The following is a 54,782-nucleotide window of genomic DNA, read 5'->3' as shown; positions in this document are numbered from 1 at the left end:
TGAGGTGGGTGAGGTGGTAGAGGCCGATGACCATGTCCTGGGTGGGCATGGTGACGGGCTTGCCGTCGGCCGGCTTGAGGATGTTGTTCGACGACAGCATCAGGATCCGCGCCTCGGCCTGGGCCTCGGCGGACAGCGGCACGTGCACCGCCATCTGGTCACCGTCGAAGTCGGCGTTGAACGCGGTGCAGACCAGCGGGTGGATCTGGATGGCCTTGCCCTCGACGAGCTGCGGCTCGAAGGCCTGGATGCCCAGGCGGTGCAGGGTCGGCGCCCGGTTCAGCAGGACCGGGTGCTCGCCGATGACCTCTTCGAGAACGTCCCACACGACCGGGCGCTGCCGCTCGACCATCCGCTTGGCGGACTTGATGTTCTGCGCGTGGTTGAGGTCGACCAGCCGCTTCATCACGAACGGCTTGAACAGCTCCAGCGCCATCTGCTTGGGCAGGCCGCACTGGTGCAGCTTCAACTTCGGGCCGACGACGATGACCGAACGGCCGGAGTAGTCGACGCGCTTGCCCAGCAGGTTCTGCCGGAACCGGCCCTGCTTGCCCTTGAGCATGTCGGAGAGCGACTTCAGCGGGCGGTTGCCCGGCCCGGTGACCGGCCGGCCGCGGCGGCCGTTGTCGAACAGCGCGTCGACGGCCTCCTGGAGCATCCGCTTCTCGTTGTTGACGATGATCTCGGGCGCGCCGAGGTCGATCAGCCGCTTGAGGCGGTTGTTCCGGTTGATCACGCGGCGGTACAGGTCGTTCAGGTCGGAGGTCGCGAAGCGGCCACCGTCGAGCTGCACCATCGGGCGCAGGTCCGGCGGGATGACCGGCACGCAGTCGAGCACCATGCCGAGCGGCGAGTTGCGGGTGTTCAGGAACGCCGCGACGACCTTGAGTCGCTTGAGCGCCCGGATCTTGCGCTGGCCCTTGCCGGAGCGGATGGTCTCGCGCAGGTTCTCGGCCTCGGCGCCGAGGTCCATGTTCTGGACCAGCGCCTTGATGGCCTCGGCGCCCATGCCGCCGGTGAAGTACTCGCCGAACCGGTCCCGCAGCTCGCGGTAGAGCAGTTCGTCGGTGACGAGCTGCTTCGGCTCCAGCTTGCGGAAGGTGTCCAGCACCTCGTCCAGGCGGTCGATCTCGCGCTGGGCCCGGTCGCGGATCTGGCGCATCTCGCGCTCTCCGCCCTCCTTGACCTTGCGCCGGACGTCCGCCTTGGCACCCTCGGCCTCCAGCTCGGCCAGGTCGGCCTCGAGCTTGGTGGCCCGCTTCTCGATCTCCGAGTCGCGGCTGTTCTCGGCCTGCCGCTTCTCGGCCAGGATCTCGTTCTCGATCGTCGAGAGGTCACGGTGACGCGACTCGGCGTCCACGCTCGTGACGACGTACGAGGCGAAGTAGATGATCTTTTCGAGGTCCTTGGGGGCGAGGTCCAGCAGGTAGCCCAGCCGGCTCGGCACGCCCTTGAAGTACCAGATGTGGGTCACCGGCGCGGCGAGCTCGATGTGCCCCATCCGCTCGCGGCGGACCTTCGACCGGGTCACCTCGACGCCGCAGCGCTCGCAGATGATGCCCTTGAACCGGACCCGCTTGTACTTACCGCAGTAGCACTCCCAGTCCCGCTGCGGACCGAAGATCTTCTCGCAGAAGAGCCCGTCCTTTTCCGGCTTCAGGGTGCGGTAGTTGATCGTCTCAGGCTTCTTGACCTCACCGTGCGACCACTGACGGATGTCGTCAGCGGTGGCGAGGCCGATGCGCAGCTCGTCGAAGAAGTTGACGTCGAGCACTATGTCCCCTATGTCGTCGTCTGTACTGCTAGCTAGTGGGTGGGGTCGGGAGCCGGCGAGCCGGCCCCCGACCGCTCACCTCAGACCTCTTCGACCGAGCTCGGCTCGCGCCGGGACAGGTCGATGCCCAGCTCCTCCGCGGCGCGGAACACCTCGTCGTCGGTCTCGCGCATCTCCAGGGCCACGCCGTCGCTGGACAGCACCTCGACGTTGAGGCACAGCGACTGCAGCTCCTTGAGCAGCACCTTGAACGACTCCGGGATGCCCGGCTCCGGGATGTTCTCGCCCTTGACGATGGCCTCGTAGACCTTGACCCGGCCGAGGACGTCGTCGGACTTGATCGTCAACAGCTCCTGCAGGGCGTACGCGGCGCCGTACGCCTGCATCGCCCAGCACTCCATCTCGCCGAAGCGCTGGCCACCGAACTGCGCCTTACCACCCAGCGGCTGCTGCGTGATCATCGAGTACGGACCGGTCGACCGAGCGTGGATCTTGTCGTCGACCAGGTGGTTGAGCTTCAGGATGTAGATGTAGCCGACCGCGATCGGGTCCGGCAGCGGCTCGCCGGAGCGGCCGTCGAACAGCTGCGCCTTGCCGCTGGAACCGATCAGCTGCTTGCCGTCCCGGTTGGGCAGGGTCGACGACAGCAGGCCGGAGATCTCCTCCTCGCGGGCACCGTCGAAGACCGGCGTGGCCACGTTGGTGTCCGGCTCCGACTCGTGCGCCTCGATGGAGCGCAGCTGGCGCTTCCACTCGGCGTCGTCGCCGTCGACGCTCCACCCCGTCTTCGCCACCCAGCCGAGGTGCGTCTCCAGCACCTGGCCGATGTTCATCCGGGACGGCACACCCAGCGGGTTGAGCACGATGTCGACCGGCGTGCCGTCCTCCAGGAACGGCATGTCCTCGATCGGCAGGATCTTGGAGATGACGCCCTTGTTGCCGTGCCGGCCGGCGAGCTTGTCACCGTCCTGGATCTTCCGCTTCTGGGCGACGTAGACCCGGACCAGCTCGTTGACGCCCGGCGGCAGCTCGTCGCCGTCCTCGCGCGAGAAGGTACGCACGCCGATGACCGTGCCGGTCTCGCCGTGCGGCACCTTCAGCGAGGTGTCGCGGACCTCGCGCGCCTTCTCACCGAAGATCGCGCGGAGCAGCCGCTCCTCCGGGGTCAGCTCGGTCTCGCCCTTGGGCGTGACCTTGCCGACCAGGATGTCGCCGGGGACGACCTCGGCGCCGATCCGGATGATGCCGCGCTCGTCGAGGTCGGCGAGCATCTCCTCGCTGACGTTCGGGATGTCGCGGGTGATCTCCTCCGGGCCCAGCTTGGTGTCCCGGGCGTCGACCTCGTGCTCCTCGATGTGGATCGAGGTGAGCACGTCCTGCTGCACGAGGCGCTGCGACAGGATGATCGCGTCCTCGTAGTTGTGGCCCTCCCAGCACATGAACGCCACGAGCAGGTTGCGCCCGAGCGCCATCTCGCCCTCGTCGGTGCACGGACCGTCGGCGATGACCTGGCCGGCCTCGACGCGGTCGCCCTCGAAGACGACCGGCTTCTGGTTGACGCAGGAGCCGGCGTTGGAGCGGCGGAACTTGTGCAGCAGGTACGTGCGGCGGTGGCCGTCGTCCTGGTGGATGGTGATGTAGTCGGCGCAGAGGTCCTCGATGACGCCGCCAACCTCGGCGACGACCACGTCACCGGCGTCGACCGCGGCACGGTATTCCATGCCGGTGCCGACGAGCGGGGACTCGGCCTTGACCAGCGGCACCGCCTGGCGCTGCATGTTCGCGCCCATCAGCGCCCGGTTGGCGTCGTCGTGCTCGAGGAACGGGATCATCGCGGTCGCGACCGAGGTCATCTGCCGCGGCGACACGTCCATGTAGTCGACGGCGCTCGGCACCACGTCCTCGGTCTCGCCGCCCTTACGGCGGCACAGGACCCGGTCCTCGGCGAACGTGCCGTCGGCCTTCAGCGGCGCGTTCGCCTGCGCCTTGACGAACCGGTCCTCCTCGTCCGCGGTCAGGTAGTCGATCTGGTCGGTGACCCGACCGTCGACGACCTTCCGGTACGGCGTCTCGATGAAGCCGAACGGGTTGACCCGGGCGAAGGTGGACAGCGCGCCGATCAGGCCGATGTTCGGGCCTTCCGGCGTCTCGATCGGGCACATCCGGCCGTAGTGGGACGGGTGCACGTCGCGGACCTCGAAGCCGGCCCGCTCCCGGGACAGACCACCCGGGCCGAGCGCGCTCAGTCGGCGCCGGTGGGTCAGGCCCGCCAGCGGGTTGGTCTGGTCCATGAACTGGGACAGCTGCGACGTGCCGAAGAACTCCTTGATCGCCGCCACCACGGGACGGATGTTGATCAGGGTCTGCGGCGTGATCGCCTCGACGTCCTGGGTGGTCATCCGCTCGCGGACGACGCGCTCCATCCGGGACAGACCCACCCGGACCTGGTTCTGGATCAGCTCACCCACGGTACGCAGACGCCGGTTGCCGAAGTGGTCGATGTCGTCGGCCTCGTAGCCGTCCTCACCGGCGTGCAGCCGGCAGAGGTACTCCACGGTGGCGACGATGTCGTCCTCGGTCAGGGTGCCGGTCGTGATCGGCACCTCCAGCTCGAGCTTCTTGTTGAACTTGTAACGACCGACCTTGGCGACGTCGTACCGCTTCGGGTTGAAGAAGAGGTTGTCGAGCAGGGTCTGGGCGTTCTCGCGGGTCGGCGGCTCGCCAGGGCGGAGCTTCCGGTAGATGTCGAGCAACGCCTCGTCCGCGCCGGCGATGTGGTCCTTCTCGAGCGTGGTCATCATCAGCTCGGACCAGCCGAACCGCTCGCGGATGCGCTCGGCGGACCAACCGACGGCCTTGAGCAGGACGGTGACGGCCTGCCGGCGCTTGCGGTCGATGCGGACGCCGACCGTGTCGCGCTTGTCGATGTCGAACTCCAGCCAGGCGCCCCGGCTGGGAATGACCTTGACGCTGGTGAGGTCACGGTCGGAGGTCTTGTCCGGCTGCTTGTCGAAGTAGACGCCCGGGGACCGGACGAGCTGGCTGACCACGACGCGCTCGGTGCCGTTGATGATGAAGGTGCCCTTCGGCGTCATCATCGGGAAGTCACCCATGAACACCGTCTGGCTCTTGATCTCGCCGGTGGTGTTGTTGGTGAACTCCGCGGTCACGAAGAGCGGGGCGCAGTAGGTCAGGTCCTTCTCCTTGCACTCCTCGATCGAGGCCTTGACCTCGTCGAAGCGCGGAGCCGAGAAGGAGAGCGACATGGTGCCGGAGAAGTCCTCAATGGGACTGATCTCGTCGAGGATCTCCGCGAGACCCGAGCGTGCGTGCGGGTCGTCCGCCGACCGGCCCTGCCAAGCCTCGTTGCCGACGAGCCAGTCGAAGGACTCGTTCTGGATGGCGAGGAGGTTGGGGACCTCGAGGTGTTCGGTGATCCTGCCGAATGAAACTCGGCGGGGAGCGAATGCGCTCGACGTACGACTGGTCTTCGCAGGGCGGGAAGCTGCCAAGATGCGTCCTTCCGAGGACCGGTGCTGCAGAACGGCTGGTACGCGTGCACTCCAATGACCCCACCAGAAATATCCGTAAACGGACATTTCCGAGCAGGGGTCAAGTCGGAAGGCAGCGCAAACTAGCAGTGTAGCCGAGAGGCTAACCGCTGTCCAGCCCAACCCGCAGGTCGTCGCGGAACGTGCCTCGGGACCCCTGAACCGGGGTCGAACCGGGCCGCTCGGAACGCGACGTTCCTGCCGGGCCGCTCAGGTGCCGCGGCCAATGGTGTCGCCGCTGCCATTACCCAAGTGGTGGCCGTTGCAAGCGCGGAAGGTCTTGCTGTGTCAGCGTGCCTGTCAGGCCGGGGCCGCGTCAAGGCCCGGCATCCGGGTCGCCGCTTCTTTCCCACCGACGGGCTACTCCCGGGCCCCGGTCGCCGACCGTGGCGGCGCGTCGACGCCCTGCTCACCGCCCCTGTCGCCGGATCCACCACGAAGGCGGGCGGCGATCCAGTGTCGGATCACCGCCCGCCGCGACGCGATGTGCCCCGGCTCACCGAGCCGGACACGCGCCTGGTGGTACGTCAGGTCACTTGAGGGTGACCTTGGCGCCCTCGCCCTCGAGCTTGGTCTTCGCCTTCTCGGCGGTCTCCTTGTTGGCCTTCTCCAGGACGGCCTTCGGAGCGGCCTCGACCAGGTCCTTGGCCTCCTTGAGGCCCAGGCCGGTCAGCTCACGCACGACCTTGATGACCTGGATCTTCTTGCCGCCGTCAGCCTCAAGGATGACGTCGAACTCGTCCTTCTCCTCCTCGACCGGAGCGGCGGCGGCCGGGCCGGCCGGGCCGGCGACGGCGACCGGAGCGGCCGCGGTGACCTCGAAGGTCTCCTCGAACTGCTTCACGAACTCGGAGAGCTCGATCAGCGTCATCTCCTTGAACGCGTCGAGCAGCTCGTCGGTGCTGAGCTTCGCCATGTCTGGCGTCCTTTCCTGAATCTGTTAGGTAAGAACTGGGTGCGCCGCGGGGCCTCAGGCCGCCTCGGCGCCCTCCTTCTCGCGCTTGTCCTGCAGGGCGGCCGCCAGACGGGCGGTCTTCGACAGCGGGGCCTGGAACAGGGCCGCGGCCTTGCTCAGGTTGCCCTTCATCGCGCCGGCCAGCTTGGCCAGCAGCACCTCACGGGACTCCAGGTCGGCGAGCTTCGTGACCTCGGCCGCGGTAATGGCCTTGCCCTCGAAGACACCGCCCTTGATGACGAGCTTCGGGTTGGCCTTCGCGAAGTCGCGAAGCCCCTTCGCCGCCTCGACGACGTCGCCCGAAACGAAAGTCAGCGCGGTAGGACCGGTGAACATCTCGTCGAGGCCGGAGATACCAGCGTCGGTCGCGGCACGCTTCGCGAGCGTGTTCTTCGCAACCGTGTAGCTGGTCTCCTTGCCGAGCGAGCGCCGCAGCTGGGTGAGCTGGGAAACCGTCAGACCGCGGTACTCGGTCAGCACCGTGGCACCCGCGTTGCGGAAGCTCTCGGTCAGCTCAGCGACGGCCGTGGCCTTGTCGGCCCGGATCGGCTTGTCCGCCATGTCCCTCCTCTCTCGTTACTCGAGGCCGGTCACCGTCGTCGGCCGGAGCTTTCGACGGGGGCGCAGGTGCCACGACAACGAGAAAGGCCCCGGCGCAGGGCGCACGGGGCGAGGGCCGGCACACGGACACGGTCGGCGGACCATGCTCAGCACCGATTTTCGCTTACCGCCCTGCGCGGGTCGCCCGTAGTCGCGGGACCTTCGACCGTGCCGAGGCACGGTGACCAGCGGTCTCTGGGTGGAACTTCGCGGCCAAGGTTACGCGAGGAGCCCCGCGACCACCAAATCGCCCCCCGGTGGGCCGGGTCACTCCCCGCACGCCGAGGCGCCGACGGTCAGGGCCGGTGGCGCCGTGGCTGGCGCCGCCGGTGGCGCCGCCGCCACAGGTACGCCGCCGCGGCCGCCGCGCTCCAGGCCGCGGCCCAGGCGGTGAGCAGGCCCACCGTCGACGCGGCCAGGCCGTCGGCGGCGGCCCGCGCGGTGGCCATCACCGGCGGCGCCAGCCACGGCGCCACCGAGCCGCTCAGGCCGAGGACGACCGCGCCGACCCCGCCGAGCGCGAGCACCGCGACGCCGTAGCCGGCGCTACCCGTGGAGGCGCGGCTGGCCAGCGCCCCGAGCGCCACCGCCGCGGGTACGGCCAGCAGGTGCGCCCACAGCCCGACGGCGATCCCCACCGGCACCGACCGGTCGCCCGGCCCCACCGGACCTGCGACCCCGCCCACCAGCCACGGGAAGACCAGCGCGACGGCCACCGTGCCGAGCCCGGCCACGCCGGCCGCCAGCAGCCCGGCCAGTCGCTCCCGGCGCACCCCGACGAGCGCCTGCGCCAGCCGGCGCTGCACGTCCGGCTCGACGTCCAGCAGCACCTTGGTCTGCCAGGCGAGCACCGGGAAGAGCACCACCGCCGAGACGCCGTACGCCTCCCCCGGCTGCGCCCGGCCGCCGCCGTAGAGGACGCCGAGAGCCACCAGGCCGGCCAACAGCGGGGCCAGCGCCCGTCCCGTACGCAGGAAGCCCGCCAGGCGCAGCCGGAGCAGCGCGGTCACCGCGGCCCCCCGGTGGTCCCACCCGTGGCCTCTGGCGCCCGGGCGACGGGCGGCGCGGCGGGGTGCACGGACCCCGTCGGCGGGCCCTCGGCGTCGTCCGGGGCGACCATGCCGGGTCGGGTGGGCCTGCGTACGCGAAGGATCCGGTGCCCCTCGGCGCGCAGCCGGGCGACGGTGCCATCGACCCGCGCCGCCGGGACCGCGACCTCGACCACCGCCAGCGCCGCCTCCGCCGACGGGGCGGCCTCGGTGACCGTGCCGTCCGCCACCGTCCACCGGCGGGCACCCGGCAGCCGGGCGATCTCGCCCCGGTGGTCGCTGACCAGCACCGAACCGCCCGCCGCCGCCACCTCGTCGATCACCTCGGGCACGAGGTCCCGGGTCGCGGCGTCGAGGCCCTCCCAGGGCTCGTCGAGGACCAGCAGGCCGGGCGGACGCAGCATCGCCTGGGCCAGGCCGACCTTCTGGGCGGTGCCCTTGGACAGCTCCGGCAGGCGGACCCGGCGGAAATCGGACAGGCCCAGCCGGGAGGTCCAGTGGTCGACCGCGTGGCCGGCGGCCGCCGGGTCGAGGCCGGCGACACGTCCCATGGCGGTCAGGTAGTGCTCGACGGTGAAGGGTTGGTCGGCCGGGAAGCGCTCCGGGACCCAGCCGACGTGCCGGGGTCGACCGGTGACCCGCCCCCGGCTCGGCCGCAGCACCCCGGCCGCCACCTGGAGCAGGGTCGACTTGCCCACGCCGTTGCGGCCGAGGACGACCACGACCTCACCGGGGCCGATCCGCACCGCGGCTTCCCGCAGCACCCACGGGCCCCGCCGCCGGTAGCGCAGCCAGACGTTCTCCAGGCGCACCGGCCGAGCATGCCACAACCGACACGGAACGGGGCGCCGCCACGATGTGGCGACGCCCCGTCACGGGTACGGGTGCTCAGGCCTCGGCCGGAGCCTCCTGCAGGTTCTTCACCACGTTGGGGTCGACCGGGACGCCCGGGCCCATGGTGGTGGTGAGGGTGACCTTCTTGAGGTACTTGCCCTTCGCGGCGGACGGCTTGGCCCGCAGGACCTCGTCGAGGACCGCCGCGTAGTTGTCGATCAGCTGGGTCTCGGAGAACGAGGCCTTGCCGATGATCAGGTGCAGGTTGGAGTGCTTGTCCACCCGGAAGGTGATCTTACCGCCCTTGATGTCCGAGACGGCCTTGGTGACGTCCATGGTCACCGTGCCGGTCTTCGGGTTCGGCATGAGACCGCGCGGGCCCAGGATCCGCGCGATCCGGCCGATCTTGGCCATCTGGTCCGGCGTGGCGATCGCCGCGTCGAAGTCGAGCCAACCGCCCTGGATCCGGGCGACCAGCTCGTCGGTGCCCACCTCGTCCGCACCGGCGGCGGCGGCCTCCTCGGCCTTCGCGCCGGCGGCGAAGACGATCACGCGGGCGGTCTTACCGGTGCCGTGCGGCAGGTTGACCACGCCACGGACCATCTGGTCCGCCTTGCGGGGGTCGACGCCGAGGCGCATGGCGACCTCGACCGTGGCGTCGAACTTGGCGGAGGTGGTGTCCTTGGCCAGCTTCACGGCCTCGGCGGGGGTGTAGAGCTTCGACCGGTCGATGACCTCGGCGGCCTTGCGGTAGCTCTTGCTGCGCTGCATTTTCTACGTACTCCTGTGGTCTATGGCGGGCGCGACTTCCCGCGCGCCCTCCCACGAACTGATCGGGTGAGTGCTGACCAGCGTCAGTCGTTGACGACGATGCCCATCGACCGGGCGGTGCCGGCGATGATCTTCGCAGCCTGGTCGATGTCGTTGGCGTTGAGGTCGACCATCTTCTTCTCGGCGATCTCACGCACCTGGGCCTGCGACACCGAGCCGACCTTGTCCTTCTGCGGGACGCCCGAGCCCTTCTCCACCCCGGCGGCCTTGAGCAGCAGCCGGGCGGCGGGCGGGGTCTTCAGGACGAAGGTGAAGCTGCGGTCCTCGTAGACGCTGATCTCGGCGGGGACGATGTCGCCCCGCTGGGACTCGGTCTGCGCGTTGTAGGACTTGCAGAACTCCATGATGTTCACGCCGTGCTGGCCGAGCGCGGGGCCGACCGGCGGCGCCGGCGTGGCCTGGCCCGCCTTCAGCTGAAGCGTGAAAGTCTTGACGAGCTTCTTCTTCGGAGGCATGTCTCTTCCTGGGGCTTGGAACTGGGAAAGGTGCCGGCCGCAGGCGCGCACGGTCAGCGCGATGACAGCGGCGACGTTCTAGAGTAGCGCAGCGTCCCGCCGCCGCCTGCGCCGAGGTCGGGCGGGGGGCGGAACAGGTACGCCGGCGGCGGGCCGCTGCCCACCGCCGGCGCTCCCGACGTCAGATCTTGGCGACCTGGTTGAAGTTCAGCTCCACCGGCGTCTCGCGACCGAAGATCGACACCAGCACCTTGAGCTTCTGCTGGTCGGCGTTGATCTCGCTGATCGTCGCCGGCAGCGAGGCGAAGGCGCCGTCGGTGACGGTGACCGAGTCGCCGACCTCGAAGTCGAGGACCTTGATCTCGGGCTTGGCCTTCTTCTGCTCAGTCTCGATGGCCGGTGCCAGCCACTTCAGCACCTCGTCGAGGGAGAGCGGGGCCGGGCGGTCGGCCCGGTCCGTCGCGCCCACGAAACCGGTGACACCCGGCGTGTTGCGCACGCAGGAGTAGGACTCGGCGGTCAGCTCCATCCGGACCAGGATGTAGCCCGGGAAGACCTTGGCCTGGATCTGCGACCGCTTCCCGTTCTTGACCTCCACCTCTTCCCGGGTCGGCACCTCGACCTGGTAGATGTAGTCCTCCATGTCGAGGCTCGTGATCCGGGTCTCGAGGTTGGTCTTGACCTTGTTCTCGTAGCCGGCGTACGAGTGCACCACGTACCAGTCGCCCGGCGCGTAGCGCAGCTTCTGCCGCAGCTCGGCGACCGGGTCGTAGTCCTCGTCCGGCGCGGGCTCGGTGGTGGGGAACTCCGGCTCGCTGGCGGCCTCGACCGACTCGTCACCAGCCGCCGTCGCCACCGTGGACTGCTCGTCCGTGGTCTCGGCGGTCTCGTCGTACTCAGGCACGCTCGCTCACTTCCGTCACTATCGGCTCAGTCGGCCGGTCAGCTGGGGTTGCCGAAGACCCACAGCACGCCCTTCGCGAAGGCGAAGTCAAGGCCGGCCACGATCGTCAGCATCACCGTGACGAAGGCGACCACCACGGCCGTGTAGGTCAGCAGCTCCTTGCGGGTCGGCCAGATGACCTTACGCAGTTCCGCCACGACCTCGCGGATGAATCGGGCGATGCGGCCGAACAGACCGACCCGGTCGGTTTCCGCCTTGGTCTTCGGCTTGCTGTCCGCCGAATCCGCCTTCGCCCGCGACCGCGTCGCGGTGCCGCCACGGGATACCGGCTCCTCGGCGTCGGTGGCGTCGTCATCGGCCACGTCGTCGACGACCTCGTCGTGCAGACGGTCGTCGCCGGCGTCCTCGCCGCGCCGCTTCTTGTCGGCCACTTCGCCCTCCGTCGCGGGATGTCGGGGTCGCACGCTGTCGGGCGTGCGCGGCGTTTGGTCACGCCGGCCGGGCCAACCGTCCCGCGACGGGCCGCGGCCGGCGGATCAGCCGGGAGGGCCCGAATGCCTCGGGGCCACCCCGCCGATGCCACCACCACGGGCCGGACGCCGCCGTAAGGCGGCGCGACCCACGGGAACGGTCAGGCCTGAGGCGCAGGGGTGACAGGACTTGAACCTGCAGCCTGCGGTTTTGGAGACCGCTGCTCTGCCAATTGAGCTACACCCCTGTGCGGCAATGCTCGCCCCGCCCGGTCATACACGACCGTGCAGGGGTTACTTGCCCCACGGCGGACCAGTGTACGGGTAGCGGCACCACTTTCCCAACCGGTCTGCCCCTCGCGCGTCGGAAGCCTGGTCAGCGGGCCGTCCGGACGGTCGCGCGAGCCTGCGAGAGCACCTTCTCCCCCCGGCAGACGGCGGTCACGTCGAGCCTGGTCAGGCCGTCCTCGGTGACCTCCCGGACCACGGCCGTGACCTCGATCTCGGTGCCCTCGTCGTCGTCCGGGACGACCACCGGCCGGGTGAAGCGGACGTTGTAGTCGACGATCGCGTCGGGCGCCCCGGCCCACTCCGCCACCGCGCGGCCGACCAGCGCCATGGTGAACATGCCGTGGGCGATCACGCCGGGCAGACCCACCTTCGTGGCGGTCCGGTCGTTCCAGTGGATCGGGTTGAAGTCCCCCGAAGCGCCGGCGTAGCGGACCAGGTCCGCGCGCGTCACCCGGAACGTCCTGGCTGGCAGCTCCATCTCAGCCCTCCCCGCGTACGACGAGCTTCGACCAGACGGTCACGACCGGCTCGCCGGCCGGGGTGGCGACCTCGGTGCGGGTGGTCAGGAAGCCATGCCCGCCACGGCTGCTGACGTCGTCGATGACGCTGACGCAGACCAGCTCGTCCCCCGCCACCACCGGCCGGGTGTAGGCGAAGCGCTGATCGCCGTGGACGACGCGGCTGTAGTCGACGCCGAGGGCCGGGTCGTCGATGATCTGCTGGTTGGCCGCCATCGTGAGCACGATGGGGAAGGTCGGCGGGGCGACCACGTCGGGGTGGCCGAGCGCGCGGGCGGCCTCCGGTTCGTGGTGGGCCGGATCGGCGGCGCCGATCGCCGTGGCGAACTCGCGGATCTTTTCTCGGCCCACCTGGTAGGGGGCGGTCGGCGGATACGTCCGGCCGACGAAGGACGGGTCCAGGGACATGCCGCGAACCTACACGCAAACGCCGATCGCCGATCCGTACGGTCGGCGGCGGCCGGAGCCGCGCCGTCCCTACGGACCGGCGATCGGGAAGTGCCTGAGGACCGGGCCGGCGGTGCCGGCCGTGGGTCAGCGGGTCTCGCGGTGGACCGTGTGCTTGCCGTCCCGCGGGCAGAACTTCTTCAGCTCGATGCGGTCGGGGTCGTTACGACGGTTCTTGCGCGTGATGTAGTTGCGCTCCTTGCACTCCACACACGCCAAAGTGATCTTCGGCCGGACATCGGTCGCCTTCGCCACGGCGGAGTGCCTTCCTCGCTACGGGTAACAACTACGGCGCATCAGCCTACGCGCTGATGGCGCGGACATGCAAAGTGGGCGCCAATGGCGCCCATCCCACCGACCGCCGGGAGCTGGCCCGGTGGACGAGAGTAGCGGTGGCCGGACTTGAACCGGCGACACAGCGATTATGAGCCGCTTGCTCTACCATCTGAGCTACACCGCCGTGGCGGGTCCAGCCGGACCCTCTGAGCCCCCTTACGGAATCGAACCGTAGACCTTCTCCTTACCATGGAGACGCTCTGCCGACTGAGCTAAGGGGGCCTGCGCGATCTCCCCGGGGGGTGACGCGCAGGGGATACATTACACGGCCGTACGGCGCAGATGAAATCGGATCCCCTACCGGAGCGTTTCCGCAGTTCAGGGGACGGCCCGCAGCCGGGGCAGCTCCCCCGGCGAGATCGTGTCCGGGTCCACCTGGGCGCCGAACCAGGCCTCCAGCCGCTCGTACGGCAACGGGCGGCTGAACAGGAAGCCCTGGCCGATCTCGCAGCCGATGTCCTGGAGCAGCTCCAGGGTCAGCTCACTCTCCACGCCCTCGGCGACCACGGCCAGGCCGAACTGCTGGGAGAGCGTGACCACCGCGTTGACGATCGCCAGGTCGCCCGGGTCCGTCGCCATGCCCTGCACGAAGGAGCGGTCGACCTTCACCTCGTGCACCGGCAGGCGGCGCAGGTGGGCCAGGGACGAGTCGCCGGTGCCGAAGTCGTCCACCGACAGCCGTACGCCGAGGTCCCGCAGTCGCCGCAGGGTCGGGATGGGCCGGTCGGTGCCGTCCAGCACCCCGGCCTCCTTGATCTCCAGCGTGAGCAGCTGCGGCGGCACGCCGTACTCGTCGAGCAGTTCCTTCACGCGGGCCGGGAAGTGCTGGTCGGTGAGCGTACGCGCGGAGAGGTTGACCGCGACGGCGAGCGGCTGGCCGGCGTGCGTCCAGTCCCGGCTGCGCCGCAGCCCCTCGCGGAGCACGAACTCGGTGAACCGGCCGAGCTGGCCGGTGTGCTCGGCCACCGCGACGAAGTCCTCCGGGGCGACCGTGCCGTGCGCCGGGTGCTCCCAGCGGGCCAGGCACTCCACGCCGACCAGCCGGCGGTCGCGCAGCGTCACCTTGGGCTGGAAGTAGACCTCCAGCTCGTCGGCGTCCAGCGCGCGCCGCAGGTCGCCGGCGAGGCCGAGCCGCCGCAGCGACCGGGACTCCAGCGTCGGGCTGAACAGCTGCACGCTCCCCGGCACGGACTTGGCCGCCGTCGCCGCCAGGTCCACCCGTTGCAGCAGGGACGCGGCGTCGCTGCCGTGGTCGGGGTGCACGGCGACACCGACCGCCGTGTCCACGTCGAGGGTGAGCGCGTCGAAGACCATCTCGTCGCGGATCTGCTCGCGCAGCTGCGCCGCCAGTTCCATCGCCGCCTCGGCGCTCTCCAGCCGCAGCGTCACCAGGAACTCGTCCCCGCCGGCCCGCCCGACCAGGGCCGACGAGGGTACGCAGGAACGCAGCCGGTTGGCGACCTCCACCAGAACCTTGTCGCCGGCGGCGTGCCCGAGCGACTCGTTGACCTGGCGCAGCCGGTCGACGTCGAACAGCAGCAGGGCCACCACCTCGCCGGGTGCCCGGATCTTGACGGCCTCCTCCAGCGCGCCCGTGATCCGCCGCCGGTTGGGCAGCCTGGTCAGCGTGTCGTGGCTCGCGTCGTGCCGGAGCCGGTCGACCAGCCGCGAGTTCTCCAACGCCACCGCCGCGTGCGCCGCCACCGTCTCGAAGAGAGGCACGTCGGTGCGGACGAAGTAGTTGCTGTCCCCCAGCCGGTTGGCCACCTCCAGCGTCCCGATGACCGCCTGGCCGGACCGCAGCGGCAGAACGATCACGTCCTTGACCCGGTGCGTCGAGAGCGGGGCCCGCAGGTCTCCGTCGGTCGTCAGTCCTCGGCCGACAGCCACGGTGCGGCCCTCGTCGCGCGCCCGTTCCCGCAGGGCGGCCGGGGTCTTGGCGAAGTCGAGCAGGCCGGAGGCGTCGTTGCGGGCGGTCAGCAGCACCTCGGGGTGCCGGCCCTGCGCCGGCAGCCAGAGCGTGGCGTACTCCGCCTGCATGAGCGCGCGCACGCGGCCCAGGAGGGCGTCGGGCAGGGTGCCGTACTCGCCGCGCTCGCTCACCGCGCGGCTCAGCTCGTACATGTCGGTCAGGGTGCGGTGCTGCCGGAAGAACTGCGCGTACGCCCGGTAGACGAAGGCCAGCGCGACGAGGAGCGCCCCCAGCAGCAGCAACGACCACCAGGTGGCTTCGATGAGGATGAGGACGATGATGCCGATGGCAATATTGATCATCGCTGCCAGGAGCCCCGGCATCGACTGCCGGAACGCGCCCCGGCCCGCCTGCCAGCCCTGCAACAGCGTGTGCACGCCGGCGACCGAGGCCATGCTCAGCAGGTTCACCATGCTGGCCGCAAAGAACAGCTTGAGCCAGGTGGCCGGGCCGACATCCTCGACGGGCGGCAGGGCCTGGAGCACGAGGACGGCCAGGGACGAACCCGCGGCCGCGCGGCCCACGTTGAACCAGAACTTCGTCGGGCCGAACCGGTGCCTGAGGTGCGACACGGCCGACGCGACCGTGTAGATCATGACAACCGTCAGCGGTTCGACGAGATAGAACGCCAGGACCAGTGGGATCTCGGTCAGCGTCACGCCGAGGGACTGCCGCCGAACGGTGAAGTTCAGTACCGGGATCCCGGCGGCCACCATGGCCACGAGAAGTGGCAGCGCGAGCGACCACCCGCCGAACGGCTGCGGCGCGACCAAGCCGACCGCCGTCGTGCAGACGATGGCGATCAGGGCCAACGGCCCGGTGATCAGCCACGCGTATTCAGTCGAGCGGGGGCCGGTGGGGCCACGACCCGCCATCCCGTGCCCCCTTACCGGCCCGCCGGTGTCACGTCATCGAGCGGTGGTCACTCAACGAGGCGCGGGCATGTTCCAGATGATGTCGGCGGTCTGGAGATCTCCGAATCCCTGGAGGTCACCGACCAGGACGCCGCTCGCGAGAACGGCGAGCGCGAAAAGCGAGCCAAGCAGCTGGCCGAGCTTTCGACGAGACATGGTTGCTCCTGCAGGGGAAGTGTCACGGGGATGGTGGAGGTTCCACGATCGTGCCACAAGGCAGGTACCCAGAAAAGCGGTGCGCGTACCGCCGGGCCGAGCGTCGGCGACGTTCCGCCGTTCGGCCCAGGGGCCATCCCGGCCAAGCCCTGATCACGGGGGCTGAAGTTGGCACCTTGCACTTCGCACATTGCGGATTGCGACCTTCCGCGCAATTCGGGGAAGGTCCGGGAGTCCGGGCGTACCCACCTTCATCGTGGGTGACCCCCCGCCGAGGAGGAGGCCCGACCGGACATCGACCACCATACTCGTTCTGCGCCAGCACGCCAGGGCTGAGACGACGGACCGACAAAGCTTCCCCACGAACCCAGGTGGGAGCAGCGGAAGACGGCGGCAGGTGAACGTCCGTGGCCGCTATCTGCCGCAGGCTGGGCACCGATCGCGCACCGGTACCACCGGGGTGTCGGCCGTCGCGCCGGAACGTGCCCGGACTGCGAGCGCCGCGGCCAGAGGCGCCGCGCCTGCGAGAAGGACGGCGACCGCAGTCCCGGCGCCGACGCGGAAGTCGGCATGGTCGGCGCCGACCACGGGCGCGACGTTCTCGGTCAGGGGCCCCAGGGCGAGCAGCCCGACGGGGGTGAGCAGGACGAGAAGAGCCCGGTCGAAGGCCAGACCGATGGCCGCCACGCGTCGACAGGCTTCTGTCAGGTGACGTTCGGGCTGCGGCGCTCGATGAGGGTGACGTCGCGCCATGTTCCGTGGTGGCGGCCGACGCGTTCGCGGGTGCCGACGGTGCGGAAGCCGCAGGCGGTATGCAGGGCGAGGCTGGCGGTGTTCTCGGGAAAGACGCCGGATTGGATGGTCCAGATGCCGGCCTGCTCGGTGGAGGCGATCAGGGCGTCGAGCAGGAGACGGCCGACTCCATGGCCGCGGGCGTCGGGGTGGACGTAGACGGAGTGCTCGACCACCCCGGCGTAGACGCACCGGTCGGAGACCGCGGAGCAGGCAACCCAGCCGAGGACCCGGCCGGTGGGGTCGACGGCCACCCAGCGGTGACCGGGCAGCCGGCTGGCGGTGAACTGCTCCCAGGTGGGCGGCTCGGTCTCGAAGGTGGCGTTGCCGGTGGCGATGCCGAGCCGGTAGATGTCCAGTACGGCGTCGGCGTGCTGATCGCCAATGGCGGCGATGGTGATGCCGGTGGCGCTGGCGGGGACGGTCATCGGTTCTCCCGGGCGAGGTGCGGCACGACGACGGCGTCGGCGGAGTCGGCGGCGTGGGGGTACCAGGCGGCGAGCGCGGCGACGGCGACCAGGCCGCCGACGAGCTGGGCGGCGACGAAGCCGGGCACCGACGCCGGGGCGATGCCGGCGAAGGTGTCGGTGAACGCGCGACCGATGGTGACAGCGGGGTTGGCGAACGAGGTCGACGAGGTGAACCAGTAGGCCGCGCCGATGTAGGCGCCCACGGCGGCAGGGGCCACAGTCGTACGGCCGGTGTGGGCGAGGGCGAAGACCAGGACGACGAGACCCGCCGTGGCGACCACCTCGGCCAGCCACAGGTTCCCGCCGGTCCGCTCGGTACGCGACCAGGCCACGGCCGGCAGGTCGAACATCAGGCCAGCCAGCACCGCCCCGGTGATGGCTCCACCTGTCTGGGCGGCGGCGTAGGCGGCGAGGTCGCGGGCGGTCAGGCTGGTGCCGACGCGGCGGCCGAGCCACCAGTCGACGGCGGAGACGACCGGGTTGAAGTGCGCCCCGGACACCGGCCCGAACATGAGGATCAGCGCGCCCAGGGCGAGGGCGGTGGCGATCGCGTTCTCCAGAAGTTGGAGCCCGACGTCGTTGGGAGAGAGCCGGGTGGCGGCGGTCCCGGAGCCGACGACGGCGGCGACCAGCAGGGCCGTACCGGTGAATTCAGCCGATGCCCGGCGGGCCAGGGTGAGGGTCACGCGGTGGCCTGCGCGGACCCGGCGGGGAGGTCCAGCAGCGCGCCGAGCTGCCGAAATGCTTCCGGGCGGGCCCGGTACCACACCCAGGTGCCGCGACGGTCGGAGTCGACCAGGCCGGCCTCGCGCAACACCTTGAGGTGGTGGGAGATGGTCGGCCCGGACAGGTCGAACGCCGGGGTCAGGTCGCAGACGCAGATCTCCGGTACGGAGGCGATCATCGACATCAGCCGCAGTCGGATCGGGTCACCCAGCGCCTTGAACATCGGCGCGACCACTGCCGCCTGCTCGGCCTCCAGCGGGCGGACCGCGATCGGGGAGCAGCAGGCCACGGCCTGAAGGTCCGCCACCGGCAGCGCTTGTTTCGACATTCCTCTAGGTTGACAGATCTCGAAACAGGGTGCAACGTAGATCCTGCTTCGAAGAACATCTAGGCAAGCCGTCGTCCCAACACCCACGTTTGAGACGTGACGCTCTGCGAGCCGTGGGGGCGGTCTGCACTGCGGATTGCCACGCCGGCGACCGTTACGAGCGCGCCCGCACCACCGCTCTCACCAGCCACCACATCCGCTGAATCCGTCACAGGAGGGGAACCATGTCCCGCGTCCAGCTCGCCCTGCGTGTATCCGACCTCGAAGGCTCCATCGCCTTCTACTCGAAGCTGTTCGACACCGAGCCGGCCAAACGTCGCCCCGGCTACGCCAACTTCGCCATCGAGAACCCGCCGCTGAAGCTCGTACTTCTCAAGGGCGAAGCCGGCCAGCCCACCGTGATGGACCACCTGGGCGTCGAGGTGTTCAGCACCGACGAGGTCAACGCCGCCACCAGGCGCCTCACCGACTCCGGCCTGATCACCCTGGAGGAGAACAGCACCGAATGCTGCTATGCCCTCCAGGACAAGGTCTGGGTACGCGGCCCCGGCAACGAGCCCTGGGAGGTCTACACCGTCAAGGCCGACTCCGACCAACTGGACAAGGTCACCGAGAACGCGTGCTGCACCCCCGCCACCGACAGGGAAACGGCCACCACCGGAGCCCAGGGAAACTGCTGCTGACGCTGCGAATCCGCGCCCGCCCTCGGCCCAGAGGGTGGGCCGAGGGCGGGCGCGATTGCGCCGGGCGGCCTCGGTCCGCAGAACGCTTGGCGCATCCACTCGGCGGCGGATATCTCGGAGACAACTCCGGCTTGGCAGCGGACCGTGTACCGATGCACAGCGAGAATGCCCTCACCCGCCTTCAGAACGCCGCCATCCTTTGGAGCGTCGGATCGAGTACGGCGGCCGACGTAATCCAGACAGCCTGTGACTGCCTCGTTGCAGGCGTAGACAGTCCAACCCTTCAAATTCTGGCAGGCGTTTCGCCGGCCCGAGGCAGCGAGAATGAGGAGTTGCGCCGTTGGCTCGAAGGCGCACTCGTGGAACTTTCCCTGACCTACTACCGGGAGGGAAGCCGAGAGGGTGAAGAGGATGCCCTCCGGATCATGGCCCGCCGACTGCTCGCACAGACCGTCACGCCTCGCGATCTCTCGTCCTGGGCATACCGGTTCATCACCTATGACGGCACTCCCCTGGCAGCCGATCTGATCGCTCTCGAGAGCGCCTACGACTACGTCGACTCCGTCTACAACGGGCACCCGTACACGGGTACAACGACTGCGGAGCTCGACGCAGACGTCATCGCAGAAGCTCGGCGTTTGATCGGCGACGCCACAGCCGAGAGCAGCTGAACCACTGACGTTCATCCGAAGGCGTCGCCGCTCTTGTCGTTCATGATGTGGTTCCCCCCTTGGATCCCTGGCCCGGCAGGCGTCGTCCGAGGTAGCGCCATGCGGGCCGCCCGCGACCCCGGCTGAGGGTTGGCAGTCAGGGCCGGGGGCGTCAGGGAACAGGACGGGCAGGGTCGGAGCCGTCATCGATTCACCCCCGCCTTGAGCCGAATGCGGTGGTGCCGGTCGCTGGTCCGCCGGTACTGTCCGGGCTCACCATGAACCCGAACGGCGAGGTCGAGATGAACAGCGGTGGCGGAACGACGGTGCTGTGGCGCCCGACCGGACCGGAAGAACTCGGCCTCGTTCGCGACTCGGGATGGCGAAAGTGGCCGCCGCGACTGCCGGACCAGCCGATCTTCTACCCGGTCCTCAACGAGGACTACGCGGTCATGATCGCCCGAGACTGGAACGTGCCCGCTTCCGGCGTCGGGTACGTGACCCGCTTCCACGTCGACACGGACTTTCTCAGCCGCTACCCGGTGCGGCAGGCCGGTGGTGACACCATCCTGGAGCTGTGGGTGCCAGCCGAGGAGCTAGACAAGTTCAACGCGCACATCGTCGGGCTGATCGAGGTCGTGCACGAGTTCCGGTAGCCGAACGGCGGCATGCATGGCCGTCATCGGATGATCCCGACAGCCTAGGGCCGCTTGGGCTGTACGACGGGAGGCAGAACCCGCAGCCGGGGCTGGGGCGGACCGCCGGGGCGGGCACGGTCCGCTCAGCCGATCGCTGCGAGGGCGAGGGTGAGCCGGCCGGCGGCAAGCCGCCGGACCGCCGCCCCCAAGAGCGGCACGATCAAGGCCAGGCGGTACGGAAACCGAACGGATCGGCGTGGTCGGCGCTCAGGGCTTCCGACTGCCGCCCGAGTCCAACCCCGGGACTGACTTGCACCCGGCCCATCTCCTGCGGCTAACTACCCCCAGCGCGGTGCCTCATCCGGTCGTCACACGCACGACCCGCGTCAACCCCATAGGTACCAACAGCACCAGCAGTCACATCCTCAGCGGTGCCCTCTAAAGAATGATCGGCCCGTCCACAATCCTGCCCAGAACGAGTCGTAGACGGCTGGACCAGTCGGACTCCGCTAGATCAACGACAACGGCCCCCGATCAGCATTCCTGCTGGTCAGGGGCCGTTAGTGCTCCTGGTGGCGGGTAGAGGATTCGAACCTCTGTAGCTTTCGCGACGGATTTACAGTCCGCTCCCATTGGCCGCTCGGGCAACCCGCCAGGGCACCCCACCGCGTCGTAACGCGGCAGCGGAAGCAAGGATAGCGGCTCACCCCGGCCTCGGCGCAACCGGGTACCGTCAGGGGGTCGTACCGCTGGTCAGCGGGGGACGAAGGACCACAGACCGCCGGACAGCAGGAGCATCAGCATGGCAGCGAACCCGTCGTTCGACATCGTGAGCAAGGTCGACCGTCAGGAGGTCGACAACGCTCTCCGTCAGGCGGAGAAGGAGCTCGCGACGCGGTTCGACTTCCGGGGCACCGGCGCCGAGATCTCCTGGTCGGGCGAGGAGGCGATCAGCCTCCAGGCGGAGACCGAGGAGCGGGTGCGGGCGGCGCTGGAGGTCTTCAAGGAGAAGGTGATCAAGCGGAACATCTCGCTGAAGTCGCTGGACGCCGGTGACCCCCGGTCGTCGGGCAAGATCTTCAAGATCGACTGCAAGGTGATCCAGGGCATCGACTCGGACAAGGCCAAGGCGATCAGCAAGAAGATCCGCGACGAGGGCCCGAAGGGCGTCCAGGCCCAGATCCAGGGCGACCAGCTGCGGGTCACGGGCAAGAAGCGGGACGACCTCCAGGCCGTCATCGCGCTGCTCAAGGGCGAGGACTTCGGCGTCGCCCTCCAGTTCACCAACTACAGGTAAGGAGGCTGCGGCCGGCCTGGTCATCGGGCCGAGCACGCCTTGTCACCTGGGCAGATGTCGTCACCAGTGGTCGTCGTTGGTCGCTCCCGATCGACCTCCGACGGCCTGGTGACGGCCTGGACCTGGTCCTCGTCGAGCCCTTGACTCCCAGGCAACCAACACACCTGCCTGACCTGCTCCTCGCTGGCAGGCGAGCCGCGAGAAGGGTCCTCCGGTGTCCACGGTTGTCCACCGCTGTCGGTCCCGGTCGTCACTCAGTTAGTCACCCAGCTAGACAGGTAGCCGGCGTCAGAACGACGCAAGCGAGACTCGCCGCCCCTGGCCATACTCGTCTGCTTCAACATCTGTGACGACAGCGAAGGCCCCAGGTGGAACGCCGTGCAGCTTCGCGACTCGGGAGGCGACAGCCAACAGGGCTGCCTCGTCCGTACCGCTGATCAAGAAGATGTAGACGTCCTCCCACTCTTCGCCGTCGTCGTAAACCTCCACTTCCCCGCGCTCCTCCAGGTCAACGAGGAAGTCTTCAATGAGCCTTTTCCATCCTGGCGGCGCAGGTGGCTGGCGATCACTGTCGCCTTGCGGCGGAATTGGGGAGCACAACGTGCAGGGGCGAGTTCACTGGCTCCAGCCTTGGGCCTCCGGCGAGCCGTGCATGGCCGCGTGTGACGTCGTGGCAGAAAATAGACGGGTGACGAAGACCTTTGTTGCGCGGCAAGCGGCAGACAGCTCACCTGCACTGCACTACTACGTAGTTCACGACGGCGCCGGCGGGCCGGAGGGCCTGCTGGTTGAGGAGTTCCTGCTCGCGGCGGACTACTCCTCGGCGGGGCTGGTGAGCGGCGGCTGGAGTCGAGAGGAGGGCCAGTGGCGCGACGCTTCGTCCATCAGTCGGCGCTTACGCGTTGACGCCGCGCTGCGGGCCCGAGTGACGCCCGTGGGCCGGGCAGCGGCGGCGGCGTTCTACTGGGATCTCTGCGGTGCCGATCTGCCGGACGAGCCTGAGCTCCGGGCGTGCTTCGGTGGCCTCCCCGCGCAGGCACCGTGTGCCTTGCGGCTGAGCGGTCCCGAGGCCAGGTCGGGATTTCGCGAGACGCGCGTCTATAGGATTCTCTTCGCCGATGAGTTGACCCAGGACGCCCTTGCGGCACTGAGCGAGGCGTGGCAGATGCCGGTCACCGGCGACCTCGCGGATCCCGAGGTGCGCGTTTTGGGTGCGGTGCGTCGCCAGGTTGCCGGCGACGCCTTCCGCTGGGATCTGCGGCGGGTGGCCGCAGGTGCCGCGTGGGGGCTGGACGTGACGTGCGATCTGGTGGGGGAACGTGACGAGGCGGTCGGCGTGCTGCTGCGCGGTCTGACGACGCAGATGCGGCAGCAGGGACTGATCCCCGTTACCGTCGACCGATTTCGCTGAACGTTCTGGCTCCCGTTTGCTCGGCTCTGTTACGGCCAACGGTTCGCCTCGACGTGGTGCAGGACGAGGATGGCCTGCACGATCGGGGTGGCTCGCCGGGGGCAGCAGCGCAGCTTGTTCAGGATCTTCCACGTCTTGAGGGTGGCGATCGCGCGTTCGCCGCGGGCGCGGATCTTTGCGTGGGCGCGGTTGACGGCCCTCTGCCGGCGTGACAGCTTCGGTCGGAAGCGGCGCCGCTTGAACGGGGTGCGGAGGCTGCCGCGGGCTCCTTGGTAGCCCTTATCGGCGAAGGTCATCACGTCTGCCCTGGTCAACGCGTCGATGATGCCGTTGGTTCGGGCTGCGGTCAGGTCGTGGACCGCACCGGGCAGCGCTGGCGAAGCCCAGACAAGTCGGCCAGCGGCATCCGCGATCACCTGCACGTTCACGCCGTGGCGCTTGTGTTTCCCGGAGTAGTACGGCCGCTGGTCGGCGACCCGGTCGATCGTAATCAGGGTGCCGTCCAGGATTGCGTACGCCAGTCGGCGGATCCGTTGGATGGCGGTGGCCAGGCCGTCGGCTGCCGACCTGAGCAGGGCTATTGCTTCCTGCACGTAGCGCCAAGCGGTGGCGACGCCGATCCGGAAGCCGGCCGCGAGTCGGGTGTAGGTGTCGCCGTTGCGCAGGTGAGCGAGAGCCAGCAGCGCCTGCCGGCCGGGGTCGAGGCGTCGCCACCGGGATCGGCGCTGCTTGCGGTGGCCGCGGATGCGTTCGGCGAGGTGGTTCAGGGTGCGGCTGGACAACGGAATCGTGGCGGGGTAGGACAGCATGGCGAGGCTCCCGGTCGGGGCTTCGAGTCTTGGTCGACAGCTGTCCTACCTGGAGCCTCGCACCCATCGATCACCGGGCCTGCCACACCCATCCTGAGCTGCAAGATGAGCTTGGAAAAGGCTCAATGTCCTCGATCCAGGGGAACTGGTAGTCGCCATCGGAGAGACCGCTCGGTGCCACTAGCGGAACGTGAATCTCGACGAGAGTTTTAGCCACCGCGCGATGATGACCCGGCTCAGGGCACAAGTCCAGCGGGTCGACTGACCGAGGAGGACTCCGCCCACACCGGCACCGTCAGGTTGGAAGGTGCCTTGATTCGGAGGCGGCGGGCTCCATCCGCGCTGGTGATCAGCCCGGGTCTTCCGTTGGCCTCGCGACGGATGCCACACGCATACGCCTTTGTTGACCCCTGCTGACCGGACTGCCGGGAACGTAGCGGGCACGGATGACGGCCTGGTCCTGGTCGACGAGCTGCCGAACGTGCGCGTTTTGACCCCTCGCTTGTAAGTTCTGAGCGCTTCGTCCGGCCGCGTTCGCGTACGTCTCTGACGTCGGGCGCTGATCCGTAGCCCTCCGTCGCTGTCCCTCGTCGTCAGGCCCTGTTGCTGTCACCGTTGCTGTCGACAGCAACAGGGCCACTGATTCGCGTCTCGCTGACTCCTTGACCCGCTGCTTAAGTCAATCGAGATGGCTGGGCCATTCGGTATGGGGGAGCAGTTCCCGTAGCCTGGCCGAGCTGGCCTGGCTGAGCACCACCTCGGTGTCGAGATTGGCGGGGTCCATCTGGCGGATGAACTCCCGGCAACGCCCGCATGGCGGGAGTACGCACAAGACGCCCTTATCGTTGCGCCAGACAGCGACGATCTTAATGATCTTGTTTTCACCAGCTGTGACCATGGCAGCGATGGCTGCGTGCTCCGCGCAGAACCCTGTGCCTGAGCCTGTGTCGATGCAGACCCCGGAGTAGAGGTTGCCTGCCTCGGTGACCAGCGTGGATCCCACCTGGCCCATTCGGCGGGTCGCCCCACCGTAGCCGGGCACCGTACGCGGATTGAGCACGGCTTGGGCGGAGGCGATCAGTCGGTCGTTCGAGATGCCATTCACCCGGCGGAACCTATCAGCACGTCGCGTTTCCCATGAGCCCCGATGACAGGCATCGCGACTCTGCTTCCACAGAGCGGTACTACTGCCATCTCGTCGCCGTCGACCCGCCCACTTGGGCAGCGGGCCACCGCCCGGTCCTTCACGTCAAGCGGACCTTGACGCACGTACGGACGGTGCCGGAACAGACTGAGTCGGCTTTCGTGTCGCGGACCGCGCCCCCGGCGGACACCGCCACAGTGGCGCAGTTGACCTAACCTCGCCCGGCACGGACCCGGCTCCCGGGGTCGGAGCTGGCCACCGGCGGCCACCCCTCCCCCTCCCAGGCGAGCAGTTGACCTGACCCTGAGCGGCTGCGGAGCCGGCTCCTGGGCGACCGGCATGCCGCCTCGCGGACACCGCCCCCATGCTTGGGGCTTGCCGCGCGGACCCGGCGCGCGCCCTCTGTGCGCCGCGCTGCTCGGGCGCGGCGCGGCCGGCTGCCGGCCCGCGAACCTCAACCACTCTCGGCGCTACCGTCTGCGGCGGCCCCCGGGCTTCCCGCTCTCCGCGCCAGCCGCCGGGCGTGTTGCGTGGCCGGCGTGGAGCGACAGCGGAGCGTCGGACGCGCGCCCAGGCGGCGGCGCGTGCGGCCCGTTCAGGGCCGCCTTGAAGACGTACAGAAAGTTTGAACCACTTCGCCGGCAGCCGGCCGGCCCTGCCTCGCCACCGTCCGGACACGGGATGGCGTGGGCTGAGTGCGCTCCGTACCCTGACGGCATGGCCGCCTTCGTCGATACCGCCCGGGAAGTTGCGCGACACCTGCTGGAGAAGCCGCTACCTCGTCGGTGGAGTCACGTCCAGGCGGTCGCCGCCAAAGCGGACAGGATCAGCGGGGCGGTTCCCGCCGAGGACCGCGATGTACTCGTAGCCTCCGCGTGGCTGCATGACGTGGGCTACAGCCCCGACTTGGTCGACACCGGCTTTCACTCCCTCGACGGTGGCCGTTGGCTTCGGCGCGAGCAGTTCAATGAGCGGATCGCCGCTCTGGTGGCTCACCACTCCTGCGCGTGGCTGGAAGCGGAAGAACGTGGGCTCGGCGGCGTCCTGGCCGCCGAGTTCCCTCGGGAAGAGACGCCGGTAACCGACGCGCTCTGCTTCTCCGACATGACGACCGGGCCGGACGGGCAAGACTTCGAGGTGCTGGAACGGCTCGCGGAGATCCGGTCGCGGTACGGGCCGGAGCACCTGGTGACCCGGTTCATCCGCCGGGCGGAACCAGAGATGGTCGCCGCCGTGCAGCGAACTCAGCGCCGACTCTCGGGCAGCGTCGCTCAGCCGATGTAGGGCTCGGGGCGTTCCTCGTAGCCGTGGGTGATGCGGAGCAGGGTCGACGGGTGGATGTCGAGCGCGCCCAGCTCGTCGCGGGCGACCCATCGGACATTGCTTGACTCGTCACTCGGCGTCGGGGTGCCGCCGACGGGTACCGCTCGCAGGCAGAGCGAGAACTGCTGTCGTACCTCACCGTCGGAGTAGGCGACTACGTGGCCAGGGTCGGAGTAGACGCCGACCATCCCGGTCACCTCGACCCGCACACCGGTTTCCTCCTGGGTCTCCCTGACCGCGGTTCCTGCGACCGACTCGCCGATCTCCTGGCCGCCGCCGGGCAGTGACCACAGGCCGTTGTCGGTGCGCTGGATGAGCAGCACTCGTCCATCCTCGTCACGCACGAAGACGGAGACAGCCACGACGATGCTGTTGGCCTTTGGCGCGTTCGGGTCGTGGTAGTGCTCGGTTCTTGCCATGCTCCCTAGGCTGCCACCTCGCCTCCTGGCTGAGGCTTCGAGGCCATCAGAACTCGGTCGAAGCTGTCAGAGTAGGTGCCGAACAGGTCGCCGCCGTTGAGCCTGCGCAGGTGCATCACCGGCGCGTGTGGCGCCGGGAACCCGAGCACGTGCATGTTGACCAACATCTCGTCGTCGAACCGGTACATCGAGTTGTACAGCGTCGTGTCGTGGTAGAGCACCTTCACCCCGGGCGCACCCTCAAGCCGGCTGTAGTAGTGCTGCACCTGACGAATCTTTGCGGCCATCACGCCGGGCGCACCTTCCTCGACGCTCTTACGCTCGATCGCGTCGCTGGTCGGGTCGCCTAGCAGGATCGTCACCTTGACGCCGTCAACGGCCTTTTGACGCAGAACGTCGATAAGTCTCGGGTTTTGCTCCACGAGGAAGAGGCCGGCATAGGCCAGTACGTCGATTCGCTTCTCTGCCCGTTCGATGAGTCGGCCCCACAGATCGTATGGGACTGAGGAACGCCGGGAGTAGAGCTGGATCAATTCACTCTGCCCGAGTTTCGACGCCTTCTCCGGGGTCACCGCGTCCGGCCACAGGTAGGGCACGTCTTCGCGCACCACTGCGGCTATGGCGTGCCGGTAACGGGGGTACGGAATCCGATCCTGCGTGATCCACCGTTCCACCGTCTTCGGATCGACGCCGATCTTTTCGGCCACCACACCGGGGGTCAGGCCGTTGCGCAGGATGGCATCGCGTAGCCGGTCGTTTGGCATCCGACCCTCCTCATGGGACGACTAGGGACGAGTAGACCGTAACTTAGACGTCCCTAGTCGTCCAGTCCATCGGTCGGGCTGTCCCACGGATTCCGGGAGCCTTATCCGCAGAGGCCACGAGCAAGAGTCCACCGGGGACAAGCTCAACGACTGGCCCGAGACACAGGAGGTATCTCGTGAAGCTGTACGTGGACACCCAGAGCAAGCAGGTCCAGGTGACGAAGGACCCGGAGCCGAAGAACGACCAGAACGGCAATCAGCGGTCGGAGAAGAACACTGGCCGGCTCATGTGGTCGACCCAGGTCTTCGTTCTCGACGAGACTGGCGGCGAGATCATCACCATCACCACGGCGGGTGAGAAGCCGGGCGTGACGGTGGGACAGCTCGTCGCTGTCGAGCAGTTGGAGGCCATCCCGTGGGCGACCAACGGGCGTAACGGCGTCGCGTTCCGTGCGATCTCGCTGAAGCCGAAGGCTGGCACCTCGGCGGCAAAGTGAGTCCTTCGCTCACCGGTGCTGCGTGAGCCTCTGGTGTCGTACGTGAAGCGGCCTGATGGTCCGCTGATCTGATCCATCTTCGGTCCGGGAGTGTTTCTGGCTCCTACTCTCCCGGCCCTGGCAACCGATGGTTGCCCTTTCGATATGGCGCGGGGTCGGTACTGGCTCCTACACCTGCCGGCCCCGCCTGCCTTCCAACCCGTCTGCCCTCGACATGGGGAGTGGTTGTCATGCTCGTTTCCGCTGTCGTGTTCGCCGTTGTCGCGGCGACGTTCTCCGCCGGTCACCAGGTGGCCGATCACGTGTTCGGTCAGTCCGACAAGCAAGCCGCCCACAAGGCCGCGCCGGGCTGGCACGGCTGGCGTCATCTCCTGGGCCACGTGCTGGCCTACCACCTCGTGGTGGCGGTCATGCTGGCCGTCGCCATCGCCGCGCTGGACCTGCCCGTCACCGCCCTCGGCGTGAGCGCCGGTATGGGTTTCTCGGCCGTGTCTCACGCGCTGCTCGACCGGCGTTGGCTGGTGCGTTGGCTGCTCATCCACACCGGCAGCCCCGATTTCGCCGACCGGCAGTCCCCCATCTGCGGCATGTACCTCGCCGATCAGTCCCTGCACTCGGCGTGCCTGTGGATCTCCGCCCTGCTTGTCGCCTGCCTCTAAACCCCGCGCACACAAAGGAGGCCACGTCATGGCCCGCAAGTTCATCTTCGCCACCGACCCGAACGGCCGATCGCATGAGGTGAAGGTCGACCCGAAGCACATCGACCGTCAGAAGCGCGACCTGGAACGCGCCGGCAACGAGGTCGTCGTCCTCGACGAGGACGAGCGCATCCGCATGGGCCTGATCGCCCAACAGCTGCGTAACCGCTGACACCCGGTCAGCTCAGGAATCGAGCGCGGGGCCGGTACTGGCTCCTACACCTGCCGACCCCGTGCTCTCCAACCCATCCACCCCAACTCGCGATTGGGAGGACGTGTCGTGTCCAAGTCTAGCCCTCGCCGCTCGTTCGGACGGAAGTCCAACGGCACCATCACCGTCATCGAGGCCAAGGTCCACCGCTCCTCGGCCCGCAACGCCCGCCTGGCGTTCATCCTCACCGCCGTCATCACCGGCATCCTGACCGCCGCCGTGGCGACCTCCTACACGCACCCCATCGTGGCCCTGTTCGTCGCCGTCGCTATCGGTGTTCCCCTCGGCGGGCTCGCCTGGGTCCTTGTGCGTATCTGGCCGGTGCTGCGGCTGCTGTGGTGGTGGCTTCCCGAGACCGCGTTGACGGTCCTGGCACTCACCTTCTGGGTGCAGCTGGCCAACCACACCTCGGCGGTCGTGACCCTCGTCATCGTCGCCCTGGTCGTCGGCGTTCCCGCCGCCATCCCGACCGTCCGCCGCCAGGTGGTGGCGTGGGCGTGGTGCCTGATCGTGCGCCACCGGCTGCGCGTGTGCTTCGCGCAGTTCATCATCGCCAACCAGTCCGGCAGCCTGCCGCTGATCCTCTGGGCCCGCCCCACCCCCGTCGGTGAGCGGGTCTGGGTCTACCTACGCCCCGGCCTCTCCCTGGCTGACCTGGAAGGGCGCCTCGACCGCATCGCGGTCACCTGCCACGCCTCCACCGCTCTCGTCGAGCGCGCCTCGGACGGCAACGCCGCGTACCTGCGGTTCGACATCAAACGCCGCGAGGTCCTCACCGCTGAGGTGGGTTCCCCGCTGGTCGACGTCATCGACCCGAGCATCCCGGCCACTGACCGGCCGATGCCGGTCGTGCCGACCGCCTTGGACCTGCCCGACGTTGACGCACCCACCGTCACCCTGCCCACGCAGGGCAAGCCGGCCGCGAAGACGCCGGCCACCACCGCCAACGGCAGCAAGCCCGCGGCTTCCTCGTCGACCGACGCCGACGACGTCTCCGACTGGATCTAACCCACACCCGACCCGGACGCGAGGAGCCCGACGGCTCGTTCGTGTGGTTCCTCGCGCCCACCAAGCCCAAGGAGGGCACCTCATGACCACCATCGCTACCGCCCCGACTGCCGGGGTTCCGGTGGGGCCTGGCCTGTCGATGTTCGACCCCATCTTCGTCGGCATCGACGAGTTCGGTCAGCCCGTCTACATCACCCTCGCCTACCGCAACCTCCTCGCCGGCGGCGAACCCGGCGGAGGCAAATCCGGCCTGCTCAACACCATCGCCGCCCACGCCGCCCTCTCCGTCGACAGCCGCCTTGTCCTGTTGGACGGCAAGCTCGTCGAGCTGGGCCAGTGGGAAGACTGCGCCGACGCGTTCATCGGCCCCGACATCACCGAAGCCCTCACCGTCCTGCGACGGCTGCAAACCGTGATGAACAACCGCTACGCCTGGCTGCGCGCGCACGGGCGCCGCAAGGTGACCGCCCTCGACAACCTGTCGGTCATCACCGTCCTCGTCGACGAAATCGCCTTCTACTCCGCCACCGTCGGCAGCAAGCAGGAACAGGAAGAGTTCGTCGCGCTCCTGCGCGACCTCGTCGCCCGGGGCCGCGCCGCCGGCATCCCCGTGGTCGCCGCCACCCAGCGGCCGTCGTTCGACATCATCCCCACCAGCCTGCGGGACCTGTTCGGCTACCGGGCCGCGTTCCGCTGCACGACTCCGAACAGCTCGAACATCGTGCTTGGTCACGGCTGGGCCGAGCAGGGCTACTCCGCCACCGACATCCAGCCCACCAACCAGGGCGCGGCCTACCTCATCGCCGAAGGCGGCGTACCCCGCCGCATCAAGGTCGCCTACCTCACCGACGCCCAGATCGCCGGCATCGCCGACTACGCCGCCTGGATCCGCCGACCCGGCCGACTCACCACCACACCGGATCTGGCGGTGGCGGCATGACCACCCGCGAACGCGCCAACGCCAAGGCAAACAACCAACGCGCCAACCAGTACACCGAAATGTGGATCGTCGGCAGTCCCGAGGACCTGGCCGTGATGATTCAGGCCGCCTCCCGAACCGGGCGGCTCGTCTTCGTCTCCGCACCCCACCAGATGGGCGGCGACGACACCCGCCACCGCCGCTACCTGCGGCTGCGCTCTTCCTAATCGGCCGACAGGACCGGATCTGCCTCGCAAGCTTCCCGGTCCTGCCGACCACCCGCCAACAGCCCTACCGAAAGGACGTGGCTGCCATGAAGGCTACCCACCAACCGCCCACCGTCCAGGTCAGCCCGGCTGACCTGCTGCGGATGGCTGCCCTCTACCTGCGCCGGCACGGCTGGACCCAGGGCATCTACTACGCCACCACCGACGCCCTCACCTCGCCGGCCTGCGCCGTCGGGGCCATCGGCATGGCTTGCGCCGGAAAGCCGCTCATGCACCCGGTCCTCCTCTCGTCCGCTGACGAGAACACCTACCGGCAGAGCATCGCCGCGCTCGTCGACTACCTCGACGCCTTCGCACCCATCTTCCACATCGACGAAGACGGCCACCTGCTCGATGAGCACACCTCCCCGTACTCGTGGAACGACGACCCCGGCCGCACCGCCGAGCAGGTCATCACCGCCCTTGAGAAGGCCGCTGACGAGTGGGACCGCCTCCACACCCGAGGAGGCGAGAACCGATGAGCACTGTCAAGAAGTCCTTGACGCCTCTTCCTCGACAGCAGCGACGTCGGGAGGTCGTCGAGAACGGCGAATTTGCCTCCTTCACCCGGCGCATCATCCGCGCTCACGGCCGCCGCGTCGCTACCGGTGACGTCGAAGCCCTCCGCGACCTGGTTGCCCTGTCCACCGACCTCGATCAGGCCATCACTGACGCCGTCATCGGGCTGCGGGCCTTCGGCTACTCCTGGGCCGAAATCGGCTCCCGGCTAGGCATCTCCCGCCAAGCCGCCCAGCAGCGCTGGGGAGACCGCCCATGACCACCCTCACCGAGCCGACCGGGCTTGCCTCCCGCTTCTACGACCCGACCGGCAGCCGCTACGGGTTCCCCACCTACCCCTTCCAGTCCGCCCCCGCCGGGCTGGCTACTCGCCGGCAACTACGCGCCGCCGGCCTACGTCCGGGCGGTCATGACCCCGTCGCGCAGATCCTCTGGCGTCGCGGTAAGCGCCTCGCCTACCTCTACCGCCTCGACCTCGCCCAACCCAAGCGCGTCGCCACCCCCGCCCAGCGGGAGGCCATCGCCAAAGCGCTACGTGCCCGGCGGACCTGCCGAACCTGCGGGCTCGTGCAGCCCTACTACATCCCCCGCCGCTACGGCTGCTGCCTCGACTGCCACGGAGGCCACCGATGAACACGCCCAACCCCTGCCCCTGCGGCGACTACTACTGCGCCGACAACACCCCGCTCGCCACCATCGACCGCCGCGACTGCTGCCAATACTGCGGCTTCTACAACTGCGACGTCTGCGGCTGGACCGCCCCCGCACCGACCGGGGGTGACCCGCGATGAAACCCACCGCCGGCACCCGCATCGAGGGCGTTGTCCTGGTCCTCATCCTCCTCACCGTCGCCGGCTTCGCCGGAGCCGCGTCCTTCACCCACGTCAAAGACTGGACCCTCGCCAACTCCCCCACCGGCACCGGGCAGTGGTTCGGCTGGGCCAACGCCGTCATCTCCGAACTCGTCCCCATCGCCTGCCTACTCACCATCCGGCGACGCCGCCGCCTCGGCGCACCCATCGGCTACCCGCTGTTCCTGCTCATCGCCGCTGCCGGCCTCTCCCTCGCCGCACAACTCGCGGTCGCCAAGCCAGGCATCTCCGGATGGCTCCTGTCCGCCGTTCCCGCTCTGGCGTTCATGGCCCTGGTCAAACTCGTCCTCGCCCCGACCCCCACCAGGTCGGAAGACACCACGCCGACCGTCGAGCAGGTCGAGCAGGTCGAGCCGATCCGCGTTCAGGTGGCCGAGCAGGTCACCACCGAACCGGCACCGCCGGCCATCACCCCCGCACCCGAACCGACCCCAACCCCGGCCGCCGAGCCGGCCCCGGCTGCTGAGCCGGCTGTTGAGCCGGAACTCGTTACCGCCCCGGCCCCTGAGCCGGTCGACGTCCCTGCCCACCTGCTGCCCATGGCGCGCTTCGCGGCCGTGCAACACGAACAGTCCACCGGGGCACCCATCACCCCCGCCGAGCTGGCCGACCGGCTCGACGTCGCCCCGGCCGTCGCCGGGCAACTCCTCGCCCTGGCCCGGAGTGCCCGATGACCATTCACCTCGTCGACATCGAACACATCGAGCACACCTGCCCCGCCAACCCTGACGGGCACCCGTACGACATCCGCCGGACCCTCGTCGACGTCATCCCCGGCGGACCCTGCCGCGCACCGGTCACCATCCGCTGCGGCAACACCACCACGCAGATTCCCTGTCACCGGCACGAGCCGGCCACGCGCCAGTGCGGCGCCTGCCGGGTCATCGTCACCGAACGCACCATCACCACCCGCACCCCCGAGGTGTCGGCCTGATGGCGTCGACGCTGGACCTCACACCCCGAGCCACGGCCCGGGGTGTGGGCTCGAACGCCGACACCACCCCGCCCGTCTACGCCTACACTGCCGCCGGCTCCGCCTTCACCCGCGCCACCCAACCGGACTACTACGGCTGGATAGAGCACGTCCGGGCCGCCGCCGGCTGCACCCGCCCCATCCGCCTCGCCGGCCAACTCCTCACCATCGAGCAAAGCACCGGCCGGGTCCTCGACCAGCGGCACACCGACGCCATGCCCGACGCCGCCATCTACACCGCCTGCGGCAACCGACGCGCCACCGTCTGCCCGTCCTGCGCCCACACCTACCAACGCGACGCCTACCAACTGCTGCGCGCCGGCCTGGTCGGCGGCAAAGGCGTTCCGGAAACCGTCGCCCAGCATCCGGCCGTGTTCGCCACTTTCACCGCCCCGTCCTTCGGCACAGTCCACGTCCGGGCAGTCCGCCGGCACACCTGCGGCAACCGGAAACGCTGCGACTGCCGACCCGACCCCTGCCACGCCCGCCGCGACGCCGGCCACTGCCCCCACGGCCGCCCCGCCGTGTGCTGGGCACGCCACGCACCCGACGACGCCGTGCTCGGCCAACCGCTCTGCCTGGGCTGCTACGACCACGACCACCAGGTCGTCTGGAACCTCTACTCCGGCGAACTGTGGCACCGCACCAAGCAAGCCGCGGAACGGTGGCTCGCCAAACTCGCCCGCCGCCGCGGCATCCCCCGCGTCGAGGTCGTCACCGCCTCCGGCAACACCCGCACTGTTCCACCCGTCCGGCTCTCGCATGGCAAAGCCGCCGAGTTTCAGGCACGCGCAGCGGTGCACTTCCACGCCCTGGTCCGCCTCGACGGCGTCCACCCCACCGACCCCACCGCCGTCATCCCACCCCCGGCCGGGTTCACCCTCGCCGACCTGGAAGACGCCCTCCGGCACGCCGCACAGGTCGCCTTCGCCACCCCCGGCCACCCCGACCGGCCCGACGGCTGGCCCATCGCCTGGGGCGAGCAGCTCGACATCCGCCCCATCACCCTGACCGGTGGCGGTGAGGTCACTGACAGCATGGTCGCCGGCTACCTTGCCAAATACGCCACCAAGAGCACCGAGGTAACCGGGCACCGCTCCGTCAGGCTCACCGCCGACACCATCGGCGACTACGCCGACCCCGACGGCGACCACACCGCCCGCCTCATCGACGCCTGCTGGCGCATCGGCCGCCCCACCGGCCGGCCCGTTCCGCTGTGCGAGCGGCCTCGCGACCCCCGGCCCCGGCCCGGCTTCGTCGCCCGCTGGGAGTGCCCTGACTGCGGCACCCACACCCGCTACGCCGCCTGCCCCACCTGCGTCGCCCACCGTCAAGCCAGCCTTGACACCAAACCGACGACTTCAGCACCGGCCAACCCGTACGCCCGGCTACGTCGCTGGGCGCACATGCTCGGCTTCGGCGGCCACTTCCTCACCAAAGCCCGCCGCTACTCCGTCACCTTCCAACTCCTGCGAGACACCCGCGCGGCCTTCCGGCGGCATGAGGACCTGGACCACGCGCACCCCGGCGGGCATCTCGTCGACGAGCACTACGACGACACCACCACCCTCATCGTCGGCACCCTCACCTTCGCCGGCGTCGGCTGGCACACCACCGGAGACGCCCTCCTCGCCAACACCGCCGCCGCCATGGCCAGAGAACGACAAGCCACCGGCCGCGAAGAACTCGCCCACGAACTCAGCGCCACTCCGGCCGGCACCGCGCCGGCTGCTACCTGACCCCTCGACCCACAGGAGACGACATGGCCACTACCTTGCCGCTCAAGCTCTGGACCGTGGACGACGTCGCTGACTACCTAGGCGTCCCCGTCCAGACCCTCTACACCTGGCGCAAGCGCCGTATCGGTCCACCCGCCGGACGAGTCGGCCGACACCTGCGCTACGACCCGGACGCCGTCCGGGCCTGGTTCGAGCAGCAAGCCGCAGCCTGAAGGGGGAGGAGCGTGGCCCACGTCGAAGACCGCTGGTACAAGTCCGTCACCCGTCCTGACGGCAAGTCGGAGCGGGTCAAGACACCTCTTCACGGCAAGGGATTGCGCTACCGGGTTCGGTACATCGCGCCGGATGGCCGGGAACGGTCGAAGTCGTTCCCCGACAAGGAAAAGCGGGCCGCTGACGCCTTCCTCGTCTCGGTGGAGTCGGACAAGCTGCGGGGCACCTACATCGATCCGGCCGCCGGCAAGCTGACCTTCCGTCAGTACGCCGAACAGTGGTTGGCTGCTCAGACCTTCGACGAGTCCACCCGCGAGGCAACGGAACGGCGGCTACGCCGGCACATCTTTCCCCACCTCGGGAGCCGGGCTCTGGCCATGATCCTGCCGACTCACCTGCGAGAGCTGGACCGCTCGTTGCAGCAGCTCGGCTTGGCGGCGACGTATCGGGTGGTCGCCTACTCCAACGTCGCCACGATCCTCAACGCGGCCGTCGACGACGGTCGTATCGGCCGCAACCCCTGCCATGCCAAGACAGCCCGGCCGCCCAAGGTGCCGCCCCGCAAGGTGGTCCCATGGTCCCGTGAGCAGGTGCTCGCTATCCGAGCCGGGCTACCCGCTCGCTACCGGGCCGCTGTGGACCTCGGTGCTGGCTGCGGCCTCCGGCAAGGTGAGGTCTTGGCCCTGGCCGTCGAGGACATCGACTTTCTGCGGGGCACCCTGCACGTTGTACGGCAGTTGAAGATCGTCGGTAGCCGGCTGGTCTACGCCCTGCCCAAGGGACGCAAGACCCGAGACATCCCGCTACCCGCTTCGGTGGGAGCGGCGCTCACCCGCCACCTGGAGGAGTTTCCCCCGGTACCCGTGGCGCTGCCGTGGGAGGTGCCCGGCGGTTCACCCGTGACTGTCAACCTGGTCGTGCACGGTCAGACCAACGTGGCGATGGACCGGCACACCTTCAATCGCGACTACTGGCATGCCGCACTTACCGGTGCCGGTATCACGCGCAGCAGGGCGACCGGGATGCACGCCCTGCGCCACTTCTATGCATCCGTCCTGCTCGACGCTGGGGAGAGCGTCAAGGCGCTGTCTGAGTACTTAGGCCACGCCGACCCCGGCTTCACCCTGCGCACCTACACCCACCTGATGCCGTCAAGCGAGGACCGAACCCGGCGGGCCATCGACCAAGTGCTCGGGCATCCCTCGGACGGCCTGGCGACGGCCTAGCCGTGATCATGGTGGAGTTTTGGCTGCTCGCGGGCGGATTCTCTCCAGTTCACCAACTACCGCTGACGCGCGCCTGGTCGGCCCTGCCACGACAGGGCCGACCAGGGCGTTGGGCGACCGGCGGAGAAGCCGGTCAGCGGGAGAAGACGAGCAGCAGCACCACGGTCAGGATCGCGCTGATCAGCAGGGAGCCGAGGCAGCCCACCCGGTTCGAGAAGAAGACGAACATGCGGGGTGGTACCCCTTCAACGCGACGGGAACCCCGTAGGCGTCAGGCCGGCAGCAGCTCTTCGGTGCGTACCGCCGTGGCCTCCGCGCGGGAGATGGGCCCGGCGGGCAGGGCCGCGACCCCGGCCCCGACGGCGACCGCGGCCCCGGCGAAGACGAACGCCCAGGGCACCCCGCCGGCGTGGTCGACGATCAGGCCGGCCACCGCGCCGCCGGCAGCGCTGGCCCCCACCGACATGGTCACCACCCAGGTGTACGCCTCGTTCAGCATGCTGGTCGGGGAGATCCGGCCGACCAGGGTGTTCTCCAGGGTGAGCGCGGGCGCGATCATGGCGCCCCCGATCACCAGTGCGGTGCCCAGCGCCACCGGCGTGGGCATCACCGCGAAGACGGCGAAGCTGGCGGCCACCCCGCCGAGCAGCAGCGAGAACTGCCGGGTCATGTTCCGGCCCGGCTTGCGGACGCCGAACCAGAAACCGCCCACGGCGCTGCCGACGCCCCAGACGGCCAGCAGCACCCCGGCCAGGCTGTCGGGGTCGTCGGACGTGTAGGCGGTGGCGAACGCCGGCACGGTCACGCCGGCCGCGCCGAAGGCGATGCCCAGGCTGGCGACGCAGAGCAGCAGTGCCGGGAAACCGGGCACGCGCAGCGGGCCGAGCCCTCTGGTCTGGTGTTCGCGCGGGTGCGGCTGCCAGCCGCGCATGACCCGGCCGAGGGCCACCGCCATGGTGCCGACCAGGGTCACCACGGCCGCACCGACCAGGGCCGCCCCGGCGTCGGCGAACAGGATGAAGCCGGCGACCAGCAGCGGACCGAGCACGAAGACGATCTCGAAGAGCGTGGTCTCGGCGGCGAGGGCGGTGTTGCGCAGCTGCCACCGGCCGGACGACGGCGAGGTGAGGTCGTTCCAGGCGCCCCGGATCGCGGCGGTCAGCGGCGGGTAGGTGGCGCCGGCGACCCCGGATGCCACGAAGACCAGCGTCAGGCTGCCGGCGTCGGAGCGGGCGGACCAGAGCAGGCCGAGCAGGGCGAACGGGTGGGCGATCGCGGTGCCGACGAGCACCGGGGTGGGGCCGATCCGGTCGGCGATCCGGCCGGCCACGGGGCTGAGCGCGGCACCGGAGAGGGCGTAGATGCCCCCGGCGACGGCCGCCAGCGAGTAGCGGCCGGTGACCTGCTCGACGACCAGCAGCAGCGCCAGCGGCGTCATGCCGATCCCGAGCCTGCCGACGATGCCGGTGAGCAGCAGCATCGGCGCTCCGGGGATCCGCCAGACGCCCAGGTACTGGCGCAGTGCGGCCACGGTCGACCTCCAGGGGATGTAACGAGCGGGGAACCTTTCGACCCTAACGCCGCCGGAGACGTGGAAGGAATGGTTAACGCGCTCACACGGCGTTCCGCCCGTGTCCGGCAGACCGGACACGGGCGGAAAGGTGATCAGCGCCTCAGCGCTGGAACTGCACGGGGCCGCTGTTCGCGGCCATCCGCTCCAGCCGGGCGACCCGCTCCTCCATCTTCGGGTGGGTGGAGAAGAGCGCCGCCACGCCGCCGCCCTTGAACGGGTTGGCGATCATCAGGTGGGCGGTGCTGGTGAGCTGCCCCTGGGCCGGCAGCGGCCGACGCTGGGCACCCATGTGGATCTTCCGCAGGGCGCTGGCCAGGGCCAGCGGGTCCTTCGTGAGCGTGGCCCCGGAGGCGTCCGCCTGGAACTCCCGGCTGCGGCTGATCGCCAACTGGATGACGGTGGCCGCGATCGGCCCCAGGATGATGGTGAGCAGCAGCACGGCCGGGTTCGGGGAGTCCTCGTCGTCGCCCCCGCCCAGCGGGATGAACCAGGCGATGTTCGCCAGCATGGTGATGATGCCGGCCAGACCGGCCGCCACGCTGGAGATGAGGATGTCCCGGTTGTAGACGTGCGACAGCTCGTGCCCGATCACGCCCCGCAGCTCCCGGTAGTCGAGGATCTCGGTGATCCCCTGGGTGACGCAGACGGCCGCGTGCTGCGGGTTCCGCCCGGTGGCGAACGCGTTGGGCTGCGACGTCGGGCTCACGTAGAGGCGGGGCATCGGCTGCCCGGCCTCCGTGGCCAGTTCGCGGACCATCCGGTACAGCTCGGGGAACTGCGCCTCGCTGACCGGTTGCGCCCGCATCGAGCGCAGCGCGAGCTTGTCGGAGTAGAAGTAGGTGACGCCGTTCATGACCAGCGAGACGACGACGGCGATGACCAGGCCGCCACTGCCGCCGAACCAGTAGCCCACCGCCAGGATCAGCGAGGTGAGCAGGCCGAGCAGCGCGGCGGTCTTCAGACGGTTGTGGTGCACGATCACTCCTTCGGTGCAGCACGGATCGCTCGGGATCCGCTGACCGGTTCAACAACCCGGTACCCGCCAACCATCCGTCTCATGGCTGAGAGTTGCCTGAGATGTCCGAAGTGCCCGTCGGGACTGAAGCCCCGGAAGACGGGAAGGCCGCCCGACGCGAACCGCCGCGTCAGCGGGCGGCGACGTCGAGCACGAGCTGCGGGGCGAAGCCGAGCACCAGCGCCGCCGCCGTCGCCACGGCCAGCACCACGCCGACCGTCCGGGCCCGCACGGGGGCCACGTGGGCCACGGTCGAGGCGCCGCCGGCGGCGGCGCCCACCGCAACGGCCGGCCCCTCGGCCGGCGCGGCCCACAGGGCGGCGGTGAGACGCAGGTAGTAGGCCAGGCCGATCACCGCGTTCACGGCCACCACCACGGCCAGCCAGCCCGCGCCGCCGTCCAGCAGCGAACGGACCACGGTCACCTTCGCGAAGAGGCCCGCCAGGCCCGGCGGCAGGCCGGCGAGCCCGACCAGCGCCAGCCCGAGCGCCGCCGCCCGCCACGGGTGGCGCCGGGCCGCCCCGCGCAGGTCGTCGACCGTGCCGCCGTCCGCGCCCGCCGGGCGCAACGCCACCACGGCCGCGAAGGCCGCCAGTTCCAGCACCACGAAGAAGACGGCGTACGCCACGGCGGCCGCGTACGCGGCGGTGCGGGCGTCGGCGGTGCGCCCGGCGGCCAGCGCCAGCGCACCGAGCGGGGCGAGGATGTAGCCGGCCTGGGCGACCGAGGACCAGGCGAGCAGCCGGACCGTACGCCGCTGACGCAGCGCCACCAGGTTGCCGACGGTCATCGTCAGCACCGCGAGCAGGGCGAGCACCGGGCCGGTCACGTCGGCGGGCAGCGCGTGCTGCACCACGGCGAGCAGGGCCACCACACCGCCCAGCTTGGAGGCGGTGGACAGGTACGCCGCCACCGGCAGGGGCGCGCCGTCGTAGGCGGCCGGCGCCCAGGCATGGAACGGCACCGCCGCCACCTTGAACGCCAGCCCCAGCACCACCAGCGCCACGGCGGCGGTGGTCAGCGGCAGGTCGAGCAGGTCCGCGCGGTCGGCGAGGATCGCACCGATCCGGCCCAGGTGCAGCCCACCGGTGGCCGCGTAGAGCAGCGCCGCCCCGAGCAGCGTCAGCGTGGTGGCGACCACGCTCACCACGAAGAAGGTGACGGCCGCCTCGGCGCTGGCCAGGCTGTCGCGGCGCAGCCCGACGAGGACGTAGAGCGGCAGGGTGAGCGTCTCCAGCGCCACGATCAGGGTGATCAGGTCGCCGGCCGCGCCGAGCACCACACCGCCCGTCATCGAGCAGGCCAGCAGGAAGCAGTACTCCCCCGTCGGCGACTGCCCCGCCCGCAGCAGCGGGCCGGACAGTGCCAGCACGCCGAGGGTGAGCAGGGCGACCACGACGGCGACCAGGGCGGCCCGGCCGCCGAAGACGTACGAGCAGTCGGGGCCGACGCAGAACGTCCGGCGCTCGCCCCCGGCGCCGACCAGGACCGCGCCGAGCGCCGTGACGGTCGCGCCGACGGCGGCCGTCGCCAGCGTGACCCGGCCACGGGCCACCAGCAGGTCGGCCAGCAGCACCAGCACGGCCGTGCCGGCGGCCAGGTACGCCGGGAGCAGCGCCACGTTGTCGACGCTCTGCACCACGCTCACCGCAGCACCTCCACGAGGGCGTCGACGGGGGCCTCGGCGACGCCGAGCACCAGGGTCGGGGCCAGGCCGACCGCGAGGGCGAGCAGCACCAGCGGCGCCCACGCGAGCAGTTCCGCGCCGGCCAGGCCGGGGGTCAGTCGCCCGACCACCGGGCTGGGCCGCCCGTGCGTCACCCTGCGCAGCAGCCGCAGCAGGTACGCGGCGGTGAGCGCCCCGCCGATCGCCGCCAGCACGCCCAGGGTGGTCCAGAGCGCCCCGCCGACCTCGACGGCGGCGACCACGGCGAACGCCTCGCCCCAGAACCCGGCCAGCCCGGGCAGGCCAAGCGAGGCGACGGCGGCGAAGCCGAGCAGCCCGGCGAGCCGGGGGGCGGTCTCCCGCAGCCCGGACAGCTCGTCCAGCGACCCGGTGTGCGTACGGTCCTTGACCGCGCCGGCGAGGAAGAAGAGCAGGCCGGTGATCACCCCGTGCGCGACGTTGCCGATCAGGGCCGCCTGGATGCCGGTGGTGGTGAGCGTGGCGACCCCGAGCAGCACGAAGCCCATGTGCCCGACGCTGGAGTACGCGATCAGCCGCTTCAGCTCCCGCTGCGCGAGGCAGACCAGCGACCCGACGAGGATCGCCGCCACCGCCAGCACGCCGAGCACCGGGGCGGCCCAGCGGGCGCCCTCCGGGGCCACCCCGACCGCGATCCGGACCAGCCCGTACGTGCCCATCTTGAGCAGCACCCCGGCGAGGACGACGCTGCCGACGGTGGGCGCCTGGGTGTGCGCGTCGGGCAGCCAGGAGTGCAGCGGCCAGAGCGGGCTCTTCACCGCGAAGGCCAGCGCCAGCAGCGTGAACGCCGCGAGCTGGGTGCCCCGGGACAGGCCCGTGCCGCCCGTGAGCGCCACCACGTCGGCCGTCCCGGCGGCGGCCACCACCACGAACACGCCGACCAGCAGCAGCACCGAGCCGAACAGCGTGTACAGGGCGAACTTGCGGGCCGCCCGCCGCCGGTCGGCGCCGCCCCAGCCGGCGATGATCGCGTACATGGGGAGCAGGACGACCTCGAAGAAGACGAAGAAGAGCACGAGGTCGAGGGCGAGGAAGGTGCCGAGGATGCCGACCTCGACGACCAGCAGCAGGGCCACCAGGGCCCGCCCGCTGCCGCCGTCGGGCACCTTCCACAGGGTGTAGGCGCAGCAGAGCAGGGTGAGCAGGGCGGTCAGCACGACCAGCGGCCAGGAGATGCCGTCCACGCCCAGGTGGAAGCGCAGGTCGAGGCCGGGCACCCAGGGCAGGTCGAGCCGGTGCCAGGGGCGCACGGCGGGGGTGTCGGCCGCGTAGCTGGTCCAGCCGCGGTCGCCGAGGAAGAGCAGCGCGGCGGCCACCAGGGTCAGCCCGGCGACGGCCGTGCCGACCGCCCGGGCCGCCCGGTCCCGGGGCGTCGCCGCCACCGCGAGCGCGCCGAGCGCCGGCAGTGCCAGCACCGCCACCAGCAGGAACTCCCCCGTGGTCATGCGGATACTCCGATCACGACGGCCGCCAGGCCGATCAGCAGCGCCCCGGCCAGCACGCCGGCCGCCGCGCGCGGCAGCGCCGCGCGGTGCAGCGACGCCAGGCCGCCGCCGAGGCCGAGCGCGGCCCGGCCGCTGCCCTCGACCGCGCCGTCCACCACCACCTCGTCGGCCGTACGCGTGGCGCGGGCCAGCGCCGACGCCGGGCGTACGACCAGGGCACGCTGGACGTCGTCGAGCCGGAACGCGGCGGCGAAGACCGGCCGCAGCGGACCCAGCGCGGTCGCCGGGTCGGCGGCCGGGTCCCGCCGCCAGCGGAGCCAGGCGAACACCGCCCCGACGGCCAGCAACGCCAACGGCAGCAGCAACTCCGGGCCGACGTGGATCAGCAGATGCTCCGGCGCGCTGGCGGTGGGCGTGAGCAGCAGCCGGCGGGCGAAGGCCCAGTTGAAGCCGGCGAGACCGAGCAGGGCGGCCGGCACGGCGAGCAGCAGCAGCGGCCAGCGCATCACGGCGGGCGGGTCGTGCGGGTGGGCCAGCGGGATCCGCGTCTCGCCGAAGAACGTGCGCAGCAGCAGTCGGGTGGCGTACCAGGCGGTGACCGCGACCCCGACCAGCCCGGCCAGCCAGACCAGCCAGCCGACCCAGGCCGGGGCCGGGCCGGTGCCGTGCAGGGCGGCGTCCTGGGCGACGGTGAGCACGCCGTCCTTGCTCCAGAAGCCCGACAGCGGCGGCACCCCGGCCAGCGCCCCGAGCCCGATCACCGTGCACCAGAAGGTGACCGGCATGCTGCGGCGCAGCCCGCCCATCCGGGACATCAGCGTGGTGCCCACGGCGTGGATCACCGCACCGGCGGCGAGGAAGAGCAGCGCCTTGAAGGCGGCGTGGGTGAGCAGGTGGAACAGCGCGGCGGGCGTCGAGCCGACCGCGAGCGCGCCGGTCATGTAGCCGAGCTGGGAGACCGTCGACCAGGCCAGCACGCGTTTGAGGTCGTCCTGGGCGGTGGCGGCGAACGCGCCGAGCAGCAGGGTGACCGAGGCCATGACGCCGAGCACCGCCAGCGCGGCCGGGGCCGCCTCGAACAGCGGGTAGAGCCGGGTCACCGCGTACACGCCGGCGGCGACCATGGTGGCGGCGTGGATCAGCGCCGAGATCGGCGTCGGGCCGGCCATCGCGTCCGGCAGCCAGGTGTGCAGCGGGAACTGGGCGCTCTTGCCGGCCACCCCGGCGAGCAGCAGCAGGCAGGCGGCGGTCAGCGTACCGGTGGCGTGGTCGTGGGCGAGCACGTCGGCGATCCGGAAGCTGCCGGCCGAGACGCCGAGCAGCGCGATGCCGAGCAGGAAGCCGACGTCGCCGACCCGGGTCACCAGGAACGCCTTCATGGCGGCGGCCGGCGCCTCCGGCAGCCGGCGGTCGTGGGCGATGAGCAGGTAGGAGCAGATGCCCATCACCTCCCAGCCGACCAGCAGCAGGATCAGGTCACCGGCGACCACCACCAGCAGCATGGCGGCGGTGAAGAGGCTGATCTGCGCCGCGTACGGCGGGTAGCGGTGGTCGGTGTCGACGTCGTCGTGCGGGCCCCGGCGCAGGTAGCCGACCGAGTAGACCTGCACGGCCAGGGCCACCGCGGCGACCGCGACGGCGACCAGCGCGGCGGCGGAGTCCAGCCGTACCCCGAGGCCCACGGTCAGCCCACCCAGGTCCACCCAGGTGGTGGACGCCTCGGCGGGCCGGTCGAGGGTGACCAGCAGGGCGACGGCGAGCGCCAGCGCACCGGCCGCCCCGGCCACGCCGAGCGCGATCGCCGCCCGCCGGGCCCGGCCCCCGTCCGTCCCGGCGTCGCGCGGCGCCGGCGGTAGCAGCAGGCCGAGCAGTCCCGCCACCAGCGGTACGGCCGGCAGCAGCGCGCCGAGCAGGGTGGTCGTGCTCACCGCTCCCCCTCCGGACGGTCAGTCAGCGGCACCTCGTCGACGGCGACGGTGGCCCGCAGCCGGTAGAGCTGGAGCACGATCGCCAGGCCCACCCCGATCTCGGCGGCGGCCAGCACGATCACGAAGAGCGCGAAGACCTGACCGCCGTGCGGCAGCTGCGCGCGCACGGTGGTGTCGGCGGTGACCAGGATCAGGTTGACCGCGTTGAGCATCAGCTCGACGGCCATCAGCACCAGCACCGCGTTGCGCCGGCGCAGCACGCCGTAGACGCCGAGGCCGAACAGCAGCGCGGCGGTGACGTACGGGATGACGGGTCTCACCGCGACCGCCCGCCGTCGTCGTGCGACTTCGCGCCTGCGACGGCCCTGCCCGACCGGTCGGCGCGGGACCTGCCCGCGGCGGGCCGGTCGGCGGGTGGGTCCTCGGCCTTCGGCCGGCCGATGTCGGGGCGGGAGATCACGATGGCGCCGACCAGGGCGGACAGCAGCAGCACCGAGAGCACCTCGAAGGGCAGCACCCAGCTACGGAAGATCTGGTCGCCGAGGCGTTCCGCGGTGCCCGCGTCGGGCAGCTCCACGGCCGTCCACCGGTACGCGTCGACGAGCAGGGCGGCCAGCCCGAGCCCGGTGCCGCCGCCGATGAGCGCCGCCGCCCAGCCGGGCCGGTCCAGGTCGTCGGAGGCGCCGATCGGGGCGCGGGTGAGCATCACGGCGAAGAGCAGCAGCACCACCACCGCGCCGACGTAGATCAGCACCTGCACCCAGGCCACCAGCTCGGCGGTGAGCACCAGGTACATCCCGGCCAGCGCGCCGAGGCAGAGCACCAGGTAGAGGCCGGCGCGGACCAGGTGCCGCGTCGCCACCACCAGCACCCCGGAACCGACCGCCAGCGCGCCGAGGGCGAGCAGCAGCACGTCCGCACCGGTCATGCGCCGGCCTCGGGCTCGGGGCGTACGGCCGGGGCGGCGGGACGGGCGGCGGGCGCGGCCGGGACCGCGGCCTTGCGCGCGGCGGCGGTCTCCTCCTTCGCCGGCTCACCGTTCGGGTCGTGCGCGGGTGGCGGCGGCACGGTGCCCATCCACTGCCCGAGGTGGTCCTTGTCGTGCAGCAGGTCCTTGATGTCGTACTCGGAGTATTCGAACTCCGGCGACCAGTAGAGGGCGTCGAAGGGGCAGACCTCCACGCAGATGCCGCAGTACATGCAGAGCGAGAAGTCGATGTCGAACTTGTCGAGCACGTTGCGCTGGCGGGGGCGGGCGGCGCCGGGCACCGCCACCTCCTCCTTGTGCGAGTCGATGTAGATGCACCAGTCCGGACACTCCCGGGCGCAGAGCATGCAGACCGTGCAGTTCTCCTCCAGCAGCGCGATCACCCCGCGCGAGCGGGGCGGCAGCTCGGGAGCGACATCCGGGTACTGCTGGGTGGTCGAGCGGCGGGTCATCGTCTTCAACGTGACCGCGAGCCCCTTCACCAGGCCCGCGCCCGGCAGGCCACGGTCTCCGCCGGCGCCGCCGGGCTCGCTGCGCTCGCTGCGGTCGGTCATGCCGACCATCCTGCCCTGTGGCCGCGGCGCGCGCGACCACCCCCCGAGGTCTGCCGGCGGTACGGTGCGGCGGGGAGAACGACGCACCGGAAAGGACTCGCCATGACCGCCGCGCTGCAGGGCGACCATCCGCCGCCGGGCGGGTGGACGGTCGACGACCTCGACCGCCTGCCCGACGACGGCCGCCGCCACGAACTCCTGGACGGAAACCTCATCATGTCGCCCTCCCCCACGCGACTCCACCAGTCCATCGCCGGCCGCCTCATGGCCGCGCTCGAGGAAACCTGCCCGCCCGACCTCGACGTCACACAGGGCGTCGAGGTGCGGCTCTCCCGCACCCGGGCGTTCATCCCCGACGTGCTGGTCACCGAGCTGGACTCGGCCTCGCGCAACCCGTCGCACTACCGGCCCCACGAGGTCATGCTGGTGGTCGAGATCGTCGCGGAGGGGTCGCGGAGCATCGACCGGGTGCTCAAGCCCGCGCTGTACGCCGAGGCGGACATCCCCTACTTCTGGCGGATCGAGACCGAGAAGGGGATCGTCGTGCACGCCCACAAGCTCGACCCGGCGAAGGGCGTCTACGTCGAGCAGGCCCGGATGACCGACGGCATCCTCGTCCCGGAGCCGTGGGAGATCGACATCCCGCTCGGCAGGATCACGCCCCGGTCCCGCTGACGCCACCGGGCGCGGGCGGGAGCATCTCGACGCCGAGCTGCTGGAGGAGCTGGAACAGCTCGTTGCAGCTCCACACGTCGACGATCCGGCCCGCGTCGTCGAAGCGCAGGAAGCTCGCCCCCGAGTAGCTGACCACCTGCCCGGTCGGCGGCACCGGCCCGAACGGCCCTGCCTGGGTGCCCGCCGCCCGCCAGTGCACCGCCACCCGGTCCCCGGCAGCCACCACGTCCACGAGCTTGTAGCGCAGGTCGGGGAAGGCGGCGCGGCGCTCCCGGTGCCACGCCAGCGTCGCCTCCGGGCCGGCCCCGCCCAGCCCCGGGCACTCCGGCGACACCAGTTCGTACGCCGACTCCTCCCGCGCGCCGTTCCACACGTCGGCGATGAAGCGTCGGGCTGCCGCCTCCACATCGGTCATCGCGGCAGCCTAACCGCCGACCGACCCGGCCCAGGTCGGCACCGTCGTCGGTCCCCGCCCGCCGCCGTCGGCCCCCGCGGGACGGCCGTGGGCGGCGTTCGGCGCGACGGCCCAGGTCGGCACTCGGCGCGACTGGGGACGGCGCAGCCGCCATGATGGGACGAGCGACGGTCGACGGCGGAGGAGGCGGGCATGGGCGGCACGACCGAGGGCGGCACGACGGCTGACGTGGGAGGCACCGCCAGCGGCGGCGACGAGGTGCTGATGCGGACCGGCGGCAGGTACGTCGAGCCGGGCGGCGAGTTCACCCGGGACCAGCGCTACATCGCCACCCGGATCACCGCCGACGCCCGCGACGGCTGGCCCGTGGAGCCCGGCCGGTACCGGCTGGCGGTCAGCCGCGCCTGCCCCTGGGCGAACCGGCTGATCATCGTCCGGCGGCTGCTCGGGCTGGAGGACGCGATCTCGCTGGCGGTGGCCGGCCCGACCCACGACAAGCGGAGCTGGACGTTCGACCTCGACCCGGGCGGGCGCGACCCGGTGCTCGGCATCGAGCGGCTGGCCGAGGCGTACTTCGCCCGGTTCCCCGGCTACGAGCGGGGCATCACCGTGCCGGCGATCGTGGACGTGCCCACCGGGCAGGTGGTCACCAACGACTTCGGGCCGATGAGCCTCGACCTGTCCACCGAGTGGACGGCGTACCACCGCGAGGGGGCGCCCGATCTCTACCCGGAGCGGCTGCGCGGCGAGATCGACGAGGTGAGCTCGCTGCTCTTCCGGGACGTCAACAACGGCGTCTACCGGTGCGGCTTCGCCGGCGACCAGGCGGCGTACGAGAAGGCGTACCACCGGCTGTTCGACCGGCTGGACTGGCTGGGCGAGCGGCTGGCCGGGCAGCGCTACCTGGTGGGGGACACCATCACCGAGGCGGACGTGCGGCTGTTCACCACGCTGGTCCGCTTCGACCCGGTCTACCACGGGCACTTCAAGTGCAACCGGAGCAAGCTGACCGAGATGCCGGTGCTCTGGGCGTACGCCCGGGACCTGTTCCAGACGCCCGGCTTCGGCGACACGGTCGACTTCGACCACATCAAGCGGCACTACTACGAGGTGCACCGCGACATCAACCCGACCGGGGTGGTGCCGCTCGGCCCCGACCTGGCGAACTGGCTGACCCCGCACGGCCGCGAGGCCCTCGGAGGCCGCCCCTTCGGCGACGGCACCCCGCCCCCGCCACCCCCGCCCGCCGAGCGCGTCGACCCCGCCCACACCCCGCTGCGTTGACGGAGCACCCCACCGCGCGACGCGCTCTACAGCGCGACGCGGACGGTGCGCCCTACAGCGCGACGCGGACGGCGGCGGTGAGGACCAGTTGGCCCAGGGAGACGGGGACCAGGACGAGCCAGCAGAGGCGCTGGAGCTGGTCCTCGCGCAGGCGGGGGTAGGACACCCGGATCCAGATGATCAGGAACGAGACGGCGAAGACCTTCAGCAGGGTCCACAGCCAGCCGAGCTGTGCGTCGGCGAACGGGCCCTGCCAGCCCCCGAGGAAGAGCACGGTGGTGAGCGCGGCGATCACCACGATGCCGACGTACTCGGCGAGCAGGAAGAACGCGAACCGCAGGCCCGTGTACTCCGTCATGTAGCCGAAGACCAGCTCCGAGTCGGCGACCGGCATGTCGAACGGCGGGCGGCGGATCTCGGCGAGCCCGGCGAGGAAGAAGACGACCATGGCGGGGGCCTGCCAGAGCAGCCACCACGGCTGCCACGCCTCGACGATGCCGGAGAGGCTGAGCGTCCCGGCCGCCATCGCCACCGACGCGGCGGCCAGCACCAGCGGCAGCTCGTAGCCGAGCAGCTGGGCCGCGCCGCGCAGGCCGCCGAGGAGGCTGTACTTGTTGGCTGACGCCCACGCCGACATCAGCACCGCCACGACGCCCACGCCCACCACGGCCAGCACGAAGAACAGGCCGATGTCCAGCGGCTGCCCGACCAGGTCGTCCGGGCCGAGCGGGATCACCAGCAGGACCAGCAGGTAGGGCACCAGGGCGACCGCCGGGGCGAGCCGGAAGACCGCCCGGTCCGCCTCCCTGGGCGTGACGTCCTCCTTCTGCACGAACTTCACGCCGTCGGCGACCAGCTGGGCCCAGCCGTGGAAGCCGCCCGCGTACATCGGGCCGAGCCGGCCCTGCATGTGGGCCATCACCTTGTGCTCGGCCTGCCCGACCAGCAACGGCAGGGTGAGGAAGGCGACGAGCACGCCCCCCACCCGGATGACCAGCTCCAACCACAGTGGCATCAGGGCGTACCTCCGTCGTCGCCGGAACGCTCCGACGCGGCCGGGCCCTCGGGTGCGGGCCGGTCCGCCGGCGGGCCGGAGCGGGCGGTCCGGCCGCCGGGCCCGCCGGGTGGTGGCGCACCGGCGTCGGCCGCCGGGCCGGCGGGACCGGTGACCGCCGGGTCGGCGGGTGCCGGGCCGTCGGCAGGTGCCGGGCCGTCGGCAGGTGCCGGGCCGTCGGCAGGTGCCGGGCCGTCGGCGGTGGCGGTGGGTCGGGCGGTACGGGGTGGGCGGGCCCCCGGGGCCGGGCGGGCGGGCCGCTCCCGGGCCGGGCGGGCCGGGGTGCCGCCGCGCGGCCCCTCCCCGACCCCGCCCGCGCCGGCAGGTGTCGGCGTCGTCCCCCACTCCCCCGGCGCGGGTACGCCCGGCGGGCGGATCGGGCGGCGCCCGCCGCCGGCCTCGGACTCGCCCGGTTCCTTCGCGCCCGGCCAGGGCTTCGCCACCCGGGAGGCGAGCACGAACTCCTTGCGCAGCGGATGCCCCTCGAACTCGGGCGGCAGCAGCAACGGCGCCAGCCCGGCGTGGCCGGGAAAGTCGATGCCGAACATCTCGTGCGTCTCCCGCTCGTGCCATGCGGCGCCCGGGTAGACGTCGACGACCGAGGCGACCGCCGGGGCGTCCCGGGGCACCCGGGTACGCAGCAGGAGCCCGTGCCGACGGGTGGTGGACCAGAGGTGCGCCACCACGTCGAAGCCTCCGGCGAGTTCGTCGACGGCGGAGAGCCAGTCGAAGTAGTCGCAGGCCAGCTCGGCGTCGTCGCGGGCCGCGCGGAGCGCGTCCGGCCAGTTCGCCGGCGGTACGTCGACGGTGGCGCGGGCGTACGCCTGGCCGCCGGAGACCGACGGGGTCACCTCGGCGGGCGCGAGCAGCGCCACCATCCGCTGGCCGACCTCTTCCGGAGTCATGCCGCTGATCCTAGGTCCTCCCTCGCACCCCCCACCCAACCGAACGCCTCGCCCCGGCACCCACCCCGCCCCCGGCTCCACCGCCCCTCCACCGACCCTCCGCTGGGACGATCATGCAGTTGTGGTGCCCGGCTCGACAGGAAAAGCGACCTTCGTCCCCCACCACAACTGCATGATCGAGCGGGCGCGGGGTGCGGACGCGGGGTGCGGAGGTGCGGGCGCGGGGTGCGGATGCGGGGCGCAGGGCGGGGCGGGGTGCGGGTGCGGGATGCGGAATGCGGGGGCGCGGGGTGCGGGGCGGATGTCGGGCTTTGGCGGCGGGGGAGACCGGGGCGGGGAAGGATGAGGGCGTGCGCGCTGTGACTGTCAACCCGGGTGTCGCCGACTCGCTGCGGCTGATCGACGATCATCCGGAGCCGCCGCCCGAGGAGGGCGCGATCCTGGTCGAGGCACTGGCGGTGGGGATCTGCGGCACCGACCACGAGATCATCTCCGGTAGGTACGGCGAGGCGCCGCCCGGCGCGGACCGGCTGGTGCTGGGGCACGAGTCGCTGGGCCGGGTGCTGGAGGACCCGTCGGGCACGCTGCAACCCGGCGACCTGGTGGCGGGCATCGTCCGGCACCCCGACCCGGTACCCTGCCCGAACTGCGCGGTCGGCGAGTGGGACATGTGCCGCAACGGTCGGTTCACCGAGCACGGCATCAAGGCCCTGCCCGGCTTCGCCCGGGACCGCTGGCGGCTGCAACCCCGGTTCGCCGTGGGACTGGACCGGACCCTCGCCTCGGTCGGCATGCTGCTGGAGCCGACCAGCGTGGTGGCGAAGGCGTGGGAGCACATCGAGCGCATCGGTGCCCGCGCCGAGTGGCAGCCGCAGACCGTACTGGTCACCGGGGCCGGGCCGATCGGCCTGCTGGCCGCGCTGCTGGCCACGCAGCGCGGGCTCGCCGTGCACGTGCTGGACCGCAACACCACCGGGCCGAAGCCGGATCTGGTCCGGGCGCTCGGGGCGGCCTACCACACCGTGCCCGTCAGCGAGCTGGACTTCGAGCCGGACGTGGTGCTGGAGTGCACCGGGGCGCCGGTCGTCGTCCTCGACGTGATGTACAAGGCCGCGCCGACCGGCATCGTCTGCCTGACCGGCGTCTCCAGCGGCGGGCGGACCATCGACCTCGACGCCGGGGCGCTCAACCGCGCGCTCGTGCTGGAGAACAACGTGGTGTTCGGCTCGGTGAACGCCAACCGCCGGCACTGGGACCTCGCCGCCGCGGCGCTGGCCCGCGCCGACCGGTCGTGGCTCGACGCGCTGATCACCCGCCGGGTGCCGGTGGAGGCGTACGCCGGGGCGTACACCTCCGAGCCGGACGACATCAAGGTGGTGCTGGAGTTCGGTTCCTGACTCCGCTCAGAGGCCGGGCAGCCGGCCGTTGCGGAACAGGTCGACGAAGAGCTGGTGGTCCTGCCGGGCGCGGACGCCGTACGCGTGGGCGAAGTCGACCAGGTGCGTCACGAAGCCCGCCTCGTCGGCGTCCACCGCCGCCACGATCGCCTCCTCCGTGGAGTAGTCGACCAGGTCGTGGCTGGACTCGTCGTCGGCCACCGAGTGCATCCGGGCGACCGCCCGGCCCAGGTCGGTCAGCACGCCAGCCAGTTCCTCCGGCTCGTTCACGTCCGCCCAGTCGAGGTCGGCCGCGTACGGGGAGACCTCGGCGACGAGCTGCCCGGCCCCGTTCAGCTCGGTGAAGCCCAGCCACGGGTCGGCGTGCGCCTGGAGTGCCCGCTGCGACTCGGCGGTGCGGTGCCCCTGGTGCTGGAAGTAGCCCGCGACCGCCTCGTCCGCGATGTGCCGGGCCACCGCCGGCACCTGGGCCTGCTTCATGTAGATGACGACGTCGTTCTCCAACGCCTGGGTGTGCCCCTCCAGCAGCAGGTTGTACGACGGCAGCCCGGCCGAGCCGATGCCCACCCCCTTGCGCAGCACCACGTCCTTGATCTGGGTGGCCACGGGACGGAGCTGGGCGGAGGAGGCGGGCAGCGTGCCGAGGTAGTCCTCGAACGCGGCGCAGACCCGCTCCCGGGTCTCGGCGTCGATCTCGAAGACGCCGTCGCCCATCGAGAACCGGCGTTCGTAGTTGTCGATGGTGGTCTGCGTGGCGAGCAGGTCGACCCGGGTGTTGAGCCGCGCCTGCTGGAGCACCCGGCGGAGCACCCCGTCGGCGTTGTCCAGGGTGATCGAGCCGATCGCGTCGTCGCCACCCTCGGCGATGGCCCGCAGCTCGGTCAGGTACGACCGCGCGAAGCCCGTGACCAGGTCGCTGATCGCCCGGTCGGAGAGCGCCTTGGCGTAGCCGATCAGCGCCACGCTGGCCGCCAGCCGCTTCAGGTCCCAGCTGAACGGCCCCACGTACGCCTCGTCGAAGTCGTTGACGTTGAACACGAGCTGCCCGGACGCGTTCATGTACGTGCCGAAGTTCTCCGCGTGCAGGTCGCCGTGGATCCACACCCGGCTGGTCCGGCCGTCGAGGAACCGGTCGTCGGCGAAGTCGCCGACCTGGTCGGCGTAGAAGAGCGAGGCGCTGCCCCGGTAGAAGGCGAACGGGGACGCGGCCATCTTGCGGAACTTGCGGCGGAAGGCGGCCGGGTCGAGAGCCATCGACGCGCCGAACTCCTCGGTGAGCACGTCGGCGATGTGGGCGGAACGCTGGTCGGCGGAGTGGTTCATGGTGCGCAGGCTAGCCCCCGCCGGCCAACCGGGGCCCTCGTCCGACCGGACGGTACGGCTCAGGGGGTGGGCGGGCGGACCGGCGGGGCGGTCAGCGACTCCGCCGAGCGTGGGAGCACGCCGGTCGAGCCGGCGTCGGCCGGCGGGGCGTCGACCGGCGGGGCGAGCGCGTCCGGCCGGGGCACGCCGCCGATCCCGGACTGCTCGGCGGCGATCTTCTCCTGGAGGCGCAGGATGCCGTGCAGCAGCGCCTCGGGCCGGGGCGGGCAGCCGGGCACGTAGACGTCGACCGGGATGAGCTGATCGACGCCCTTGGTCACCGAGTACGAGTCCCAGTAGGGGCCGCCGCAGTTGGAGCACGCGCCGAACGAGATGACGTACTTCGGCTCGGGCATCTGGTCGTAGAGCCGCTTGATCGCGGGGGCCATCTTGTCGGTGACCGTCCCGGAGACGACCATGAGGTCGGCCTGCCGGGGCCCGTGCGCGAACGGGATCACGCCCAGCCGCATGAAGTCGTGCCGGCCCATGCTGGTGGCGATGAACTCGATCGCGCAGCAGGCCAGGCCGAAGTTGAAGACCCAGAGCGAGTAGCGGCGGCCCCAGTTCAGCACGAACCGGATCGGCTCACCGAGCACTCCCGGCACCTGCACGACCGCCCCCTTCCCGAGCACCGCCACAAGTCAACCACAGCCCCCGGCCGGATCGTCCGGTCGCTCCACGCGGCCGAACGGGGCACTGTCAGGTAGGCGACGCCGATTCACGTCCGCCCACCGCAACCGTTCCCCGGCCTGGCGGGTGTTTCCCCCGTAACACCGCCGGCGCGAGGCGCTGCCGGCGGACCACGGGGATCCGGAGGTAACGGAATGACCAGAACGACCCGTCGGCTGATCGCTGGCGTCCTGGGCGCGGGGCTCGCCCTGCTCGGCACGGCCGCGCCCGCCGCGCAGGCCGCCGCCGGGCCCGCCGACACGTCGGTGTCGGTCGGCCAGCTGGTGCTCGAACCGACCGACCGGGGGTACGCCGGCAGCCTGCCGGTGACCGTCACCTACCGGGGCGCGCAGGCGAACTATCTCGACCTGACCATCACCGAGCCGGTACCGGGCGCCTACGACAGGCTGACCCCGGTGGAGCCGTGCGTGTATGGCGGCAACCAGCCGTTGCGGGACATCTACTGCCTGGTCCCGGGCGGCAAGCTGCAACCGGGCGAGCGCCGTCGGTTCACCGTCAACTTCCGGGTGTTGACCACCCCCCGCGACCACGCCATGTCCGCCCCGCCGGGCCGGGTGACGGTCAAGACCGGCGACGCCAACCCGGCCAACGACACCGCGAGGTTCAGCACGCTGTTCCGCTCCACCACCGGCTCGCTGCGCGACCCGAAGCCGTACGTCCGGGACACCCTGACCGACGCGTCGCTGACGGTCGGGGCGGCGACCCTGGTCCGGCAGGAGGACGGGAGCTGGCGGGGCCGGTTGCCGGTGACGGTGCGGGTCGCGGGTGACGCCGCGCACGACGCGTACTGGCTGCTCCCGACGTTGCCGGCCGGGGTGAGCATCGCCGGCATCGAGCCGGAGGAGGCCTGCACCTCAACCTGCATGGTCGCCGGCGGGCGGTTCATGCCGGGTGAGGAGAGGTCCGTCTCGTTGCTGCTCCGCGCGCCCGCCGAGGTCGCCCCGGGCGACCTGGGCACGGGCTCGGTGCAGTTGTACGCCGTCTTCGGCTGGGGCGGTGAGCTGGCCGACATCGACCCGGCCGACAACACCGCCACCTTCGGCGTCACCGCCGCCGACGGTGACTGACGACGACCGGTGGACGTGGGGGGGGGGGGGCCCCCCCCCCCCCCCCCCCCCGGGCGCCCCCGGGGGGGCGGGG

General features: G+C 70.7%; 61 protein-coding genes, 4 tRNA genes and 1 pseudogene (1 of these 66 running past the window's edge). 25 read left to right on the top strand and 41 right to left on the bottom strand.

Annotated features, from left to right (window positions below; genetic code table 11):
• The 22 genes from ACPXCB_RS21025 to ACPXCB_RS20920 all read right to left on the bottom strand — a co-directional run.
• On the bottom strand, window positions 1–1,774 hold the 5' portion of the coding sequence (locus tag ACPXCB_RS21025; RefSeq protein ID WP_425877310.1) for a DNA-directed RNA polymerase subunit beta'. It extends 2,120 nt beyond the left edge of the window; the window shows 1,774 of its 3,894 coding nt (coding positions 1–1,774); it begins with the start codon at window positions 1,772–1,774; the stop codon falls past the left edge of the window.
• Window positions 1,775–1,854: 80 nt separating this feature from the next.
• Window positions 1,855–5,286, bottom strand: coding sequence for a DNA-directed RNA polymerase subunit beta (locus ACPXCB_RS21020; protein ID WP_121399894.1), 3,432 nt, complete (start codon window positions 5,284–5,286; stop codon window positions 1,855–1,857).
• Window positions 5,287–5,857: 571 nt separating this feature from the next.
• Window positions 5,858–6,241, bottom strand: coding sequence for a 50S ribosomal protein L7/L12 (gene rplL / locus ACPXCB_RS21015; RefSeq protein WP_132230897.1), 384 nt, complete (start codon window positions 6,239–6,241; stop codon window positions 5,858–5,860).
• 54 nt (window positions 6,242–6,295) lie between these two features.
• Window positions 6,296–6,841, bottom strand: coding sequence for a 50S ribosomal protein L10 (rplJ, locus tag ACPXCB_RS21010; protein WP_421454861.1), 546 nt, complete (start codon window positions 6,839–6,841; stop codon window positions 6,296–6,298).
• Between the two features lie 335 nt (window positions 6,842–7,176).
• A complete protein-coding gene (locus ACPXCB_RS21005; RefSeq protein WP_425877309.1) occupies window positions 7,177–7,890 on the bottom strand; it encodes a hypothetical protein in 714 nt (237 codons plus the stop codon).
• Complete coding sequence (locus ACPXCB_RS21000; RefSeq protein WP_425877308.1) at window positions 7,887–8,741, bottom strand: ATP-binding cassette domain-containing protein; 855 nt, start codon at window positions 8,739–8,741, stop codon at window positions 7,887–7,889. Before ACPXCB_RS21000 ends, ACPXCB_RS21005 begins: the two co-directional genes overlap by 4 nt.
• Before the next feature lie 76 nt (window positions 8,742–8,817).
• The gene (gene rplA / locus ACPXCB_RS20995) at window positions 8,818–9,534 is read right to left on the bottom strand and encodes a 50S ribosomal protein L1 (protein ID WP_425877307.1); all 717 of its coding nucleotides are present in this window, start codon (window positions 9,532–9,534) and stop codon (window positions 8,818–8,820) included.
• A gap of 83 nt (window positions 9,535–9,617) precedes the next feature.
• Window positions 9,618–10,049 (bottom strand): 50S ribosomal protein L11, encoded by a 432-nt coding sequence (gene rplK / locus ACPXCB_RS20990; protein WP_132230892.1) that lies wholly within the window; start codon window positions 10,047–10,049, stop codon window positions 9,618–9,620.
• 181 nt (window positions 10,050–10,230) lie between these two features.
• Window positions 10,231–10,953, bottom strand: a complete 723-nt coding sequence (nusG, locus tag ACPXCB_RS20985; RefSeq protein WP_357872431.1) for a transcription termination/antitermination protein NusG — start codon at window positions 10,951–10,953, stop codon at window positions 10,231–10,233.
• A gap of 38 nt (window positions 10,954–10,991) precedes the next feature.
• Window positions 10,992–11,384, bottom strand: a complete 393-nt coding sequence (secE, locus tag ACPXCB_RS20980) for a preprotein translocase subunit SecE (protein WP_425877306.1) — start codon at window positions 11,382–11,384, stop codon at window positions 10,992–10,994.
• Between the two features lie 214 nt (window positions 11,385–11,598).
• Window positions 11,599–11,671, bottom strand: a tRNA-Trp gene (locus tag ACPXCB_RS20975).
• A 128-nt stretch (window positions 11,672–11,799) separates the two neighbouring features.
• Window positions 11,800–12,192 carry a MaoC family dehydratase gene (locus ACPXCB_RS20970; protein ID WP_132230891.1) on the bottom strand — a complete coding sequence of 131 codons (393 nt, stop codon included), beginning with the start codon at window positions 12,190–12,192 and terminating at the stop codon, window positions 11,800–11,802.
• A gap of 1 nt (window position 12,193) precedes the next feature.
• The gene (locus tag ACPXCB_RS20965) at window positions 12,194–12,640 is read right to left on the bottom strand and encodes an FAS1-like dehydratase domain-containing protein (RefSeq protein WP_425877305.1); all 447 of its coding nucleotides are present in this window, start codon (window positions 12,638–12,640) and stop codon (window positions 12,194–12,196) included.
• 126 nt (window positions 12,641–12,766) lie between these two features.
• Window positions 12,767–12,934, bottom strand: coding sequence for a 50S ribosomal protein L33 (gene rpmG / locus ACPXCB_RS20960; protein WP_013288652.1), 168 nt, complete (start codon window positions 12,932–12,934; stop codon window positions 12,767–12,769).
• Window positions 12,935–13,066: 132 nt separating this feature from the next.
• A tRNA-Met gene (locus tag ACPXCB_RS20955) sits at window positions 13,067–13,139 on the bottom strand.
• Between the two features lie 25 nt (window positions 13,140–13,164).
• Window positions 13,165–13,237: transfer RNA gene (locus ACPXCB_RS20950), tRNA-Thr, on the bottom strand.
• 96 nt (window positions 13,238–13,333) lie between these two features.
• Entirely contained in the window at window positions 13,334–15,862 is a 2,529-nt protein-coding gene (locus ACPXCB_RS20945; protein ID WP_425877304.1) for a putative bifunctional diguanylate cyclase/phosphodiesterase, read from the bottom strand.
• Window positions 15,863–15,913: 51 nt separating this feature from the next.
• Entirely contained in the window at window positions 15,914–16,057 is a 144-nt protein-coding gene (locus tag ACPXCB_RS20940) for a hypothetical protein (RefSeq protein WP_165947696.1), read from the bottom strand.
• A 414-nt stretch (window positions 16,058–16,471) separates the two neighbouring features.
• Window positions 16,472–16,744, bottom strand: a complete 273-nt coding sequence (locus tag ACPXCB_RS20935) for a hypothetical protein (RefSeq protein ID WP_425877303.1) — start codon at window positions 16,742–16,744, stop codon at window positions 16,472–16,474.
• Between the two features lie 17 nt (window positions 16,745–16,761).
• Entirely contained in the window at window positions 16,762–17,277 is a 516-nt protein-coding gene (locus tag ACPXCB_RS20930) for a GNAT family N-acetyltransferase (RefSeq protein WP_425877302.1), read from the bottom strand.
• Window positions 17,274–18,005, bottom strand: a complete 732-nt coding sequence (locus ACPXCB_RS20925; protein ID WP_425877301.1) for an aquaporin — start codon at window positions 18,003–18,005, stop codon at window positions 17,274–17,276. Before ACPXCB_RS20925 ends, ACPXCB_RS20930 begins: the two co-directional genes overlap by 4 nt.
• Window positions 18,002–18,373 (bottom strand): ArsR/SmtB family transcription factor, encoded by a 372-nt coding sequence (locus ACPXCB_RS20920; RefSeq protein ID WP_425877300.1) that lies wholly within the window; start codon window positions 18,371–18,373, stop codon window positions 18,002–18,004. The genes ACPXCB_RS20925 and ACPXCB_RS20920 overlap by 4 nt, the downstream gene beginning before the upstream one ends.
• 224 nt (window positions 18,374–18,597) lie before the next feature.
• On the opposite strand from ACPXCB_RS20920, the gene ACPXCB_RS20915 reads away from it, so the two are divergent.
• From ACPXCB_RS20915 to ACPXCB_RS20905, 3 genes are all read left to right on the top strand, one after another.
• Entirely contained in the window at window positions 18,598–19,056 is a 459-nt protein-coding gene (locus ACPXCB_RS20915) for an ArsI/CadI family heavy metal resistance metalloenzyme (RefSeq protein WP_425877299.1), read from the top strand.
• A 152-nt stretch (window positions 19,057–19,208) separates the two neighbouring features.
• Entirely contained in the window at window positions 19,209–19,727 is a 519-nt protein-coding gene (locus tag ACPXCB_RS20910; protein ID WP_425877298.1) for a hypothetical protein, read from the top strand.
• A 257-nt stretch (window positions 19,728–19,984) separates the two neighbouring features.
• On the top strand, window positions 19,985–20,362 hold the full coding sequence (locus tag ACPXCB_RS20905; RefSeq protein ID WP_425877297.1) for a hypothetical protein: 378 nt from the start codon (window positions 19,985–19,987) through the stop codon (window positions 20,360–20,362).
• Between the two features lie 552 nt (window positions 20,363–20,914).
• Here ACPXCB_RS20905 and ACPXCB_RS20900 read toward each other — a convergent pair.
• A tRNA-Tyr gene (locus ACPXCB_RS20900) sits at window positions 20,915–20,998 on the bottom strand.
• A gap of 148 nt (window positions 20,999–21,146) precedes the next feature.
• Here ACPXCB_RS20900 and ACPXCB_RS20895 point away from each other — a divergent pair.
• Window positions 21,147–21,641 carry a YajQ family cyclic di-GMP-binding protein gene (locus ACPXCB_RS20895; RefSeq protein ID WP_089003198.1) on the top strand — a complete coding sequence of 165 codons (495 nt, stop codon included), beginning with the start codon at window positions 21,147–21,149 and terminating at the stop codon, window positions 21,639–21,641.
• Between the two features lie 288 nt (window positions 21,642–21,929).
• Here the strand turns inward: ACPXCB_RS20895 and ACPXCB_RS20890 are convergent, their stop codons facing one another.
• A complete protein-coding gene (locus ACPXCB_RS20890; RefSeq protein WP_425877296.1) occupies window positions 21,930–22,130 on the bottom strand; it encodes a hypothetical protein in 201 nt (66 codons plus the stop codon).
• A gap of 199 nt (window positions 22,131–22,329) precedes the next feature.
• Here ACPXCB_RS20890 and ACPXCB_RS20885 point away from each other — a divergent pair, with 199 nt between their 5' ends.
• Entirely contained in the window at window positions 22,330–23,052 is a 723-nt protein-coding gene (locus ACPXCB_RS20885) for a hypothetical protein (protein ID WP_358114339.1), read from the top strand.
• Between the two features lie 29 nt (window positions 23,053–23,081).
• On the opposite strand, the gene ACPXCB_RS20880 is transcribed toward ACPXCB_RS20885, so the two are convergent.
• Window positions 23,082–23,861 (bottom strand): transposase family protein, encoded by a 780-nt coding sequence (locus ACPXCB_RS20880; protein WP_311412567.1) that lies wholly within the window; start codon window positions 23,859–23,861, stop codon window positions 23,082–23,084.
• Between the two features lie 679 nt (window positions 23,862–24,540).
• Window positions 24,541–24,966, bottom strand: coding sequence for a cytidine deaminase family protein (locus ACPXCB_RS20875; RefSeq protein WP_425877295.1), 426 nt, complete (start codon window positions 24,964–24,966; stop codon window positions 24,541–24,543).
• Between the two features lie 756 nt (window positions 24,967–25,722).
• Between ACPXCB_RS20875 and ACPXCB_RS20870 the strand changes: the two genes are divergently transcribed.
• Window positions 25,723–26,289, top strand: a complete 567-nt coding sequence (locus ACPXCB_RS20870) for an HD domain-containing protein (protein ID WP_357713860.1) — start codon at window positions 25,723–25,725, stop codon at window positions 26,287–26,289.
• Here the strand turns inward: ACPXCB_RS20870 and ACPXCB_RS20865 are convergent.
• Both ACPXCB_RS20865 and ACPXCB_RS20860 read right to left on the bottom strand, forming a co-directional pair.
• Complete coding sequence (locus tag ACPXCB_RS20865) at window positions 26,277–26,747, bottom strand: NUDIX hydrolase (protein ID WP_425877294.1); 471 nt, start codon at window positions 26,745–26,747, stop codon at window positions 26,277–26,279. The genes ACPXCB_RS20870 and ACPXCB_RS20865 overlap by 13 nt on opposite strands.
• A 5-nt stretch (window positions 26,748–26,752) precedes the next feature.
• Window positions 26,753–27,511: an XRE family transcriptional regulator gene (locus ACPXCB_RS20860; protein WP_425877293.1), complete on the bottom strand. Its 759-nt coding sequence runs from the start codon at window positions 27,509–27,511 to the stop codon at window positions 26,753–26,755.
• A gap of 176 nt (window positions 27,512–27,687) precedes the next feature.
• On the opposite strand from ACPXCB_RS20860, the gene ACPXCB_RS20855 reads away from it, so the two are divergent.
• The 15 genes from ACPXCB_RS20855 to ACPXCB_RS20785 all read left to right on the top strand — a co-directional run bounded on the left by ACPXCB_RS20855 (window position 27,688) and on the right by ACPXCB_RS20785 (window position 36,652).
• Window positions 27,688–28,008: a hypothetical protein gene (locus tag ACPXCB_RS20855; RefSeq protein WP_089003163.1), complete on the top strand. Its 321-nt coding sequence runs from the start codon at window positions 27,688–27,690 to the stop codon at window positions 28,006–28,008.
• A gap of 230 nt (window positions 28,009–28,238) precedes the next feature.
• Window positions 28,239–28,667, top strand: coding sequence for a DUF3307 domain-containing protein (locus tag ACPXCB_RS20850; protein WP_425877292.1), 429 nt, complete (start codon window positions 28,239–28,241; stop codon window positions 28,665–28,667).
• Between the two features lie 28 nt (window positions 28,668–28,695).
• Window positions 28,696–28,878: a hypothetical protein gene (locus ACPXCB_RS20845; protein ID WP_425877291.1), complete on the top strand. Its 183-nt coding sequence runs from the start codon at window positions 28,696–28,698 to the stop codon at window positions 28,876–28,878.
• A 108-nt stretch (window positions 28,879–28,986) separates the two neighbouring features.
• The gene (locus ACPXCB_RS20840; protein ID WP_425877290.1) at window positions 28,987–29,925 is read left to right on the top strand and encodes a hypothetical protein; all 939 of its coding nucleotides are present in this window, start codon (window positions 28,987–28,989) and stop codon (window positions 29,923–29,925) included.
• A gap of 82 nt (window positions 29,926–30,007) precedes the next feature.
• On the top strand, window positions 30,008–30,865 hold the full coding sequence (locus ACPXCB_RS20835) for an FtsK/SpoIIIE domain-containing protein (RefSeq protein WP_425877289.1): 858 nt from the start codon (window positions 30,008–30,010) through the stop codon (window positions 30,863–30,865).
• Window positions 30,862–31,071 (top strand): hypothetical protein, encoded by a 210-nt coding sequence (locus tag ACPXCB_RS20830; RefSeq protein WP_425877288.1) that lies wholly within the window; start codon window positions 30,862–30,864, stop codon window positions 31,069–31,071. The genes ACPXCB_RS20835 and ACPXCB_RS20830 overlap by 4 nt, the downstream gene beginning before the upstream one ends.
• Before the next feature lie 86 nt (window positions 31,072–31,157).
• A complete protein-coding gene (locus ACPXCB_RS20825; protein ID WP_425877287.1) occupies window positions 31,158–31,592 on the top strand; it encodes a DUF6197 family protein in 435 nt (144 codons plus the stop codon).
• Window positions 31,589–31,888 carry a hypothetical protein gene (locus tag ACPXCB_RS20820; RefSeq protein WP_425877286.1) on the top strand — a complete coding sequence of 100 codons (300 nt, stop codon included), beginning with the start codon at window positions 31,589–31,591 and terminating at the stop codon, window positions 31,886–31,888. The genes ACPXCB_RS20825 and ACPXCB_RS20820 overlap by 4 nt, the downstream gene beginning before the upstream one ends.
• Window positions 31,885–32,262 carry an RRQRL motif-containing zinc-binding protein gene (locus ACPXCB_RS20815; protein WP_358085965.1) on the top strand — a complete coding sequence of 126 codons (378 nt, stop codon included), beginning with the start codon at window positions 31,885–31,887 and terminating at the stop codon, window positions 32,260–32,262. Before ACPXCB_RS20820 ends, ACPXCB_RS20815 begins: the two co-directional genes overlap by 4 nt.
• A complete protein-coding gene (locus ACPXCB_RS20810; protein ID WP_425877285.1) occupies window positions 32,259–32,420 on the top strand; it encodes a hypothetical protein in 162 nt (53 codons plus the stop codon). The genes ACPXCB_RS20815 and ACPXCB_RS20810 overlap by 4 nt, the downstream gene beginning before the upstream one ends.
• A complete protein-coding gene (locus ACPXCB_RS20805) occupies window positions 32,417–33,175 on the top strand; it encodes a hypothetical protein (protein WP_425877284.1) in 759 nt (252 codons plus the stop codon). Before ACPXCB_RS20810 ends, ACPXCB_RS20805 begins: the two co-directional genes overlap by 4 nt.
• Complete coding sequence (locus ACPXCB_RS20800) at window positions 33,172–33,435, top strand: hypothetical protein (RefSeq protein WP_425877283.1); 264 nt, start codon at window positions 33,172–33,174, stop codon at window positions 33,433–33,435. The genes ACPXCB_RS20805 and ACPXCB_RS20800 overlap by 4 nt, the downstream gene beginning before the upstream one ends.
• Window positions 33,435–35,213 carry a replication initiator gene (locus ACPXCB_RS20795; protein ID WP_425877282.1) on the top strand — a complete coding sequence of 593 codons (1,779 nt, stop codon included), beginning with the start codon at window positions 33,435–33,437 and terminating at the stop codon, window positions 35,211–35,213. The genes ACPXCB_RS20800 and ACPXCB_RS20795 overlap by 1 nt, the downstream gene beginning before the upstream one ends.
• A gap of 23 nt (window positions 35,214–35,236) precedes the next feature.
• Complete coding sequence (locus ACPXCB_RS20790) at window positions 35,237–35,425, top strand: helix-turn-helix domain-containing protein (protein WP_425877281.1); 189 nt, start codon at window positions 35,237–35,239, stop codon at window positions 35,423–35,425.
• A 12-nt stretch (window positions 35,426–35,437) separates the two neighbouring features.
• Window positions 35,438–36,652 (top strand): tyrosine-type recombinase/integrase, encoded by a 1,215-nt coding sequence (locus tag ACPXCB_RS20785; protein ID WP_425877280.1) that lies wholly within the window; start codon window positions 35,438–35,440, stop codon window positions 36,650–36,652.
• A 271-nt stretch (window positions 36,653–36,923) separates the two neighbouring features.
• Here ACPXCB_RS20785 and ACPXCB_RS20780 read toward each other — a convergent pair whose 3' ends face one another.
• The 8 genes from ACPXCB_RS20780 to ACPXCB_RS20745 all read right to left on the bottom strand — a co-directional run bounded on the left by ACPXCB_RS20780 (window position 36,924) and on the right by ACPXCB_RS20745 (window position 45,869).
• Window positions 36,924–38,183: an MFS transporter gene (locus ACPXCB_RS20780; protein ID WP_425877279.1), complete on the bottom strand. Its 1,260-nt coding sequence runs from the start codon at window positions 38,181–38,183 to the stop codon at window positions 36,924–36,926.
• 142 nt (window positions 38,184–38,325) lie between these two features.
• Complete coding sequence (htpX, locus tag ACPXCB_RS20775) at window positions 38,326–39,201, bottom strand: zinc metalloprotease HtpX (protein WP_421454894.1); 876 nt, start codon at window positions 39,199–39,201, stop codon at window positions 38,326–38,328.
• Window positions 39,202–39,370: 169 nt separating this feature from the next.
• Complete coding sequence (locus ACPXCB_RS20770) at window positions 39,371–40,888, bottom strand: NADH-quinone oxidoreductase subunit N (protein WP_425877278.1); 1,518 nt, start codon at window positions 40,886–40,888, stop codon at window positions 39,371–39,373.
• On the bottom strand, window positions 40,885–42,390 hold the full coding sequence (locus ACPXCB_RS20765; protein ID WP_425877277.1) for a complex I subunit 4 family protein: 1,506 nt from the start codon (window positions 42,388–42,390) through the stop codon (window positions 40,885–40,887). Before ACPXCB_RS20765 ends, ACPXCB_RS20770 begins: the two co-directional genes overlap by 4 nt.
• Window positions 42,387–44,318, bottom strand: coding sequence for an NADH-quinone oxidoreductase subunit L (locus ACPXCB_RS20760; protein ID WP_425877276.1), 1,932 nt, complete (start codon window positions 44,316–44,318; stop codon window positions 42,387–42,389). Before ACPXCB_RS20760 ends, ACPXCB_RS20765 begins: the two co-directional genes overlap by 4 nt.
• Window positions 44,315–44,638, bottom strand: coding sequence for an NADH-quinone oxidoreductase subunit NuoK (nuoK, locus tag ACPXCB_RS20755; protein WP_425877275.1), 324 nt, complete (start codon window positions 44,636–44,638; stop codon window positions 44,315–44,317). The genes ACPXCB_RS20760 and nuoK overlap by 4 nt, the downstream gene beginning before the upstream one ends.
• Window positions 44,635–45,246, bottom strand: coding sequence for an NADH-quinone oxidoreductase subunit J family protein (locus tag ACPXCB_RS20750; RefSeq protein WP_425877274.1), 612 nt, complete (start codon window positions 45,244–45,246; stop codon window positions 44,635–44,637). Before ACPXCB_RS20750 ends, nuoK begins: the two co-directional genes overlap by 4 nt.
• Window positions 45,243–45,869 (bottom strand): NuoI/complex I 23 kDa subunit family protein, encoded by a 627-nt coding sequence (locus ACPXCB_RS20745; protein WP_101412818.1) that lies wholly within the window; start codon window positions 45,867–45,869, stop codon window positions 45,243–45,245. The genes ACPXCB_RS20750 and ACPXCB_RS20745 overlap by 4 nt, the downstream gene beginning before the upstream one ends.
• A gap of 93 nt (window positions 45,870–45,962) precedes the next feature.
• On the opposite strand from ACPXCB_RS20745, the gene ACPXCB_RS20740 reads away from it, so the two are divergent.
• Window positions 45,963–46,535: a Uma2 family endonuclease gene (locus tag ACPXCB_RS20740; protein WP_425877273.1), complete on the top strand. Its 573-nt coding sequence runs from the start codon at window positions 45,963–45,965 to the stop codon at window positions 46,533–46,535.
• Here ACPXCB_RS20740 and ACPXCB_RS20735 read toward each other — a convergent pair.
• Window positions 46,516–46,950 carry an ester cyclase gene (locus ACPXCB_RS20735; RefSeq protein ID WP_425877272.1) on the bottom strand — a complete coding sequence of 145 codons (435 nt, stop codon included), beginning with the start codon at window positions 46,948–46,950 and terminating at the stop codon, window positions 46,516–46,518. The genes ACPXCB_RS20740 and ACPXCB_RS20735 overlap by 20 nt on opposite strands.
• 192 nt (window positions 46,951–47,142) lie before the next feature.
• Between ACPXCB_RS20735 and ACPXCB_RS20730 the strand changes: the two genes are divergently transcribed.
• The gene (locus ACPXCB_RS20730) at window positions 47,143–48,234 is read left to right on the top strand and encodes a glutathione S-transferase family protein (protein WP_425877271.1); all 1,092 of its coding nucleotides are present in this window, start codon (window positions 47,143–47,145) and stop codon (window positions 48,232–48,234) included.
• Window positions 48,235–48,286: 52 nt separating this feature from the next.
• Here the strand turns inward: ACPXCB_RS20730 and ACPXCB_RS20725 are convergent, their stop codons facing one another.
• Complete coding sequence (locus ACPXCB_RS20725) at window positions 48,287–49,249, bottom strand: complex I subunit 1/NuoH family protein (protein ID WP_088998320.1); 963 nt, start codon at window positions 49,247–49,249, stop codon at window positions 48,287–48,289.
• 347 nt (window positions 49,250–49,596) lie between these two features.
• Window positions 49,597–50,193 (bottom strand): annotated as a pseudogene (locus ACPXCB_RS20720) (NADH-quinone oxidoreductase subunit C); the annotation flags it as partial.
• Between the two features lie 350 nt (window positions 50,194–50,543).
• Here ACPXCB_RS20720 and ACPXCB_RS20715 point away from each other — a divergent pair.
• The gene (locus tag ACPXCB_RS20715) at window positions 50,544–51,590 is read left to right on the top strand and encodes a glucose 1-dehydrogenase (RefSeq protein ID WP_425877270.1); all 1,047 of its coding nucleotides are present in this window, start codon (window positions 50,544–50,546) and stop codon (window positions 51,588–51,590) included.
• A 6-nt stretch (window positions 51,591–51,596) separates the two neighbouring features.
• On the opposite strand, the gene ACPXCB_RS20710 is transcribed toward ACPXCB_RS20715, so the two are convergent.
• Both ACPXCB_RS20710 and ACPXCB_RS20705 read right to left on the bottom strand, forming a co-directional pair.
• Window positions 51,597–52,913, bottom strand: coding sequence for a DUF2252 domain-containing protein (locus ACPXCB_RS20710; RefSeq protein ID WP_425877269.1), 1,317 nt, complete (start codon window positions 52,911–52,913; stop codon window positions 51,597–51,599).
• 59 nt (window positions 52,914–52,972) lie between these two features.
• Entirely contained in the window at window positions 52,973–53,563 is a 591-nt protein-coding gene (locus ACPXCB_RS20705; protein WP_132231313.1) for an NADH-quinone oxidoreductase subunit B, read from the bottom strand.
• Window positions 53,564–53,776: 213 nt separating this feature from the next.
• On the opposite strand from ACPXCB_RS20705, the gene ACPXCB_RS20700 reads away from it, so the two are divergent.
• The gene (locus ACPXCB_RS20700) at window positions 53,777–54,709 is read left to right on the top strand and encodes a hypothetical protein (RefSeq protein ID WP_425877268.1); all 933 of its coding nucleotides are present in this window, start codon (window positions 53,777–53,779) and stop codon (window positions 54,707–54,709) included.
• The last annotated feature ends 73 nt before the right edge of the window (window positions 54,710–54,782 follow it).

It is taken from the genome of Micromonospora sp. DT62 (assembly GCF_049847285.1).
In the GTDB taxonomy this organism is placed as follows: domain Bacteria; phylum Actinomycetota; class Actinomycetes; order Mycobacteriales; family Micromonosporaceae; genus Micromonospora; species Micromonospora reichwaldensis.
The sequence above is the reverse complement of the archived record's forward strand: the minus strand, read 5'-3'. Positions and strand labels throughout refer to the sequence as shown.

Coding starts and splice junctions, on each gene's coding strand:
- ACPXCB_RS20810 (WP_425877285.1), top strand. CDS start 32,259: ATGAACACGCCCAACCCCTGCCCCTGCGGCGACTACTACTGCGCCGAC.
- ACPXCB_RS20965 (WP_425877305.1), bottom strand. CDS start 12,640: ATGTCCCTGGACCCGTCCTTCGTCGGCCGGACGTATCCGCCGACCGCC.
- ACPXCB_RS20800 (WP_425877283.1), top strand. CDS start 33,172: ATGACCATTCACCTCGTCGACATCGAACACATCGAGCACACCTGCCCC.
- ACPXCB_RS20880 (WP_311412567.1), bottom strand. CDS start 23,861: ATGCTGTCCTACCCCGCCACGATTCCGTTGTCCAGCCGCACCCTGAAC.
- ACPXCB_RS20740 (WP_425877273.1), top strand. CDS start 45,963: ATGACCGCCGCGCTGCAGGGCGACCATCCGCCGCCGGGCGGGTGGACG.
- ACPXCB_RS20870 (WP_357713860.1), top strand. CDS start 25,723: ATGGCCGCCTTCGTCGATACCGCCCGGGAAGTTGCGCGACACCTGCTG.
- ACPXCB_RS20825 (WP_425877287.1), top strand. CDS start 31,158: ATGAAGGCTACCCACCAACCGCCCACCGTCCAGGTCAGCCCGGCTGAC.
- ACPXCB_RS20940 (WP_165947696.1), bottom strand. CDS start 16,057: ATGTCTCGTCGAAAGCTCGGCCAGCTGCTTGGCTCGCTTTTCGCGCTC.
- rplK (WP_132230892.1), bottom strand. CDS start 10,049: ATGCCTCCGAAGAAGAAGCTCGTCAAGACTTTCACGCTTCAGCTGAAG.
- ACPXCB_RS20920 (WP_425877300.1), bottom strand. CDS start 18,373: ATGTCGAAACAAGCGCTGCCGGTGGCGGACCTTCAGGCCGTGGCCTGC.
- ACPXCB_RS20860 (WP_425877293.1), bottom strand. CDS start 27,511: ATGCCAAACGACCGGCTACGCGATGCCATCCTGCGCAACGGCCTGACC.
- ACPXCB_RS20835 (WP_425877289.1), top strand. CDS start 30,008: ATGACCACCATCGCTACCGCCCCGACTGCCGGGGTTCCGGTGGGGCCT.
- ACPXCB_RS20845 (WP_425877291.1), top strand. CDS start 28,696: ATGGCCCGCAAGTTCATCTTCGCCACCGACCCGAACGGCCGATCGCAT.
- rplJ (WP_421454861.1), bottom strand. CDS start 6,841: ATGGCGGACAAGCCGATCCGGGCCGACAAGGCCACGGCCGTCGCTGAG.
- ACPXCB_RS20710 (WP_425877269.1), bottom strand. CDS start 52,913: ATGAACCACTCCGCCGACCAGCGTTCCGCCCACATCGCCGACGTGCTC.
- ACPXCB_RS20895 (WP_089003198.1), top strand. CDS start 21,147: ATGGCAGCGAACCCGTCGTTCGACATCGTGAGCAAGGTCGACCGTCAG.
- ACPXCB_RS20805 (WP_425877284.1), top strand. CDS start 32,417: ATGAAACCCACCGCCGGCACCCGCATCGAGGGCGTTGTCCTGGTCCTC.
- ACPXCB_RS20730 (WP_425877271.1), top strand. CDS start 47,143: ATGGGCGGCACGACCGAGGGCGGCACGACGGCTGACGTGGGAGGCACC.
- ACPXCB_RS20865 (WP_425877294.1), bottom strand. CDS start 26,747: ATGGCAAGAACCGAGCACTACCACGACCCGAACGCGCCAAAGGCCAAC.
- ACPXCB_RS20750 (WP_425877274.1), bottom strand. CDS start 45,246: ATGACCGGTGCGGACGTGCTGCTGCTCGCCCTCGGCGCGCTGGCGGTC.
- ACPXCB_RS20815 (WP_358085965.1), top strand. CDS start 31,885: ATGACCACCCTCACCGAGCCGACCGGGCTTGCCTCCCGCTTCTACGAC.
- ACPXCB_RS20915 (WP_425877299.1), top strand. CDS start 18,598: ATGTCCCGCGTCCAGCTCGCCCTGCGTGTATCCGACCTCGAAGGCTCC.
- ACPXCB_RS20790 (WP_425877281.1), top strand. CDS start 35,237: ATGGCCACTACCTTGCCGCTCAAGCTCTGGACCGTGGACGACGTCGCT.
- ACPXCB_RS20795 (WP_425877282.1), top strand. CDS start 33,435: ATGGCGTCGACGCTGGACCTCACACCCCGAGCCACGGCCCGGGGTGTG.
- ACPXCB_RS20725 (WP_088998320.1), bottom strand. CDS start 49,249: ATGCCACTGTGGTTGGAGCTGGTCATCCGGGTGGGGGGCGTGCTCGTC.
- ACPXCB_RS20745 (WP_101412818.1), bottom strand. CDS start 45,869: ATGGTCGGCATGACCGACCGCAGCGAGCGCAGCGAGCCCGGCGGCGCC.
- ACPXCB_RS20820 (WP_425877286.1), top strand. CDS start 31,589: ATGAGCACTGTCAAGAAGTCCTTGACGCCTCTTCCTCGACAGCAGCGA.
- ACPXCB_RS20850 (WP_425877292.1), top strand. CDS start 28,239: ATGCTCGTTTCCGCTGTCGTGTTCGCCGTTGTCGCGGCGACGTTCTCC.
- ACPXCB_RS20765 (WP_425877277.1), bottom strand. CDS start 42,390: ATGACCACGGGGGAGTTCCTGCTGGTGGCGGTGCTGGCACTGCCGGCG.
- ACPXCB_RS20905 (WP_425877297.1), top strand. CDS start 19,985: ATGAACCCGAACGGCGAGGTCGAGATGAACAGCGGTGGCGGAACGACG.
- ACPXCB_RS20830 (WP_425877288.1), top strand. CDS start 30,862: ATGACCACCCGCGAACGCGCCAACGCCAAGGCAAACAACCAACGCGCC.
- rplA (WP_425877307.1), bottom strand. CDS start 9,534: ATGCAGCGCAGCAAGAGCTACCGCAAGGCCGCCGAGGTCATCGACCGG.
- rplL (WP_132230897.1), bottom strand. CDS start 6,241: ATGGCGAAGCTCAGCACCGACGAGCTGCTCGACGCGTTCAAGGAGATG.
- ACPXCB_RS20970 (WP_132230891.1), bottom strand. CDS start 12,192: ATGGAGCTGCCAGCCAGGACGTTCCGGGTGACGCGCGCGGACCTGGTC.
- ACPXCB_RS20700 (WP_425877268.1), top strand. CDS start 53,777: ATGACCAGAACGACCCGTCGGCTGATCGCTGGCGTCCTGGGCGCGGGG.
- ACPXCB_RS20945 (WP_425877304.1), bottom strand. CDS start 15,862: ATGGCGGGTCGTGGCCCCACCGGCCCCCGCTCGACTGAATACGCGTGG.
- ACPXCB_RS20735 (WP_425877272.1), bottom strand. CDS start 46,950: ATGACCGATGTGGAGGCGGCAGCCCGACGCTTCATCGCCGACGTGTGG.
- ACPXCB_RS20930 (WP_425877302.1), bottom strand. CDS start 17,277: ATGACCGTCCCCGCCAGCGCCACCGGCATCACCATCGCCGCCATTGGC.
- ACPXCB_RS20910 (WP_425877298.1), top strand. CDS start 19,209: ATGCACAGCGAGAATGCCCTCACCCGCCTTCAGAACGCCGCCATCCTT.